At 44.3% G+C, this 52,255-nt stretch carries 46 protein-coding genes; 16 read left to right on the forward strand and 30 right to left on the reverse strand.

The window, feature by feature from the left end; genetic code table 11:
• Nucleotides 1–117: 117 nt before the first annotated feature.
• The 3 genes from tssD to ED312_RS20425 form a co-directional block, all read right to left on the reverse strand.
• Entirely contained in the window at nucleotides 118–504 is a 387-nt protein-coding gene (gene tssD, locus ED312_RS20415; protein WP_123217876.1) for a type VI secretion system tube protein TssD, read from the reverse strand.
• A gap of 214 nt (nucleotides 505–718) precedes the next feature.
• Entirely contained in the window at nucleotides 719–1,594 is an 876-nt protein-coding gene (fabD, locus tag ED312_RS20420; RefSeq protein ID WP_123217915.1) for an ACP S-malonyltransferase, read from the reverse strand.
• A gap of 123 nt (nucleotides 1,595–1,717) precedes the next feature.
• Nucleotides 1,718–2,245, reverse strand: a complete 528-nt coding sequence (locus ED312_RS20425; protein WP_123217877.1) for a gamma carbonic anhydrase family protein — start codon at nucleotides 2,243–2,245, stop codon at nucleotides 1,718–1,720.
• 341 nt (nucleotides 2,246–2,586) lie between these two features.
• Here ED312_RS20425 and ED312_RS20430 point away from each other — a divergent pair, with 341 nt between their 5' ends.
• The gene (locus ED312_RS20430) at nucleotides 2,587–3,492 is read left to right on the forward strand and encodes a NifU family protein (RefSeq protein WP_123217878.1); all 906 of its coding nucleotides are present in this window, start codon (nucleotides 2,587–2,589) and stop codon (nucleotides 3,490–3,492) included.
• Between the two features lie 106 nt (nucleotides 3,493–3,598).
• On the opposite strand, the gene ED312_RS20435 is transcribed toward ED312_RS20430, so the two are convergent.
• Nucleotides 3,599–5,869: an inorganic phosphate transporter gene (locus ED312_RS20435; protein ID WP_123217879.1), complete on the reverse strand. Its 2,271-nt coding sequence runs from the start codon at nucleotides 5,867–5,869 to the stop codon at nucleotides 3,599–3,601.
• A 184-nt stretch (nucleotides 5,870–6,053) separates the two neighbouring features.
• Between ED312_RS20435 and ED312_RS20440 the strand changes: the two genes are divergently transcribed.
• The 3 genes from ED312_RS20440 (at nucleotide 6,054) to ED312_RS20450 (ending at nucleotide 9,501) form a co-directional block, all read left to right on the forward strand.
• Nucleotides 6,054–6,254, forward strand: a complete 201-nt coding sequence (locus tag ED312_RS20440) for a dodecin family protein (RefSeq protein ID WP_123217880.1) — start codon at nucleotides 6,054–6,056, stop codon at nucleotides 6,252–6,254.
• A 290-nt stretch (nucleotides 6,255–6,544) separates the two neighbouring features.
• Nucleotides 6,545–8,587: a thioredoxin domain-containing protein gene (locus ED312_RS20445; protein WP_123217881.1), complete on the forward strand. Its 2,043-nt coding sequence runs from the start codon at nucleotides 6,545–6,547 to the stop codon at nucleotides 8,585–8,587.
• Nucleotides 8,588–8,676: 89 nt separating this feature from the next.
• Nucleotides 8,677–9,501: a mechanosensitive ion channel family protein gene (locus ED312_RS20450; RefSeq protein ID WP_123217882.1), complete on the forward strand. Its 825-nt coding sequence runs from the start codon at nucleotides 8,677–8,679 to the stop codon at nucleotides 9,499–9,501.
• Nucleotides 9,502–9,504: 3 nt separating this feature from the next.
• On the opposite strand, the gene tsaB is transcribed toward ED312_RS20450, so the two are convergent.
• The 11 genes from tsaB to ED312_RS20500 form a co-directional block, all read right to left on the reverse strand.
• A complete protein-coding gene (gene tsaB / locus ED312_RS20455) occupies nucleotides 9,505–10,179 on the reverse strand; it encodes a tRNA (adenosine(37)-N6)-threonylcarbamoyltransferase complex dimerization subunit type 1 TsaB (protein ID WP_123217883.1) in 675 nt (224 codons plus the stop codon).
• Between the two features lie 59 nt (nucleotides 10,180–10,238).
• Nucleotides 10,239–11,663 (reverse strand): TolC family protein, encoded by a 1,425-nt coding sequence (locus tag ED312_RS20460; protein WP_123217884.1) that lies wholly within the window; start codon nucleotides 11,661–11,663, stop codon nucleotides 10,239–10,241.
• Nucleotides 11,664–11,909: 246 nt separating this feature from the next.
• Nucleotides 11,910–13,043, reverse strand: coding sequence for an efflux RND transporter periplasmic adaptor subunit (locus ED312_RS20465; RefSeq protein ID WP_123217885.1), 1,134 nt, complete (start codon nucleotides 13,041–13,043; stop codon nucleotides 11,910–11,912).
• 128 nt (nucleotides 13,044–13,171) lie between these two features.
• Nucleotides 13,172–14,437: an ABC transporter permease gene (locus ED312_RS20470; RefSeq protein WP_123217886.1), complete on the reverse strand. Its 1,266-nt coding sequence runs from the start codon at nucleotides 14,435–14,437 to the stop codon at nucleotides 13,172–13,174.
• A gap of 56 nt (nucleotides 14,438–14,493) precedes the next feature.
• Nucleotides 14,494–15,729 carry an ABC transporter permease gene (locus ED312_RS20475; protein WP_123217887.1) on the reverse strand — a complete coding sequence of 412 codons (1,236 nt, stop codon included), beginning with the start codon at nucleotides 15,727–15,729 and terminating at the stop codon, nucleotides 14,494–14,496.
• Complete coding sequence (locus ED312_RS20480) at nucleotides 15,719–16,423, reverse strand: ABC transporter ATP-binding protein (RefSeq protein WP_123217888.1); 705 nt, start codon at nucleotides 16,421–16,423, stop codon at nucleotides 15,719–15,721. The genes ED312_RS20475 and ED312_RS20480 overlap by 11 nt, the downstream gene beginning before the upstream one ends.
• A gap of 81 nt (nucleotides 16,424–16,504) precedes the next feature.
• On the reverse strand, nucleotides 16,505–16,978 hold the full coding sequence (locus ED312_RS20485; protein ID WP_148044343.1) for a zinc-binding metallopeptidase family protein: 474 nt from the start codon (nucleotides 16,976–16,978) through the stop codon (nucleotides 16,505–16,507).
• Between the two features lie 429 nt (nucleotides 16,979–17,407).
• Entirely contained in the window at nucleotides 17,408–18,004 is a 597-nt protein-coding gene (locus ED312_RS20490) for an aldo/keto reductase (protein WP_262707141.1), read from the reverse strand.
• On the reverse strand, nucleotides 17,973–18,179 hold the full coding sequence (locus tag ED312_RS24390; protein WP_262707142.1) for an aldo/keto reductase: 207 nt from the start codon (nucleotides 18,177–18,179) through the stop codon (nucleotides 17,973–17,975). The genes ED312_RS20490 and ED312_RS24390 overlap by 32 nt, the downstream gene beginning before the upstream one ends.
• A gap of 212 nt (nucleotides 18,180–18,391) precedes the next feature.
• Nucleotides 18,392–19,252, reverse strand: coding sequence for an AraC family transcriptional regulator (locus tag ED312_RS20495; RefSeq protein WP_123217890.1), 861 nt, complete (start codon nucleotides 19,250–19,252; stop codon nucleotides 18,392–18,394).
• Nucleotides 19,253–19,394: 142 nt separating this feature from the next.
• On the reverse strand, nucleotides 19,395–20,630 hold the full coding sequence (locus tag ED312_RS20500) for an ABC transporter permease (RefSeq protein ID WP_123217891.1): 1,236 nt from the start codon (nucleotides 20,628–20,630) through the stop codon (nucleotides 19,395–19,397).
• A 61-nt stretch (nucleotides 20,631–20,691) separates the two neighbouring features.
• Between ED312_RS20500 and ED312_RS20505 the strand changes: the two genes are divergently transcribed.
• The gene (locus ED312_RS20505) at nucleotides 20,692–22,068 is read left to right on the forward strand and encodes an exo-beta-N-acetylmuramidase NamZ family protein (RefSeq protein WP_123217916.1); all 1,377 of its coding nucleotides are present in this window, start codon (nucleotides 20,692–20,694) and stop codon (nucleotides 22,066–22,068) included.
• Nucleotides 22,069–22,206: 138 nt separating this feature from the next.
• On the opposite strand, the gene asnB is transcribed toward ED312_RS20505, so the two are convergent.
• On the reverse strand, nucleotides 22,207–23,868 hold the full coding sequence (asnB, locus tag ED312_RS20510) for an asparagine synthase B (protein WP_123217892.1): 1,662 nt from the start codon (nucleotides 23,866–23,868) through the stop codon (nucleotides 22,207–22,209).
• Between the two features lie 304 nt (nucleotides 23,869–24,172).
• On the opposite strand from asnB, the gene ED312_RS20515 reads away from it, so the two are divergent.
• The gene (locus tag ED312_RS20515) at nucleotides 24,173–24,718 is read left to right on the forward strand and encodes a collagen-like protein (RefSeq protein WP_123217893.1); all 546 of its coding nucleotides are present in this window, start codon (nucleotides 24,173–24,175) and stop codon (nucleotides 24,716–24,718) included.
• A 48-nt stretch (nucleotides 24,719–24,766) separates the two neighbouring features.
• On the opposite strand, the gene ED312_RS20520 is transcribed toward ED312_RS20515, so the two are convergent.
• Nucleotides 24,767–25,705: a GSCFA domain-containing protein gene (locus tag ED312_RS20520; protein ID WP_123217894.1), complete on the reverse strand. Its 939-nt coding sequence runs from the start codon at nucleotides 25,703–25,705 to the stop codon at nucleotides 24,767–24,769.
• Between the two features lie 93 nt (nucleotides 25,706–25,798).
• Nucleotides 25,799–28,411, reverse strand: coding sequence for an alanine--tRNA ligase (gene alaS / locus ED312_RS20525; protein ID WP_123217895.1), 2,613 nt, complete (start codon nucleotides 28,409–28,411; stop codon nucleotides 25,799–25,801).
• Nucleotides 28,412–28,667: 256 nt separating this feature from the next.
• Between alaS and ED312_RS20530 the strand changes: the two genes are divergently transcribed.
• The 6 genes from ED312_RS20530 to ED312_RS20555 all read left to right on the forward strand — a co-directional run bounded on the left by ED312_RS20530 (nucleotide 28,668) and on the right by ED312_RS20555 (nucleotide 32,993).
• Entirely contained in the window at nucleotides 28,668–29,645 is a 978-nt protein-coding gene (locus tag ED312_RS20530) for a peptidoglycan DD-metalloendopeptidase family protein (RefSeq protein ID WP_123217896.1), read from the forward strand.
• Between the two features lie 70 nt (nucleotides 29,646–29,715).
• Nucleotides 29,716–30,045 (forward strand): MerR family transcriptional regulator, encoded by a 330-nt coding sequence (locus ED312_RS20535; protein ID WP_123217897.1) that lies wholly within the window; start codon nucleotides 29,716–29,718, stop codon nucleotides 30,043–30,045.
• Between the two features lie 25 nt (nucleotides 30,046–30,070).
• The gene (locus ED312_RS20540) at nucleotides 30,071–30,667 is read left to right on the forward strand and encodes a LemA family protein (RefSeq protein ID WP_123217898.1); all 597 of its coding nucleotides are present in this window, start codon (nucleotides 30,071–30,073) and stop codon (nucleotides 30,665–30,667) included.
• A gap of 74 nt (nucleotides 30,668–30,741) precedes the next feature.
• Nucleotides 30,742–31,182, forward strand: coding sequence for a TPM domain-containing protein (locus ED312_RS20545; RefSeq protein WP_123217899.1), 441 nt, complete (start codon nucleotides 30,742–30,744; stop codon nucleotides 31,180–31,182).
• Between the two features lie 38 nt (nucleotides 31,183–31,220).
• Nucleotides 31,221–32,015: a TPM domain-containing protein gene (locus ED312_RS20550; protein ID WP_123217900.1), complete on the forward strand. Its 795-nt coding sequence runs from the start codon at nucleotides 31,221–31,223 to the stop codon at nucleotides 32,013–32,015.
• Between the two features lie 240 nt (nucleotides 32,016–32,255).
• Complete coding sequence (locus ED312_RS20555; protein WP_123217901.1) at nucleotides 32,256–32,993, forward strand: tyrosine-protein phosphatase; 738 nt, start codon at nucleotides 32,256–32,258, stop codon at nucleotides 32,991–32,993.
• 359 nt (nucleotides 32,994–33,352) lie between these two features.
• Here ED312_RS20555 and ED312_RS20560 read toward each other — a convergent pair whose 3' ends face one another.
• The 7 genes from ED312_RS20560 to ED312_RS20595 form a co-directional block, all read right to left on the reverse strand.
• Nucleotides 33,353–33,862: an OmpH family outer membrane protein gene (locus ED312_RS20560; RefSeq protein WP_123217902.1), complete on the reverse strand. Its 510-nt coding sequence runs from the start codon at nucleotides 33,860–33,862 to the stop codon at nucleotides 33,353–33,355.
• Nucleotides 33,863–33,890: 28 nt separating this feature from the next.
• Complete coding sequence (locus tag ED312_RS20565) at nucleotides 33,891–34,721, reverse strand: OmpH family outer membrane protein (protein ID WP_123217903.1); 831 nt, start codon at nucleotides 34,719–34,721, stop codon at nucleotides 33,891–33,893.
• Nucleotides 34,722–35,033: 312 nt separating this feature from the next.
• Complete coding sequence (locus tag ED312_RS20575; RefSeq protein WP_123217905.1) at nucleotides 35,034–37,607, reverse strand: BamA/OMP85 family outer membrane protein; 2,574 nt, start codon at nucleotides 37,605–37,607, stop codon at nucleotides 35,034–35,036.
• A 7-nt stretch (nucleotides 37,608–37,614) separates the two neighbouring features.
• On the reverse strand, nucleotides 37,615–38,358 hold the full coding sequence (locus ED312_RS20580) for an isoprenyl transferase (RefSeq protein ID WP_123217906.1): 744 nt from the start codon (nucleotides 38,356–38,358) through the stop codon (nucleotides 37,615–37,617).
• 96 nt (nucleotides 38,359–38,454) lie between these two features.
• A complete protein-coding gene (gene porG / locus ED312_RS20585) occupies nucleotides 38,455–39,150 on the reverse strand; it encodes a type IX secretion system protein PorG (RefSeq protein WP_123217917.1) in 696 nt (231 codons plus the stop codon).
• Nucleotides 39,151–39,403: 253 nt separating this feature from the next.
• Nucleotides 39,404–40,288, reverse strand: a complete 885-nt coding sequence (locus ED312_RS20590; protein ID WP_123217907.1) for an NAD kinase — start codon at nucleotides 40,286–40,288, stop codon at nucleotides 39,404–39,406.
• 17 nt (nucleotides 40,289–40,305) lie between these two features.
• A complete protein-coding gene (locus tag ED312_RS20595; protein ID WP_123217908.1) occupies nucleotides 40,306–40,962 on the reverse strand; it encodes a CBS domain-containing protein in 657 nt (218 codons plus the stop codon).
• Nucleotides 40,963–41,131: 169 nt separating this feature from the next.
• On the opposite strand from ED312_RS20595, the gene ED312_RS20600 reads away from it, so the two are divergent.
• Nucleotides 41,132–41,845 (forward strand): pyridoxine 5'-phosphate synthase, encoded by a 714-nt coding sequence (locus ED312_RS20600; protein ID WP_123217918.1) that lies wholly within the window; start codon nucleotides 41,132–41,134, stop codon nucleotides 41,843–41,845.
• A 37-nt stretch (nucleotides 41,846–41,882) separates the two neighbouring features.
• Here ED312_RS20600 and lipB read toward each other — a convergent pair whose 3' ends face one another.
• The 3 genes from lipB to ED312_RS20615 form a co-directional block, all read right to left on the reverse strand.
• Nucleotides 41,883–42,608 (reverse strand): lipoyl(octanoyl) transferase LipB, encoded by a 726-nt coding sequence (gene lipB / locus ED312_RS20605; RefSeq protein ID WP_123217919.1) that lies wholly within the window; start codon nucleotides 42,606–42,608, stop codon nucleotides 41,883–41,885.
• 74 nt (nucleotides 42,609–42,682) lie between these two features.
• Nucleotides 42,683–42,841, reverse strand: a complete 159-nt coding sequence (locus ED312_RS20610) for a YqaE/Pmp3 family membrane protein (protein WP_072318675.1) — start codon at nucleotides 42,839–42,841, stop codon at nucleotides 42,683–42,685.
• A 162-nt stretch (nucleotides 42,842–43,003) separates the two neighbouring features.
• Nucleotides 43,004–44,116 carry a fatty acid desaturase family protein gene (locus ED312_RS20615; protein WP_206363293.1) on the reverse strand — a complete coding sequence of 371 codons (1,113 nt, stop codon included), beginning with the start codon at nucleotides 44,114–44,116 and terminating at the stop codon, nucleotides 43,004–43,006.
• Nucleotides 44,117–44,312: 196 nt separating this feature from the next.
• On the opposite strand from ED312_RS20615, the gene lysS reads away from it, so the two are divergent.
• Both lysS and ED312_RS20625 read left to right on the forward strand, forming a co-directional pair.
• The gene (gene lysS / locus ED312_RS20620; RefSeq protein ID WP_123217909.1) at nucleotides 44,313–46,010 is read left to right on the forward strand and encodes a lysine--tRNA ligase; all 1,698 of its coding nucleotides are present in this window, start codon (nucleotides 44,313–44,315) and stop codon (nucleotides 46,008–46,010) included.
• A 144-nt stretch (nucleotides 46,011–46,154) separates the two neighbouring features.
• Entirely contained in the window at nucleotides 46,155–46,613 is a 459-nt protein-coding gene (locus ED312_RS20625; RefSeq protein WP_123217910.1) for a DUF4890 domain-containing protein, read from the forward strand.
• 39 nt (nucleotides 46,614–46,652) lie between these two features.
• Here the strand turns inward: ED312_RS20625 and ED312_RS20630 are convergent, their stop codons facing one another.
• The gene (locus ED312_RS20630; protein WP_123217911.1) at nucleotides 46,653–47,933 is read right to left on the reverse strand and encodes a serine hydrolase domain-containing protein; all 1,281 of its coding nucleotides are present in this window, start codon (nucleotides 47,931–47,933) and stop codon (nucleotides 46,653–46,655) included.
• Between the two features lie 305 nt (nucleotides 47,934–48,238).
• On the opposite strand from ED312_RS20630, the gene metK reads away from it, so the two are divergent.
• Entirely contained in the window at nucleotides 48,239–49,495 is a 1,257-nt protein-coding gene (gene metK / locus ED312_RS20635) for a methionine adenosyltransferase (protein WP_123217912.1), read from the forward strand.
• 56 nt (nucleotides 49,496–49,551) lie between these two features.
• On the opposite strand, the gene ED312_RS20640 is transcribed toward metK, so the two are convergent.
• A complete protein-coding gene (locus ED312_RS20640) occupies nucleotides 49,552–51,354 on the reverse strand; it encodes an alkaline phosphatase (protein WP_123217913.1) in 1,803 nt (600 codons plus the stop codon).
• Nucleotides 51,355–52,255: the final 901 nt, after the last annotated feature.

Below are 52,255 nucleotides of genomic sequence, written 5' to 3' on the forward strand. Positions count from 1 at the left end.
TTTTTCTAATTTACGAATTAATTAACTGAATTACAAATGTTTATTTACTTCTGAAAGTGCCCAAAAAAAGGAGTGCCTGAACACTCCTTCTCTTTACGGTATGTTTTCTCTCCGGAATTATACCCACTCGTTGATATGTGCCCCTCCGCCGCAGGAGAGCTCTCTGCACGAAATGGTAAAAGTTTCCGTCAACGGGTTATAACCTACAGAATCAAAATTTTCCCTGTATTTTACCAGGTATCCTTCAACAAAGTTGACCTCTTTCAATTTGGCTTCCGTATCGCGTTTGATATACGTTATCGTACCGTTCTTACGCTCAAAATTATTGGTCATCCACTCAAAGAAAAAAGATTCTCCGGTAGACTCCACAGTAAGATTGATCCTTCCTCCCCGGGTCACCGATGAAGGGCGACCTGTCGCATCCACTTCCTGGGCCAGGTCATAATTGACGCTTAAGATATTTACCTTCTTGCCGCCAACGCTTAAAATAGCTTTAAATGACATAATACCTAAAATTTAAAAGATAAGGTTTAACAAATAAAACACCGAATCAAAAATAAATATATAGATGCAAGATATTAAAGACGTCTTGATTATGCAATAGGCAATTAACAAAAAATGCTTCTGTGAAATTCCCTGTAAATAAATGGTATACACCAGCCCGTGAACGCAAAAATCTCCTGATATGACCACATCAGGAGTGCCGGATCTGCAGCCGTCAGGCCGATGTCACTTCCGCGTTCCTGTCTATTTTTTTCACCAGTCCCTGAAGTACTTTTCCGGGGCCGACTTCTGTAAACAGTGTAGCGCCTCCGGCTATCATGTTCTGTATACTCTGCGTCCATTTTACCGGAGCGGTAAGCTGAACCATAAGGTTCTTTTTTATCTCCTCCGCATCCGTTACTGCCGTGGTCGTTACATTCTGGTAAATGGGACAGGCCGGTTTATGGAATTTTGTCTGTGCTATGGCGGCGGCCAGTTCTTCCCGGGCAGGTTCCATCAAAGGGGAATGGAAAGCCCCTCCGACCGGCAATACCAGAGCCCTTCTGGCCCCTGCTTCTTTGAGGGCCTCACAGGCTTTATTCACCGCCTCCACTTCTCCGGAGATTACCAGTTGCCCGGGACAATTATAATTTGCGGCGACAACTATCCCCTCAGTCTCTTCACATATCTTTTCTACAACGGCATCTTCCAGTCCGAGGACGGCAGCCATAGTACTTGGCTGTAATTCACAGGCTTTTTGCATGGCCATAGCCCTTTGGGATACGAGTTTCAAACCATCCTCAAAATTCAGGGTGCCGTTTGCTACCAGTGCGGATAATTCGCCCAGGGAATGCCCTGCTACCATATCGGGTTTAAAAGATTCTCCCAGTGTTTTACTCAGGATAACCGAATGCAGGAAAACTGCGGGTTGGGTAACTTTGGTTTGTTTCAGGTCTTCATCCGATCCCTTAAACATCACATCGGTAATGGAAAACCCCAGAATTTGATTGGCCTGTTCAAAAAGTTCCCTGGCTGTTTCCGATTTCTCATAAAGGTCGGCTCCCATTCCTGAAAATTGTGCCCCCTGACCGGGGAATATGTATGCATTCATAAAAAAATCATATTTGTTTGAGGCAAAAATAGTAAAATGTTTATTGGCATCTCCCACACATAACGGATATTGTAAAAACGATGCGGAAGCTCATGCATGAACAAACGCGGTTCGCTCCCGTATTCAGGGCTTCTGCTCTCCTTCCTTAAACCAGCCGGAATACTTTACATAATTATTGGCAATACGATCTATTTCCCCCGAAATGAGTTCTTCGCTGATATCTTTTACTTTCCTTGCAGGGACCCCCGCATAGATACTACCAGCCTCTACCCGCGTATTTTGTGTAACCACCGCCCCGGCGGCTATAATACTGTTGCTTTCCACAACACAGTCGTCCATAACAATGCTTCCCATACCTATGAGTACGTTATCGTGTACCGTACATCCATGTACAATGGCATTATGCCCTATGGAGACATTGTTACCTATATTGGTAGGCGATTTCTGGTAGGTGGCATGGATTACCGCCCCGTCCTGCACATTCACCTTGTTCCCCATTTTTATGTAGTGCACGTCGCCACGTATAACCGCGTTAAACCACACACTGCATTGATCGCCCATCTGAACATCTCCCGCGATCACCGCATTGTCTGCAATAAAACAGTCCTTGCCCATACGGGGCTCTTTTCCGTTAACTTTTTTCAGGATCATTTTTCATCGTTTTTAAAAAACCAAAAATACGAAATAAAGTCGGGAGAATCCGGGAGTACCGGAACGCCGGGCCGGGAGGTACAAATACCTCATCCGGTGAGGCGGGCAAGCGCACCTTAAATTTTAAAACAGTTTAGTAAAAAACCGCCCGCAGGCTTCAATCCGATCCTCAAAAGAGCGCCCCTGCAATTCCGAAACTCCGAACTCATCAACTTCGAAGCTCTCTTAACCCGTATTGAGTATTAACACTTTACATATGATTTGCCTGTTCTGCCGACCAGATCACTTTAACATACATTTCTCATATCTTATGCGTAACTTTGCATAAAAATTTGACCCTCATGGAAAAGATCACTATAACAATAAAGCCCACCAATAACCCGGCTATTATAAAATTCGAAGCCGGAAAGTTCCTCACAGAGCATAAAAGCTATGAATATAAAAATATTGATGAGGCCAAAAACTCTCCTCTCGCACAACAATTGTTCTATCTTCCTTTTGTAAAAACCGTTTTTATCTCAGGCAATTTCGTAGCTGTAGAAAGATATGATATCGTAGAATGGCCAGAAGTTGAAAATGAGGTCTCGGAACAGATAGAACGTTACCTGAACAGCGGGCAACCTGTAATTAAAACAGACGAAGGAGGTAAAAGACTTCCTTTCACCATTTACGCAGAAAGCACTCCGAACCCGTCCGTTATGAAGTTTGTTGCCAATAAAAGACTGGTGATCTCCACTTTTGAGTTTAAAAATATAGACGAGGCAAAAGACGCCCCCCTGGCACAGGCACTGTTCCATTTTCCTTTTGTAAAAGAGGTATTTATGGATGAAAATTATATTTCAATTACCAAATACGATATTGCGGAATGGAACGATATTACCTTGGAGCTCCGGGAGTACATCCGCACTTATCTGGAGGAAGGCAAACCAACGGTATCGGAAGGCATAAAGGAACAAAAGACAAACAAAAACACCTTTACCGATACTCAATATGCGGAAAGCCTGAACGAAACGTCCAAACAGATAATCGATATTATCGAAGAATACGTCAAACCGGCAGTGGCCAGCGACGGAGGCAATATCCTTTTCGAATCTTACGACGAAGACAATAAAATCGTCAAACTTATATTACAGGGAGCATGCAGCGGATGTCCTTCTTCCACATTCACCCTGAAAAATGGTATAGAAACGATGCTGAAGGAAATGATGCATGGTAAAGTCAACGAAGTAGTTGCTATCAACGGTTAGATTAAACAGAGATTTCTCTTCTGCAATACAAAAAATCCCGGATTTCAGGTCTTCTTCAACAGAAGAATGAAATCCGGGATTTGTTTTTCATATCCGCAAGACCTGTTTACAATACGGGAAATGCCTTTTCTTTTACTTCCTTGTATTCCTGGTAAAAATCCCTGAAAAGTTCCAGCAGGTTCATACTGGCCGTTATCAGATCTTTGGTTTCCAGCAGTAAACCGAAATAAAGCTTCGTATTCTTAGGACTGGTTTCCGTAGTACGTATACGATCTATCTGCTTTTGAATAAGATTGGACACCCGGTCGAACAACTCCTGCTTTTCTTCGAGTATATTATCTATATCCTCAAAAGACTCCTTATCAAACGTGTATTTGATCTTATCGAACAGTACCTGGAGATCGTTATCTATGCTTTTCAGGTCCCTGATCTGGTTAAATTTGAGATTCTTATGATTATTGTTAACGTGGGAATAACTGTTTTTTACGATATACCCGATCGACTGTACCATATCCTGCAGGTTGTCCAGCATCAGTATATAGAACTTACTGGCTTCGATGGACGATTCATCCAGGGATTTGATAAAGTAAAACAATTCGCCTTTGAGCTCATCTACCTCATCTTCCAGTTTTTTCAGGGTCTTTTTATTCTTTTTCAGCTTTTTCAACTCCTGTAACCCAAGATTGTCTACCACTTCGCTGTAAAGCTTATTGGTTTTTCCTATCACTTTGGATATATGGTGCGAACTGTCATTCACGATCTCATGAATGGTTATGATATCTTCAGTACGGAGTTTGCGTTTTTCTTCTTCTTCCCGGGCCCTTTTCGCATGTATCCTGGAGCTGCGGTATAGGAGTAGGGCAGCCACGATAAGCAATCCTACAAAGGCTACGATACCTCCTATACTCAATAAATAGGCAATTACGGCTGCCGCAATAAAGGCCACTATTGCCGTCAGGAACCATCCCCCGATAACATTAAATACCCCCGCCACACGATACACGGCACTTTCCCTGTCCCAGGCACGATCGGCAAAAGAAGTACCCATAGCCACCATAAAAGTAACATAGGTCGTGGAAAGCGGCAATTTGAGGGACGTACCGATAGATATCAGTATACTTGCCACCATCAGGTTTACGGAGGCTCTGACCATATCAAAGGCCGGGGCATCCTTTTTCTTGCGTTTTACTTCCGGCTGCTCAAACTGCTTATCTATCTTAATCTGAACGGATTTTGGAAGAAAATAATTAATCCCGATACCGGCATATACGGAGGTCCTGACGATAAAACGGGAAAGGGCATTGGGAGAAAATTTCTCCGCACCGTCCCCTTGCCTGGAAAGGTCTACTCCGGTAGCGATAACGTCCCGGGCTTTTTTGGAAGTCCATAGGGTAATTACCATAACTATACCCGCAAACAGCAGAAAGTAGAACGGCGCCACGATCTCCCCGCTTGCCAGTTCACCCATCAGGTAAGTATCGGCAGACATACCGGAATTGGCATAAAAACCGTAAGACTGATATGCGGCGATCGGCACCCCGATAAAGTTTACCAGGTCGTTCCCCGCAAAAGCCATTGCCAGGGCAAAGGTACCGATAATGATGATCATCCGGAGTATATTTACCTTCAGCACACTCATCAGTATCTGCGAAAGTGTCGTCCAGAAAACCAGGCTGACGCCTATTATAATCAACTGGTGTTCCTTTATCCAGGCGGATACTTCTGCCGGAATAAAGGAAACTCCTTTCAGACCTTTGACCAGCATAAAAAATGTAATGGCCGTAATAGCCAATCCGCCGAAAATAGCACCTATATATTTTACCTTTTTTTCAAACTGAAACGTAAAAACCAATCGGGAGATATATTGTATCAGCGCTCCGACGGTAAAAGACAAAGCCACAGACAGCAGGATACTCACCACAATCTGTGTAGCCTTGGTCGTATTGATATACGCTCCCAATGTAGACATGTCGTCATTCTGCATGACAATTTTGTAGATAGCCAGGCAGACGGCAGCACCGAGAAGTTCAAATACGATCGATACCGTAGTAGAGGTAGGCAGGCCGATGGAATTGAATACATCCAGTAAAAGAATGTCCGCTATCATCACCGCCATGAAAATAATCATAACTTCATTAAACGTAAACATCCCGGGAATAAAGATACCACTACGGGCAATTTCCATCATACCGCTCGAGAACAACGCTCCGCAAGCGATCCCCGCACTGGCAACAATCATGATGGTCCGAAGCGAAACCGCTTTGGAGCCTATGGCCGAATTTAAAAAATTAACTGCATCATTACTGACCCCGACAACCAAATCTGTTATTGCCAACAGCGCAAGGGCTATCAGCATTACCATATACACCTGTTCCATACGTATTCTTTACAACCGCAAAAGTCTGCCAACTTAATTAAAATAAGGTTAATTTAATGTTACCAAAACATTATGCGGATGTTTATAACGGTTTCTTAATCTACAATTTAAGTAAATTTATTTTAATAATGTAATACAATTCCGTATATTTATGATTATTAAGTATTTATAAAAAAACAAAATTATGGCAGTTTTAAAGGTAATCGAATTGCTGGCAAACTCTCCGGAAAGCTGGGAAGATGCCACACAAAAAGCAGTAAAACAAGCATCCAAGACCCTGAAAAACATAAAGTCTGTTTATGTACAGGATCAGAGTGCCATGGTGAGTGGCGACAAGATCACGGACTATCGGGTCAATGTAAAAATCACTTTCGAGGTGGAATAATCCCCTGTACACCGCCTTTCCCATTACCCTACGTACAAATGTCAGCTTAATCACAAGTGTTTGAGCCGTAACAGGCGTTTCAATATCTTTGAGACGCTTTTTTTGTTATATTTTTGAATAGTCAACCACCCCGGAGCAAGCGCACAGGACATAAACGGAAAAACCGAAAAGTATTTCGGCGTAGGCAGGGCACTTAAATCTCATTCCGTGAGTAAAGTGTCATAACACGGGGAGAGTTCCGATTCCTGTATTTACAGATTATTTTTACCTCAGTTCAAAATAAAGAGAAAATGCCATACGAACATACGAATGACCTTATCCGGGAGAGCAGCCCTTACCTATTGCAACACGCACACAATCCCGTAGACTGGAAGCCGTGGAAACCGGAGACCCTTGAAAAGGCAGTCCGGGAAAACAGGTTAATGGTTGTCAGTATAGGTTATGCTGCGTGCCACTGGTGCCATGTCATGGAAAAGGAGAGTTTTGAAAACCTCCAAGTAGCGGAAGTGATGAACGATGGTTACATCAATATAAAAGTGGACAGGGAAGAAAGGCCGGATGTGGACCAGGTATATATGAATGCCGTACAACTGATGACCGGGCAGGGAGGGTGGCCTCTTAATGTGATAACACTTCCCGACGGCAGGCCGGTATGGGGCGGAACTTATTTTCCGAAGGACCGCTGGACTAATGCATTGCGGCAAATCGGAGAACTTTTTGAACAACAACCTGAAAAACTCCGGGAGTATGCAGATAAGATGGAAAAAGGTCTTCGGAGTCTGGAAGCGATAATTCCGCAGACAGACCGGACGCCTTTTTCTTTTCTGCAGGTCCGGAATGCCGTAAACCGCTGGAAAAACAATTTTGACAAGGTCAATGGCGGGCCTGACCGTGCCCCGAAGTTTATGATGCCCGTAAATTTGTCCTTTCTGCAGCACTATATTTTTGAAAATCCGGATAAAGAAATAGAAGACCACCTCGATCTCACCCTGACCAAAATGGCCTATGGCGGGGTTTATGACCATATAGGCGGTGGTTTTTCCCGCTATTCCGTTGATGCCAAATGGCACATTCCGCATTTCGAAAAAATGCTGTACGATAACGGGCAGCTCGTAAGTGTCTATGCCAACGCCTATGCCGTCACCGGAAAAGAACTCTACAAAAATGTTGTCTACGAAACTCTTGATTTTGTACGCCGGGAGCTGACCGGTGAAGAGGGAACATTCTATTCTTCTCTCGATGCGGACAGTGCCAACGAAAACGGGGAAGTCGAAGAAGGTGCTTTTTATACCTGGACAAAACCGGAACTTCAAAAGCTTCTGCTTACGGATTTTCCATTGTTCAGAGACTACTACAACATTAACGATCATGGCTTGTGGGAAAAGGGGAATTATGTCCTCATCCGCAATAAGGGAAACCGTGAAATTGCCGAAAAACACGGACTTACGGAAACGGAATTGTCTGAAAAGGTGGCTTTCTGGAAATCCCTGCTTTTGGAAACAAGAACCCGAAGGTCCCGGCCACAACTGGATGACAAGGTTCTTACTTCCTGGAATGCCATAATGCTGAAGGGCTATACAGATGCCTATAAAATTTTCGGAGAACCCTCGTTTCTGGAAGCGGCACTCGCCAATGCCCGTTTTCTCACCGGCAGCCAGTTACGTCCGGACGGCGGACTCTACCGGAATTATAAGAACGGAAAAAGCAGCATCAATGCGTATCTTGAAGATTATGCAATCCTGACCGATGCCCTGCTGTCACTGCACGAAGCCACGCTCGATGAGCACTGGCTTATGACTGCCAAAAAGTTGACAGACTATGTGTTCAGCCACTTTTATGACGAACAAAGCAATATGTTTTTCTTCACATCAGACAAGGACCTTCCGCTTATCATGCGGAGCATCGAAACATCGGACAATGTTATCCCCGCTTCCAATTCTATTATGGCCACAAACCTTTTCGTGCTGTCGCGCCATTTTGACGAACGGCACTATGCCAAAACAGCAGAACAAATGCTCCGTAATATGACAACAAACGCAGAGGAGCATCCTTCTTTTCATGCCAACTGGCTAAAACTGATGCTGTACCATAGCTCAAACTTCTATGAAGTGGCCGTAGCCGGAGAAAATGCCATAAAAAAGGTGAGGGAACTGAATCGTAACTACTCCCCTAACAAACTGGTTACGGGAGCTACAGGAGATTCCGAACTACCATTGTTGCAAAACAGATTTGTAGAAGACAAAACTCTTATTTATGTTTGTGTAAATTTTTCCTGTAAACTTCCAGTAGGCAAGGTTAGTGATGTCTTACCCCAATTGCGAAATAACCCTTAAAGCCCGGGAAATAAAACAGTGTTTTTCTAAGAGAATACAAAGCCCCAACATAATAAAAACTGAAACAAAACCCTTAAATATATTATACTATGGAAGAATACTTCGACGCAGCACTCGCTATGATTATCGCCTATGCACCAAAAGTACTGGGAGCTATTGTAACATTGATTATCGGTTTCTGGCTGGCCGGAATACTTGCCAATTACGTTCGTAAGCAACTGGAAAAAAGAAACGCCGATCCGTCCTTGACACCTTTCCTCACCTCTATGGTTCTTATTCTTGTTAAAGTACTGGTGTTATTGAGTGCTGCAAGTATGTTTGGCCTTGAGGTCACTTCGTTCGTAGCCATTTTCGGAGCACTGGCTTTTGCCGTTGGTATGGCTTTACAAGGCAACCTGAGCCATATGGCCGCAGGCATCCTTATCCTTTTCTTCAAACCTTTCCGGGTAGGGGATTTTATCGTAACCCAGGGCTATTCCGGAACTGTAAAAGAAATACAGATTTTTACTACGGTACTTACCACCCTGGATAACAGGGTTATCATTATTCCGAATGGCGCCATTACCAGCGGGCCCCTTGAGAACCTTACAGCCAATGCGGTCCGAAAGGTCCCCATGACATTCGGTATCGGTTATCCGGACGACATAGACAAAGCCCGTGGAGTTATTAAAAGAGTGGCTGACGAATGTCCTTACATTGACCATCAAAAACCTGTAGACATCCTTATTTCGGAACTGGCGGACAACTCTGTGAATTTTGCCGTACGCCCGTGGTGTAAAACAGAAGATTACTGGAATGTTCATTTTTATATGCAGGAGAATATCAAAAAGGCTTTTGATAAAGAAGGTATCGGCATCCCTTACCCACAGAGGGATATTCACATATACAATCACAACGGGGAGGCAAAAGCCTAGGACTTACTTCTTCTTTCCCGTAACGACAAAATCTTTTAAGTAATAAGGTTCAAAATAGGCAACATTTTCAAACCTGCCTGTTTTGAACTTTTTTTCTGCCAGCCAGGCCATTCCCGAAGCCGACGGGGCCTCTATCCTTTCCGGGAATACCGCATTGGCATGGGTAATAATCCCTTTGCACTTTTCCGCGCCGTTCCCGGTAAAATAGACCTTACCTCTTTCCAGCCATTCCCCGAAAGATTCCCCGGTTATTATTTCTGCTCTTGTTTCACGGACAGGTTGGTGGTCTTTATCATATACCGCGGAATATACCTCCATCCGCCTTGCATCGAGCAGAGGCAGGATAACACCGCTTTCTATAGTATATACGGAAGCCAGCACCTGTAAGGTGGGTATGGCTATGAGAGGTTTGTCGAGAGAATAACAAAGGCCTTTGGCCGTAGACACCCCGATACGCAGGCCCGTATACGATCCGGGTCCCATACTCACGGCAATGCTGTCTATATCCGGCAAAGGTATCGCCGCCTGTTCCATGACCTCCCGTATAAAAACATGAAGGTTTTCCGAATGGGAATAGTTAACATCGTCCTGCTCTTTAATAACAAGCGGTTCACCATCTTTAGCCAGGCAAACGGAGCAGTTTGTCGTAGAGGTTTCGATATTTAAAATAGCAGCCAATGCAAATTGTAATTTACGATTTCAGATTCACGATCCCTGCCATGGATAAATCCGGGACCTTACAGTTCATCCAGAGGAATCCCGAAATAGAATTCCAAAACTTTCAGTTTAAAAATATAGTCGTATTTGGTCCTTACGAATTCTGCTTCCGCATTGTCTACCCTGGCCTGTGCCTGGGCAAAATCGAAGCTGTTCATCAGTCCTACGTTAAAACGTTCCCTTGCATAGTTGTAGGCTTCCTGCCTCGCTTCGAGTGCTTTTCCGGCAGCTTCATAACTTTTGTATGCAGCACGGGTGTCGTTCCATGCCTGATGCACGGCATTATCCAGGTCGAGTTTATCCTGTTCCAGTTGGTTTTTAGTCCTCTCTACATTCACCTGGCTTCTCTTTACACTGTTCTTCGCAGAAAAACCATTCAGGACGGGGATATTGAGCTGAAGACCATAGGAATGTCCGTCGTTTTGTGTCCATTGTTCGAAAAAGGGTAACGGCCCGCGGATCTGACTTACAGGCTGCAGACCGAATATCTGTTCTTCTGTAGACGGAACGAAGAATTGGGTACCTACCGTCTCAAATTCGCCAGTGGCAACTGCCCTGTCCTGATAAGATATCCTGGTATCGTAACCATAGAACGCGGATATCGTAGGGAGCAAAGCCCCTTTGGCTATATCCAGGTCTTTCTTGGCAAGTTCTACATTGGTCTCCGAAAATTTAATATCATTACGGAATGTGAGGGCTTTATTATAAATGCTTCTCGGAGAATTGTCCAGTATATCCGATTCGGGCAACATAAAATCTTCATCGGCCACATCAAAATTTTCATAATCATCGATCAGCAGTAACTGGGCCAGCGAAATTTTAGAGAGTCGCAATTCGTTTTCGGCATTTACTATTTGCTGTTCCTGGGTGGCCGCGGTAGCCTCTATTTCCAGAAGGTCACCCTTCGGAACTACCCCCGATTCCACCAGTTCTCTGGTCTTTTTAAGGTCCTGCTCGGTCACGGCATACTGCGACCTGGCTACCTCCAGGTTTTCCCTGCTGAAAAGTACCTGCAGATAACCGTTGGCCACGGAAAGGGATATGTCATCTTTCATATCGGCCAGTTTGTAACGGTTGGCAAGGATACTAAGGTTTGCCCTGCGGAGCGTATTGATATTTTGCAGCCCCTTGAACAGGTCTACCCGTACTGCCCCCTGTAACGAGGTAAACTGCGTCGTCTGGTTCTCCAGCAGACCGGTAGTAATATTCTGGTTCAACCCTATATTCCATGAATGTGACATTCCCACGTTTACCGTAGGTAAGAAATTACCTATCGCATCAGATTTATCAATACCGGCATCTTTGGCATCAAGTTCGGTCTGCCTGACACTGATATTATGTTTCAAGGCATAATCTATACAAGCTTTCAGGGTCCATTTTTTGGCCTGCGAATGTGCAAAAGAGGTAATCAGGAGAAGAGTTAGCAGTATAATTCTTGTTTTCATAAGGGTTAATTGTTGTTTTTTTGGTTTTGTCGGGGCACCTGTCAAACGGTGTCCTTATACTATACCGGTTTTTTCAGGAATGCTGTCATCCCGTATTTTATCCAGTACGGAACGTAAAACCGGGGTATATTTTTCTTTACCGGATGACAAACGGCACGAATTTACATCATTTTTAGAAATCTTTTCCCTGGTTTTGCCTTTTAATGCCGTGAAACCGACCTCTTCCTGAAAGACATACCTTTTTTCCTATTGATTCTCACTTGTCGATTCCTTCTTTACGGGTTCGGTCTTATTCCACACTTTTATTTTATCGTTTTCCGACAGGCCGGAAATAATTTCAATATTAAGCCCATCCGATATTCCCGTTTCCACATCCTTTCTTTCAAACTTCTGTTCGCCTACTTCCACTTCCACATACGGCTGTTCGGTTTCCCTGTCAAACTGCAGCAAAGCTTCTTTTATGGCCAGGACATCCTCTTTTTTATCCAGCACAAGAGATGCATTGGCGCTGTATCCGGCCCTGATAAAATATCCTTCTTCCATAAATACATCGGCCTCTATCTTGAATTGTACTACACCGGAAGTTGTCTCTTCCTCTTCGTTCCATTTGGGGGCGACGAATTTCAGTTTGCCGTCGAATTCCTTATCCGGTATTGCCCCGAAACTTATTTTCAGTGGCGAACCAATCTTTAATTTCCCTACTTCTGCCTCATCTACCATACCTTCGAATATCATTTTGGAGAGGTCTGCTATATTGGCGATTGTCGTACCATCGTTAAAGTTGTTACTTTCTATTACCTGGTCTCCTATTTTCACGGGAATTTCAAGTACGGTACCTGCTATGGTAGCTTTTACATTGGTATTGGCACTGGTGGAACCGCCGGCGGAACCGAGTTTTATAATCTGAAGATCGCTTTCGGCATTGGCCAGTTCCTGTTTTGCCTGATCGTAAGTCAGTGCTATATTATTAAACTCCTGGGATGAGATGACCCCTTTTTCAAAAAGTACCTTGTTCCTTTCGTATTCTATCTTCGCATTATTGAGGGTAATCCTGGCATTACTCACTCTTCCCCTTGCCGTGTTCAATGTCTGTTCATTGGGCACCACCTTGATCTTTGCAATAAGGTCTCCTGCCTGCAGTTCATCACCTTCTTCTACCAATATCTCCCCGATAATACCGGATATCTGTGGTTTTATGGCCACTTCATCCTGTGGTATCACCTTACCCGTAGCCACCGATTTCTCTTCAATACTGGTTCTGAAAGGGGTCTCGGTGTCAAATGTTATAGGCGATTTGCTGTTAGACTTTATAAAGTATGCCGCCGCAAACAATGCTCCTATGATCAGAACACCTATTCCTATGTACTTTAAAATTTTCATCTATGCTTACTATTGGTTATTTAATTGTTTTCTTGTTTGAGATGTTATGGTCCTTACTAATTTTTTATAGCACTTTGTCCTTTATACGGAGACGTACGGCTGTACGTCTTTACAGAAATAGGCTTGGCCTATTCTTCTCTCAGGGCATCGATAGGTTTTATACTTACCGCTCTTTGTGCAGGTATCAATCCTATGAGTGTCCCCAGAACCACCATAATGAACAGGGCACTGAAAATGTACGGTATGGGCACGGTAGGATTGGTATAGGGAAAACCGCTGCTGCCCTGCGTTATTACATTGATAATAGCCAGTACAAACGCTCCCAGTATTATACCCAGTATACCTGCTACCAGTGTAAGGAATACCGATTCCAGCAATATCTGCCCTCTCACCTCGGCCGGGGTTGCACCAAGTGCCCTTCGCACACCGAGTTCACGGGTACGTTCCTTCACCGATATAAGCAATATGTTCCCTATGGCTATCACTCCGGCAATGATGGTGGCAAACCCTACGAAAAGGGATAAAAAATTGAGTCCTTTTGCAAAACCGAAAAGTTTGGCAAAAGCTTCGCCAAGATTAAAGGAACCGAATGCCCTTTCGTCTTCCGGGTGAACTTTATGTCTTCTTTTAAGCAGTCGTTTCACATCTTTTTCCAGGGCTATGACATCTGCTTCGTCATAAGCCGCAATGGCAAACCAGCCTACGTTTTCGCCGGTATTGAATATTTTGCGATAGGTGGTATAGGGCAGCATCAGGGAATTATCTCCTTCGAAATCCACGTTTTCCGATTTCTTGTAGACCCCGACAACCTGAAAATATACATTATTGAGTTTTACATAACTCCCTACGGGATCTTCATCCCGGTCAAAAAGATCATTCCTCACCCTTTCTCCTATGACACATACTCTCCTTTCATTTTCCATATCCCTTTCATTCAGAAAACGGCCGCCTTCATATATTTTCTTTTTGGATATTTTATCTATAACGGGGTAGTCACCGAACACGGCATATGTTCCTGTTTTCATGCCCCTGGAAACCTGCGGAGGGGACCCTCCGAAAATCCCCATTACGTTTCGGGGAGCGATGAACTGTATATCCGGTAATTTGTTCCGGAGTTCTTCCGCGTCACTCAGCTTCAGCTGTACCGCCCGTCCTATTTTAAACCCGGCATAGGGCATACTTGTACGCTGGGTCCAGACAAACATACTGTTATTGGCTATTCCCTGAAACTCCCTTTCGAACCCGTTGTCCAGTCCTTTGGTTGCCCCGGACAGCGCTATATAGACAAATATCCCCCAAAGGACGCCGATAATGGTTATTATCGTACGCACCTTGTTCTTTCGGATAGAACCGAAAATTTCCTGCCATGTATCCCTATCAAAAATAAACCGCATACGGCGTTGATTTTTATGAGTTACTTTTAATAATGCCGGTATTCCTGACCTGTTTTTTATTCATCCCTCAGGGCAACGATAGGTTTTACCCTTGCTGCTCTTTTAGCCGGAATATACCCTGCCACTACACCGAAAAATATCAGGATAACGGTGGCTGTGATCACTACATCAAGCCCTACTTCCGGGTTGGTTATAAAATAATCTTCCTTGAAATTGTTCCCCATAAGGCTCAGAATCCCCATACCGAGTACGAGACCGATATACCCCGCTATAGTAGTGATGAAAATGGATTCCTGAAGTACCAGCCCTATCACAGAGGCCGGTGTAGCCCCCAGTGCTTTGCGTATTCCCAGTTCCTTGGTACGTTCCTTGACCACAAAGACCATGATATTACTGATACCGATCACCCCTGCTATGAGTGTACCTATACCAACAAAGACCACCACAATTTGTAATACATTGGCGAACATCATATTTCTTCTGACAATATCAGCCGTATTGCTGAGATAAATACCGTTCTGGTCTTCCGGCGCCACTTTGTGTTTATCTTTCAGGTATTTGTACAGGCTGGTGTCGAAAGCCATTGCCCCGGCATACCCGATATTTGTTTTGTAAGTAAGGACTATCTGATCTATTTTGTCGGTCCCTTTATCCAGAAGCTGTCTTGTAGTATAGGGCATATAGATATACCTCTCTTCGTTATCTCCGCCATCATCCTGAAAGACCCCTACGATCCGGTACATTACCCCCCCGACGTTCAGGTATTTGCCCAGGGCACTCTCGGATTTTCCGAAAAGGTCTATTTCCACGAGGCGGCCTATGACAATATTTTTGGCCCGCTCCGCTATATCTTTTTCATTGATATAACGCCCTTTCATGAGAATGTTCTTTTCCATTTCCTGGTAGGCAGGAGCAACAGCCCTGACATTGTAGGTGTTGGATTCCCCTTTATATCTGGCAAGCTCACTCTTTGAGGTCCGGGGGGTTATTTTATCCAGGTAAAGGGCAAAATCCTTTTTAATATCTTCCAGGTCATCATTCCGGAATTCCACCTGTCTCCCTTTCTTGAACCCTTTGTACGGCACACTTGTTCGTCCCGGGTATAGATAGAAGGTATTGGTGGCATCGTCCATAAAAAATTCGTTGAATGTATTTTTCAGGCCGTTCCCCATACCGAAAAGCACCGTAAATATCAGGATACCGAGCGCAACGGTAAACCCGGAAAGAAATGTCCGGAGTTTGTTTTTTCGTATCGTCTGGAATATTTCCTGCCAGCGGTCCCTACTGAACATATTCTGAAGCCCTTACTTGTTCTACAAAGGTGTCTTCCACGATAACTCCATCTTTAAGATGTACGATCCGTTTGCACATATTGGCTATATCGGGCTCATGAGTCACTACCAGTATGGTCTTTCCCTCATCGTTGATCTCCTGGATCAGTTCCATAATTTCATAGGAGGTTTTACTGTCCAAGGCACCGGTAAGTTCATCAGCAAGCAATACTTTAGGTTCCGCCGCCAATGCCCTGGCAATGGCAACACGTTGTTTTTGCCCTCCCGAAAGTTCGCTGGGAAGGTGGTCCGCCCATTGTTTCAGTCCTACCTTTTCGAGATATTGCAGCGCTTTTTCCTGCCTTTCTTTCCGGTTGACCTTCTGGTAATACAACGGAAGCGATACATTTTCAATGGCAGTCTTATAATTTATAAGGTTAAAGGACTGAAAAATAAAGCCGAGAAATTTATTCCGGTACTTGGCTGCTTTGGTTTCGTTGAGGTCCTTAATAGGCACACTGTCCAGTACATACTGGCCGGAGTCTGCCTCATCGAGCATGCCCAGAATATTCAGGAAAGTAGACTTGCCGGAACCGGACGATCCCATTATGGCAACGAGTTCACCTTCCTTTATGGATAAATTAAGCCCTTTTAAAACGTGGAGGGAATTGCTTCCCATCCGGTAGGATTTATGCAAGTCTTTGATCTCTATCATATTCGGCGCGCTGATTAGTATATGACAATGTACTTATAAAAGTATACATTATCCAATAAAAATGTATTAATCTTTTTCAGATTATCCACTGATTAGACTCCGCAGGAAAGAAATTGTTACGGCCTTAAATGTAAAAAAAATGTTAAATATCCAGTCACTTCCACTTTCCGGCCGGAGGACCCTCTCCGAGCCATGTGATATACTATCGTAGACCCTCTTCATTTTCTGAAAAGGACTGTCCTCTTCAAAAACGGTATATATATGCCCTATGAGCAACATCTTTTTACCTTTTTTCCCGGAGATTTCCGTGAAAAGACGCCCGGCCCGTTCCATTTCCTCAGGCATGTCTATCCACAGGGTCTCAAATCCGATCTCCCGAAATGCTTTTCCGAAAATATCGCCTGTTTTACGAACTCCTGTATGGTTCACAGTACCACTGTTTATATTAACCACCTCTTCCGTAAACAGTATCTGTTCTTCCAGGTTTTCTTTATGGTTTCCACGATTTTTTTCTCCCGGGGGATATGTTCTGTGCCTGAACGGCAAAAACGGCAAACAACACGGCGGTGTTTAAACTATTTTTCCGGACTGGTATTACAAACGTTTTTAAGTTAACGTGGAGTAAATTTAATAATTTTAATGAAGGTTACATATCGTTTTGCATCCAACAGATTATTCCGTATACTCAATTGAATACCCACTCTTGTATATTCCGATTTCCGGTATACATGCATTTCTTTTTATTGTTTTATATCCTCGGAGTGGAAATTACATGTCACCGACACTACGGTCTATGAGTTCCGATAAAGAAAAAACCATTCCGGGCACGGAACGGTTTTTATGGTAATTTGCTTCGGAATTCCGTGCCCGGAGGGGATTATCCAGAGATATGCCCGTGCAGGATAATCGTTTACCGGTTGAGGTCTTTCATGAACATTTCAGGGTAACGGGTGCCCGCTACAGCCCCGGCAGGCATTACGGCGTCTATGCTTTTAGGTCTTGCCCGGTGAGCTTCACTTTTTCTGATGCAATGTTCTCTTCGAGATTTTTTATGCGCTTGGTACCGGGAATAGTAATAATATCCTCACCCTGTGCAAGCACCCATGCAATAGCCAGCTGGGACGGAGTACAGCCTTTTTCGGCTGCAAGTGTTTCGATCTTCTTAACCAGTTCCACATTTTTGTAAAAGTTCTCACCCTGAAATCGCGGCATATTGACCCGGTGATCTTTAATGTCTTCCGGTTTTTTGAATGCACCACTTAAAAAGCCCCGGCTGAGCGGTGAATAAGCTACAAGGCCAATTCCCAGTTCCCGTATGGTCGGAAGGACTTCAGCTTCGATATCCCTGCTCCAGAGAGAATATTCTATCTGCAAGGCAGTAACAGGATGTACGGCAGCTGCCCTACGAAGGGTTGATGCTGATGCTTCTGACAACCCTATATAACGGATAACACCTTTATCGACCAGGTCGGAGAGTGCACCGACTGTATCTTCGATAGGGACATTGGGATCTACCCGGGCAGGGGTATAGAGGTCAACGTAATCTGTTTTAAGGCGCCCGGAGGCTGTAGAGAATCGCATTACGGAGATGATCGGGATGTGCATTAACGGGGCCGAAACCCATAGTTCCACCAGGACCCGGGGCCCTGAACTGACCGGTTTTTAGAGAAATAAAGGCTTTGTCACGTTTACCTTTAATGGCCCTGGAGATCAATTCTTCATTGTGACCCATACCATAAAAATCGGCAGTGTCCAAAAAGTTTTGTCCGAGTTCAAGGGCTCTTTCGATCGTAGCTACAGATGTTGTATCATTGCTTTATCCATAAGCGCCGGACATTCCCATACACCCTAAGCCTATTGCAGATACAACAGGGCCGTTTGTTCCTAGTTTTCTGTTCATCATTCGTTTTTTTTATGATTCGGAACAAAGATCCCCAGATCCTCAGCAAAGGAACCGGACAAAACGTATTACTTCCCTGACAAATCCTGAACAAACATTGATATGGTCCTGCCCGTTACCTTTTTAAATAAACGGGAAAAATATTCGGGATCGTTGAAACCGAGATCATAAGCGAGTTCCTTGACCGAAGAGCTTTCGGAATAATACAACCGGCGTTTCGCTTCCAGTATGAGACGATTGGTAATGAATTCCTTCGGGGAAAGCCCGGAATAATATTTAACAATACCGTATAACCCTCCGGTACTAAGAGCAAGTTTTCCGGCAATATCTTTAATCGTCGGGTGATCGGTGAGGTTATTTTCTACAAAAAGTTTAAAATCTATATATTTCGACAGTTTGTCATCTGCAGGATTCCTCTCGGAGGAGAAATAAGCTGCGTTGATTTCCGTAAGTAAACTATTGAGATGAGCGAGTATAAGTTCAGGGTCGGTATCCATCGTTCTCAACAATTCGAGCAGTATTTCAAAAACGGACTTCAACCTCCCGGCAGCAGAGGAGGTGAACCGGATTTTCTGATTGTTAAAAGGATTTATGAGAAACGGATATTGTTTTGGTAACAGGGAGAGACACTCTTCGTCAAAACCGAGTTTAAAATAGTCGGCACCCTGTTTTGTAGCGGGGAGTTGGTGTATTTGGTGCGGGAGAATAAAGAGAAGTTCATTATTCTTTATCTCGAATTGCTGCAGGTCCACCCCATGGCTGTTGCTCCCTTGCAGCATAAACAGGAAAAAGTAATGAGATTTGCGATGAGTAAGCCCGTATGTACTGACAATCTCGCGAGGAAGGTGTCCGAATGCAGGAGAAATAAGGCGGATGGGAAATTTGTGGTTTTGCGAATACAGGCTGAGTAAGGATCCGATGTTTTGCATGGTTTAAAAGTAGTAAAAATAACATGATGTTGGGGATAAAACGCGGATACGGAGGAACACCGGGAATATCCGGAAAGCAGAGCAATATAAGAGCCTGCATTTCAATCCGGGGTCAGGGCTCTGCCCGGCATGTCCGGAACTATCAATCGAACCGCATGGCCCTTGCAGGCATTATTTTTGTTATTATATAAGAGGGTATCAGCAACATCGTCAAACACAGAAGAAGAGTTCCCAGGTTGAGCAATATAATGTACACGGGGCTGACGTATACCGGAACTTCGGTTACATAATAGGTTTCCGGATCCAGGGCTATAAAACCGAAATATTTCTGGAGCAGTAAAAGGCCGAGGCCTATCAGGTTCCCCCAGAAAAGCCCGATAGCGATCAGGTAACCTGCATTGTAAAGGAAAATTTTCCGGATCGTCCAGTCATCACTTCCCAGGGCTTTCAGTATACCGATCATCTGTGTACGTTCCAGTATAAGTACGAGCAGGGCAGTGATCATATTAAATCCGCCTACGATGATAAGTATTCCTATAATTATGGCAATATTAAAATCAAACAACCCCAGCCATTCGAAAATAGAGGGATATTGATCCAGTATGGTTTCCGAATCGAGTGTGGACAGGGTTTTTCCGTATACTTCATTTCCTTTTTCTTCCAGATCATCAAAATCGTCTATAAAGACTTCAAAATTCCCTACTTCATCTTCAGACCATCCGTTCATCCGTTGTATATGACGTATATCCACCAAAATATACTTGGCATCGAACTCCTGGAAACCGCTGTCGTAAATACCGGTGATCTTGAATATCCGCTGATTGGGCATGGTACTTTCCTTATCCTTCAGGAAGAAGGTATAAAATGTGTCATCCACATCCAGTTGCAGCCTGTCCGCGAGATATCTGGATATGAGTACCTCGTTGTTCAGTTTTCCGCTGTAGTCCGGTAATTTTCCTTTAACCAGATATTCCCTGAAGTATTGCCAGTTATAATCTTTGCCCGCTCCTTTGGCTATAATACCTTCGAAAGTATTTTCGAGCCGGATAATCCCGGCCTTTGCGGCCACTGCCTGAACATGAGTTATACCGTCGATACTTCGGAATTCCGGGTAAAACTCCTGGTGGACAGATATGGGATATACGGAAACTTCCGATTCGTTATTATCGTAATTGTAGATCTGTATATGACCGTTGAACGCCGCTATCTTTTCGCGGATCTTGTGCTGTAAGCCCACTCCGGTAGCTATGGCCACCAGCATCATGATTATTCCTATGGCTATGGCAGCGATGGCGATTTTTATAATTGGCGCCGATACACTACTTTTATAATCTTTGGACTTAATAATGCGTTTCGCTATGAAAAACTCTAAATTCAACGGACCCTTTTGGTTTACAAACCTCAAAAATACATTTTTATTACGGTTCGGCCGCGAAATTATGAGGAAGGCTTTATATATTCCCCTTTACAAGGTCAGAAAAAAAGGGAACGGGAAAGGTACGGAACACACCAGTGGAAAAACACCGCAGGGCCTGCTTTGGCCCCGTACTGGTCCGTTCACACCTGCCGGTCATTTTCCGGCATGGCCCGACCTCAGAATATTGCTTTTCTTTTTACTGATAACGGCATGTGGTAACCGGGCTTCATCCAAACAGGCAGAAAGGACAGCTGAACCCGGACAAACACAACCTGTAAAAATGAAGATAGAAACGGGCGCCGACCGGACCGACGCATATTTACCACTCCTGCAGGGCAAACGTGTAGGTATAGTAGCCAATCCCACCAGCATTATTTTCAGGGACGCGAAAAAAACGGAATACACCCACATGGTGGACAGCCTGTTGAAACTGGGCATAAGCGTACAGAAAGTATTTGCTCCGGAACATGGTTTCCGGGGTACCGCAGATGCGGGCGAGGCGGTTAAGGACGGGAAAGATCCGAAAACGGGGCTGCCTGTTATTTCCCTTTACGGCGATAACAAAAAACCCCGGCAGGAACAGTTAAAGGATATTGATGTGCTCATTTTTGACCTCCAGGACGTGGGCGTACGCTTTTATACTTATATCTCTACCCTTCACTATGTGATGGAGGCATGTGCCGAAACCGGAAAATCGCTTATCGTACTGGACCGCCCGAACCCGAACGGACATTTTGTGGATGGTCCCATTCTGGAACCGAAATACAAGAGTTTCGTAGGCATGCATCCTATTCCTATCGCACACGGCATGACCATAGGGGAATATGCGTTTATGATCAACGGAGAAAAATGGCTTGCCAATGGTGTACAATGTCCTGTCCGGGTTATTTCCTGTGCCAATTACACCAAAGATATGCCGTATGAACTGCCGGTAAAGCCCTCCCCGAACTTACCGAATGCACAAGCCATTAATTTATACCCGAGCACCTGTCTGTTTGAAGGTACCAATGTCAGTGAAGGCCGCGGAACGGACAAGCAATTCCAGGTATACGGCTCTCCTTATCTTTCGCAAAAGGATTATCCGTTCAGTTTTACGCCCAAACCCAATTCCGGTTCCAAGAGCCCTAAATACAATGGGAAAATGTGCCACGGAGAAGACCTTTCGGAAAGCAAAAGATTAAGCCGTATTGAGCTTCAATGGCTTATCCGTGCTTATGCTCATACTGCAAACCGAAGCGAGTTCTTTACCGATTTCTTTGTGAAACTTGCCGGGACCAAAGCGCTCCAACAACAAATTGAAGCGGGGGCCTCAGAAGATGAAATCAGGGAAAGCTGGAAAAAAGGCCTGCAGGAATTCCGCAAAATACGGGAAAAATACCTGCTCTATGAAGATGCCTGAAGTAACGGGTCAGTGAAGTCTGATTAAAAATCGTCGCGTTTTTTTAAGCGGTGATTCCTGGTTTTTTTCACCTGAAATAAATTGCCCGGAAAGAGATCTCCCCGGGCAATTCCAATATAATTCGGCTGGTTTATTTTTTTACAGGGCAGCTTTGGCCTTCTCTACGGCTATAGTGGTATCTGCCTTAACATGCGCAGCGTTCGCCCGGCCACTCGGATCGGTATTTTCCTGCCATTTCGGTATCCATTTCTTCACTGTTCTGGCAGCACTTTCCTGAGGGAAGTGTTTATGGAATATCTCCCGGTAGAAATACGCTTCTTTGGTCGTAGGCGTGTTGATCGTATATTTTTCTGCAGCAGATGCCAGTTCCGCATCGGTCACCCGTGAAGCACAGTGTGCTATGAGCGTGTCGATCCAGTTGTAACCTACACCATCTGAAAATTGTTCCTTTTGCCTCCACAATACTTCATCCGGCAGGAAAGGACGTTCCGGAGTATCGAAAGCCTTTCGCAGTATATATTTTTCCACACCGTCATAAGTTTTCGGCTGCTTGAATTCCGGCATTATTTCCATTGCTGTCTGCAGGAAAGACTTGTCCAGGAACGGTACTCTGGCTTCCAGTCCGTGAGCCATTGTACTTTTATCCGCACGCAGGCAGTCTGCCGTAGAAAGTTTCTGTACCCTGTCTACGGTTTCTTTCTGGAATTCCTGGGCAGAAGGGGCATTCCTGAAATAGAGATAGCCTCCGAATATCTCATCGGCACCTTCCCCGCTCAGCACTACTTTTACGCCCATATCGGTAATGGCCTTGCTCATAAAATACATGGGGGTGGATGCCCGGATGGAAGTAACATCATAAGTTTCCAGATGCCATACCAGCTTTTCCAGTATCTCAATCCCTTCTTCTATGGTGAAATATATTTCGTGGTGTTCCATACCGAGATAATCGGCCACTTTTCTGGCGGCAATAAGGTCGGGAGCATCGGCATCCAGTCCTATGGAAAAGGAGTGTAGTTTTTGTCCTGTCCCTTCCAGCAACCTACAGGCTATGGAAGAGGTCAGGGAGGAATCCAGTCCGCCGGAAAGCAATACTCCCAGCGGCACATCGCTCATGAGACGCTTTTTTGTAGCTGCAATAAGACTTTCTCTAAGCTTATCCAGGTCCAGGTCTTCTGTTGCAGTTTCATAATCGAACCATTTTGGTGTGAAATAGCGTACAAACCCTGTCTTTGGCGTATAAAAATGACCGGGAGGAAATGTGGAGAATTCCACACACTGATCGGCTATGACTTTCATTTCGGAAGAGAAATACATACGTCCCTCTGCATCGGTACCGTAGTATAACGGTTTTACCCCTATAGGGTCTCTCCCCGCGATAAAGTCATCTCCATCGATAACCACAAAGGCAAAAACGCCATCGAGTTTGTTACAGAAATCATAACCGAACTCTTCATAAAGATGTACGATCACCTCAGAATCGGAAGTCGTCCTGAAAGTATGTTCCTTAAGTTCGTTTTTTCTCAGTTCTTTATGGTTGTATATTTCCCCGTTGTGTACCATCCAGGCACTATCCGTTCCTTGTATGGGTTGTTTCCCCGTATGGAGATCAATAATGGAAAGCCTTTCATGGCTGAGTATATGTCCGTTTTCCGTAAGGTGCAGATCGCTTTCATCCGGTCCCCTGTGGCCCATTCTCTTCGACATTTCTTTTATCAGCACGGTGTCCAGTGCAGGCTTCCTTTCTAAAGTTGCCCCCTCCTCGGTATATGTTCCGTTTATCACTGCTAATATTCCACACATAACTATTATGTTTTTGGTTTCTAATTACATTGCAAATATCAGATTTAACTTTCATTTTACAAACATAATGCATCAAATCAACTACATTAATAAACATGGAAATGATTTTCAACATATTTTTGAAATAAAAACCCGGGATAAAAGCTACATATTCAAACAAATTGTAAGTTAAAAGAAGAAAAGGGGGAAATTCCCCCTTAGAAACGGGATTTCTCCCCTTACTCCTCATTTTTTCGGGAAATATATTTGTCTCCATAATTAACCATCCGGTACTAATAAACCTACCGGAAAAAACCTTATAATCATGAAAACCAGATTTTTTTATTGTATCGTGCTATTTTTAGGCATTGGTCTGATAGCATGTTCGGACGGAGAAGACGGCATCGATGGTGTGGACGGTATCGATGGCGAACAGGGACCTGCCGGTCCGCAGGGGCCACAGGGTATAGAAGGCAATGCCAATGTTACCCAGTATACGTTCGGTAACCACGATTTTTCTGCAACAGCCAGTATTATTTTGGATATTCCGGATATAACTGAAGAAGATATGAATCAGAGTGCCTGGTTTGTATACCTGGTACGTCCCAGCAAAAATGTTTATCCGATACCGGGTACCGGATTGAACGGGGCCTCGGAATACCGTCTTTACTGGTCACCTATCCTGATAGGCGAGGTGAATACGGTACGTTTCAATATTCAGAAGACATCGGGCACCGGAGAAGAGTACACGAACATTCAGATCATCCAGGTATTTGCCAATAATACGGAAGACCTTAGCAGCAAAGGACTACCGGATATCGATTTCAGAAACTATGAGGCTGTGAAGGCTCATTACCGGCTTACCAACTAAATCTGCATGATACGGGCCCCTGCAGTTTGAGGACAGGGGTCCCGTATTTTAAAACCGAATATAGGGGATCTTTTTCTGTAAACGGGATATTTTCTCCTGCAGGTTTTTCAAAAACTTCTGGTGCTCACCGGAATCCGGAGCAAAGGGTTTATGGCTCAGACTTTTTTGAATCCCGTCTATGTCTTCCATAACCGGGACGGCTTCCGGGGATATCCATACCCCGGTAAACTTCTCCCAGATATAATCTATGGCAGTCTGGCTGGGATGCAACATATCTTCGGCATAAAACCGGTAATCCCGGAGTTCATCCATCATAATTTCATAGGAAGGAAAATAGGTCCCTTCTTCGGCAACACGGTGCAGAGCGGTGATGAGATGTGCCTTACTGCGTTGGTTTTCCACAAAGCCATCTCTAAGGTGCCGTACGGGGGAAATGGTAAAAACAAAATGTATATCCGGATTGACAGCATGAATATTTTCCCGTATCCGCATAATATTACCTTCTATTTCTTCTGTCAAGGCCAATACTTTGGTAAACCTGTGCTGTGGTACTTTATGACAATTCGCCACGAACTTTCCCGTATCGTTAAGCCGGTATCCCCAGGCAGTACCCAGGGTAATTACCACATGAGAAGTATTTTTCAGATATTCCGCCGTATCTTCTATGGCCCGGTTAATGCGAAAAAGCACTTTCTCCGGAGAGCGGTCGCTCATATCCGAATGAGTATCAAAACAATGCCAGCGTCCGTTATGTTCAAAAACAGCATCCTCCGTGTATTTCTCTCCGCTCCTGACTTTTGCAGTGAAATTTTCGATCGCTGCGGGATGGAACAATATCCCCATCGGATTTTGCAGACAGGGAAATTTATAATAATCCAGCTTGCTTCCTATATTTTCTACAAAACACGAACCGAGAAGCAACAACCGCGAGTTGTAATCTATACGATTGTTCCCGGCCGGTATTTTTATTTGTGTTTGCAGTTTCATTGTCCTGTGGGGTTTTAAGGTACATCCTTTCTCTGCCTCTTACTTCCAGGCAGGTTATGTATTTATCAATGTTCCGTAACTGCAACAGGTCTATTATTTTACAAACTCACGCGCTTTTTCGAGCACCTGGGGTATGCCCCCGGGGTTCTTACCGCCCGCTGTTGCAAAGAAAGCCTGTCCGCCACCGCCGCCTTGTATGAGTTTCCCCAGTTCCCGGACCACCTGCCCGGCATTAAGGGATTTTTCTTCTGCAAGTTCTTTGGATATGTAGCATGTCAGTAAAGCTTTACCCTCGTGCTCAGCAGCAAACAGCACAAAGAGGTTTTTCAGCCCTTTTCCCATATCAAAAGCCAGATCTTTCACCACACTAGGATCCAGGTCTACACGGGCAGCCAGAAAACGGGCACCGTTTACCTCTTCCAGTTTAGCCATGAGTTCGCCTTTCAGGTTTTTGGCTTTGGCTTTTAAAAGTGAATCCACCTGCTTTTTCAGGGTATTATTCTCTTCCTGGAGGGCTACAATGGCCTTTACCGGGTCTTTGGCATTTTTCAACACTGTTTTCACTTCCCTGAACGTATCGCTCTGCGAGGTAAAGTACTCTTTGGCTGCATCGAGTGTTATGGCTTCTATACGGCGTATCCCTGCCGCTACCGCACTTTCCCCGGTAATTATAAAATGCCAGATGTCTGCCGTATTCTGTACATGTGTACCTCCGCATAACTCCATGCTTTCCCCGAAACGGATAGACCTTACGGTATCTCCGTATTTTTCACCGAAAAGCGCCATTGCTCCTTCCTCTATGGCCTGATGATAGGGGATATTCCTCTTTTCTTCCAGGGGGAGCTGTTCTCTTATCCTGGCATTTACAAAATCTTCCACGGCCTGCAGCTCTTCGGGACTTACTTTACTGAAGTGAGAGAAATCGAACCGCAAATGGTCATTATGTACCATGGACCCTTTTTGCTCTACATGATCTCCAAGCACTTTTCGCAACGCCTGATGAAGCAGGTGCGTTGCCGAGTGGTTCGCAGAGGTCCTTCTCCGCTGGTTCTTATCAACTACCGCTTTAAAGGAGCCTTCTATGTTACGCGGCAGACTTTTGGCAAAGTGTACGATAAGATTATTTTCCTTTTTCGTATCTATAATATAGGCTACATCACCATCGGCCGATTCTATGTACCCCTTATCGCCTACCTGTCCGCCTCCTTCGGGATAGAAAGGGGTGAGATTAAAGACCACCTGGTACATTTCCCCGTCCTTTTTGCTGCTCACTGCCCTGTAGCGGGTAATCTTTACCCGGGTATCCAGCATGTCATAACCGACAAATTCTTCTTCGGCGTCTTCGGCAAGCACCACCCAGTCTCCCGTAGTCACCGATGTCGCTGCCCTGGAACGTTCCTTTTGTTTTTGCAGTTCTTTTTCAAATCCTTCCTGGTCCAGTCCGTAGCCTTTTTCACTGAGTATAAGTGCCGTAAGATCTATGGGAAAACCATACGTATCGTAAAGTTCAAAGGCCTTGGCCCCGGAAACATGGTTATCTTTTGCAGCGGAAATAATGGTCTCCAGTAAAACGAGCCCCTGGTCGAGTGTCTTTAAAAAAGATTGTTCTTCTTCTTTTATAACATTGACCACAAGATTCTTCTGAGACTTTATCTCCGGAAATGCCTGGTGCATCTGGTTACTCAATGTATCTACCAGCTTGTAAATGAAAGGTTCTTTCTGGTTCAGAAAAGTAAACCCGTAACGGATGGCCCGTCTCAAAATCCTTCGTATTACATAGCCTGCACCGGTATTGCTTGGCAACTGCCCGTCTGCAATGGCAAAAGCCACCGCCCGAACATGATCGGCAATAACCCTGACGGCTATGTCGGTCTTTTCTTCCTTGCCGTAGCGGGAATTGGTTATAGCTTCTATCTCACGGATCAACGGGGTAAACACGTCGGTGTCGTAGTTGCTCCGTACTCCTTGCAGTACCATGCACAGACGTTCGAACCCCATTCCCGTATCTACGTGTTTTGCAGGCAGTTTTTCGAGGGAACCGTCTGCCTTACGATTAAATTCCATGAATACCAGGTTCCATATTTCCACAACCTGCGGGTGGTCTTTATTTACAAGTTCCCTCCCGGGAATTCTGTCTCTCTCTTCTTCGGTACGTATATCTATATGGATCTCCGAGCACGGTCCGCAGGGGCCCTGGTCTCCCATTTCCCAGAAATTATCTTTCTTACTTCCGGGTATAATCCTTTCTTCGGGTACAATACCGGCCCATAATTTATAAGCCTCCGCGTCTTCGCGCAGGCCATCATCGGAAGACCCTTCGAAATAGGTGACATATAGCCTGTCTTTATCTATTTTAAATTCTTCGGTAAGCAGTTCCCATGCCCAGGCGATGGCCTCTTTCTTAAAGTAATCGCCAAAACTCCAGTTACCCAGCATTTCAAACATGGTGTGGTGATAGGTATCTTTTCCTACTTCTTCCAAGTCGTTGTGCTTACCACTCACCCGTAGGCATTTCTGGGAGTCCGTAACCCGCAGTGCCACGGGTTTTCTGTTCCCCAGGAAATACTCTTTGAACTGGTTCATCCCCGCATTGGTAAACATCAGTGTAGGGTCGTCCTTTATGACCATTGGGGCGGACGGCACGATCGTATGTTGCCTTTCTTCAAAAAATGCTAAAAAACGCTTCCTTATTTCCTGTGATGTCATCATTTTTCTTTTGGTCCCGATAATTATCGGGATTATACTGTTTTGTTTACGGGCCGTAAAGGTAACAGAAAATATCTCTTTTTCCGTTTTCAGAAGGTTTTCTCCCTTTCCGGTATCTTAACCTTTTCTAAAAATTGCGGTAACTCAAAAACAATTTCTATATTTGTCCGTTACGTATGTATATTACCCTGAATAAAAAGGCTTTTCCCGGTATACCGGTCCGCGCAGACAGGGCAAAAATAGAATATTTTAATTTATGTCGAAGGTAAAATATTATTACGACCAGGAGACACTTTCGTACAGGAAAATCGAAGTAAAAAAAGGGAAGAAAATCAGAAATTTTTTCGTCTTCCTACTGGCGGCATTCCTATTTGGCATGATAGGTCTTTTTACCCTGTTGAATACCGGATTGGTAAACACTCCTAAAGAATTGTCCACTACAAGAGAACTGAAACAATATGAGCTCCAGTTTGAAATACTGAACAAAAAGATGGAACAAATGGAGAAGGTGCTTACGGATATCGAGGAGAGGGACAATAATATTTACCGCCTGTATTTCGAAGCCAGCCCCATCCCGGAAGAACAGCGAAGGGCCGGATTCGGAGGAGTAAACAGGTACCAGGCCCTGGAAGGGTTTGACAATTCCCAGATCATTAAAAACACCACAAGGAGACTTGAAATACTGCAGAAACAAATGGTGGTACAATCCAAGTCTCTGGATGAGATAACAAAACTCGCCGAGAATAAAGAAAAACTTCTGGCCACCATACCGGCAATACAACCGGTAAATAATAAAGACCTGAAGCGTATGGCCTCCGGTTTCGGATGGCGTACGGACCCTTTTACCAAAGCCAGGAAAATGCACTGGGGGATGGACTTTTCGGCCTCCAGGGGCACACCGGTATACGCTACGGGAGACGGTGTGGTAAAAAGATCGGACAACAAGGCAGCCGGATATGGCAACCACATCCGTATAGAACATGGTTTCGGCTATGAGAGCCTCTATGCCCACCTGAGCAAATACAATGTAAGAAAAGGACAAAAAGTAAAAAGAGGAGATCTCATTGGTTATGTTGGCAGTACGGGGCGGTCGGAAGCCCCACACCTGCACTATGAAGTGTTTAAAGACGGACAAAGGATAAATCCTATTAATTTCTATTACGGAAGTTTAACCCCTGCAGAATACGAAGAATTGCTGCATGTTGCTTCCCAGGAAAACCAGTCCCTCGATTAACGGCCGGCACTTCCGGGGATCTGAGAGCTCCGAAAACAGACCGGTTTATTTTATAACTCGTTTCGGTACTATGTATATACAGCTTCCTGAAAAACGCTATTACAGTATTGGAGAAGTGGCCCGTGCCTTCCAGGTCAACACTTCCCTTATCCGCTTTTGGGAGAAGGAATTTGACGTACTGCAACCTAAAAAGAACGCCAAAGGCAATCGCAAGTTCACCCCGGAAGACATTAAAAACCTCCAGCTTATTTACCATCTTGTCAAAGAACGGGGATTTACGCTCGAAGGTGCGAAAATCCATTTAAAGGAAGAAAAACACAAAACACTTTCTAATTTTGAGATTATTCGTAAATTAGAGAACATAAAAACGGTCCTCTTAAAAATTAAAGATCAATTATAATCTTCAACTTCAAACGTCACTCACTATGAAAAAATGGTTAATTCCGGTTATCGTACTGGTAGTTATAGCTTTTGGCCTGTACCGCTGGGCAGTAGGTTTCAACAATAATGCGGTAAGACATCAGGAAGATGCCAAAACCACCTGGTCTAATGTGGAAAGTGCCTATCAGCGCAGGAATGACCTCATAGGCAATCTCGTAAAAACGGTACAGGGAGCTGCCGATTTTGAAAGAAATACCCTGACCGATGTAATAGAGGCAAGGGCCAAAGCAACATCTACCACTATAGATGCCAACAACCTGACCCCGGAAAAACTGGCGGAATTTCAACAGGCACAGACAGGATTGTCTTCTGCGCTTTCCCGCTTACTGGTTACGGTAGAACGCTACCCGGAACTCAAGGCCAACCAGAACTTCCTGGAGCTCCAATCGCAACTGGAAGGCACGGAAAACCGTATCAACGTGGCACGGGATCGTTATAACCAGGCCGTAAATGTATACAACCAGCACATAAAGACTTTTCCGAATAAAATTCTGGCCGGATGGTTCGGTTTTGAAGAAATGGCACGTTATAAAGCAGATCCCGGAGCAGAAAAAGCTCCCGATGTCGATTTCAACTTTTAGCACCAAAAAGGGAACCCCGGCACAGGTCTTTGCTGTTGCCGGGGAAATACCGGTATAACCCAGAACATACAGTCATGTCTAAAGTAGAAGATTTTTTATCGGCCGAAGAAGAACAGGAAATAGTAGAGGCTATCCGGGAGGCGGAACTCAATACTTCGGGAGAAGTCCGGGTGCATATCGAAAAAACGACCAAACTTTCCCCTTACGAAAGGGCCATGCAGGTATTTCACCAGCTGAAAATGGACAATACCAAACTGAATAATGGCGTAATCATCTACGTTGCCGTGGAAGACAGGGTCTTTGCCATTTACGGGGGCAAAGGGATCAACGAACTAGTCCCGGACGAGTTCTGGGACACTACCAAAAATGTTATTGCCGGACATTTCAGGGAAGGAAGATATAAACAAGGGCTGGTAGACGGTATTCTTATGGCCGGAAAACAATTAAAACAACATTTTCCGTGGCAGGACGATGACATTAATGAGCTTCCGGACGAAATATCCAAAGGGCATTAAACAACATGAAACTAAACGTCGTAACCCCATCCAGTGTAATGCAGAAGATAAAAACAGCGATTCCTACATATTTATTTTTCCTTTTCCTGTGTATTTCTCAAGGGGCTATAGCCCAGTTTGACATCCCGGACAAACCGGCAAAACAAACGAGTCTGTATGACAATACCGGGCTCTTCTCCGATTCGCAAAAAAATGCCCTGGAACAAAAGCTGATCCGGTATTCCGATAGTACATCCACACAGATTGTAATTATTACCATCCCCTCTACAAACGGGGAAAACATCAACTATCTCGGAGCCAAATGGCTTACCCAATGGGGTATCGGGCAGAAGGGAAAAGACAACGGCATACTGATACTACTCGCAGAAAACGATCGGAAAATAAGTATACAGACAGGTTATGGCATTGAACACCTGCTCACAGATGCCCTGTCCAAGCGTATTATCGAAACCATAATGAAACCCAGGTTTCTTGAAGGTGATTATTACGGCGGACTGGACAGAGGTACGGATGCCATATTCCAGGTACTCACAGGAGAATACAAAGGAGACCCTCAACGCAAGGGCTCCGGAGATGGTTTTCCTGTTAATGGTATATTTTTCCTTTTCTTCATATTCATTGTTATTATTATCATCCTGTCCAAAAACTCCCGTGGCGGAGGCGGTGGCAAGCGTTTTCGCGGCCCCGATCTTCTGGACATGATCATACTCAGCAGTCTGGGAAGAGGCGGATTCGGCGGCGGATCTTCCGGAGGGTTCGGCGGTGGCGGCGGATTCGGTGGCGGATTCGGAGGTGGAATGGGCGGCGGCGGCGGCGCCAGCGGCAGTTGGTAATCCCTGTGGAAAACCGTAACTCATTTTTACTTTTTTTCTTATCTTTAGAGAAAGAATAAACTTCACTCTCATGAAAAGACAAATCAGCCTTCGAAGCATCTCCGGCATCACCTTTCAACTCCCGGATGCGAAAGCAATGAACAATATCAGAAATTATTAAACCCCGATTTTCCCGGTGTTCCGCGACAGGAACTCGGGCTTTTACCTTATCTTTGTAACAGCAATATAAATACCACTGTTTTGTTGATATTTTCTCGTAAGAAAACGGTTTACCTAAGGGATTTGTTCGGAGGAGACCATGTAGATATACACTCCCACTTACTCCCGGGAATCGATGATGGGGCAAAGGACATTGAAGATACCAAAAAGCTGATCCGGGGATTCACAGACCTCGGGATTACCCGTATAATCACCACGCCCCATATTATCCAGGGAGTGTGGCCCAATACCTCCGAAATTATACTGCGTAAAAAAGAAGAGGTACTCCCCCTGCTGGAAAACAGCGATATTTCTTTTCATGCAGCCGCAGAATACCTCATGGACGAATCTTTCCGGGAACTGGTGAAAAAGGGTGATATCCTCGGCCTGAAAGACAATTATGTCTTGGTGGAAATGTCTTATATCAATCCCCCCATATCGCTTTTTGATATATTATTTGACATGCAGGTGGCAGGATACATCCCGGTACTGGCCCACCCGGAACGCTATATGTTTTATCATGAGAATTTCGAAATGTACCATAAGCTCAAAAAGGCCGGGTGCCTTTTACAACTCAACCTCCTTTCCCTCACCTCCTATTACGGCAAGGCAATACACAAAATTGCTGCCAAACTGCTAAAGCAGGGCATGCTGGATTTTGTAGGTACGGATGCCCACAATACCCGTCACCTGGAAAGGCTTCTGCAAAAGATCAAAACAGAAGAACCGGGAAAACTCCGGGAACTTGTTAAGAACAATAAAAATGTCTTCGGGCCATAATTTTCGGGTCCTTCAAGTTTTGAAGTTTTTTAGTCGGATAGTTCGGAGGGAGTTATTTCTAGCCTGTTATGCTGTACTGAAAATCCTTGTCCTCCTTTACATTCATACAAGCATTATTTTCCCTGTGCTTTCTTTTAAGGCTTCTATATCGTCCTTTAAACTCCGGACCTGTTAACCAGTAAAAAATGACCAGCACAGGATACGGGTCAACCGATTTTTGCTCAGGTCACAACTTTCGGATTCATTCTGTTTCTTCCTTTATCTGTATAATCGCGAAATCATTATTTCCAAATCCGTAAAAACTAAAAACCCGGAGAAAAGATCTCCGGGTTTTATAAACACTTTAAACTTGTTATTAATTAAAATCCAAGTTCCTTTTTCACATCGGCAAGGATATCCTTTCCGTCTGCAAGGAGAATCCCTGAATTAGGTGAAGAATCCAGTACGTACTGGAATCCTTGTGCTCTTCCCACTTTTTGTATCGCTTTCTGAGCTTTTTCCAGGATTGGCTGGATCAACTCCATCTGTTTTTTCTGAAGCTCCTGTTCAGCAGTCTGACGTGCCTGCATGATATTGTTCTGCATTCCCTGCACCTCTTCTGCTCTTTTTCTGTTCTCATCCTCGCTCTTCGTACCAGCTTCGCTCTCGTAGAGCTTTATTTTATTTTGCAATTCCTGACCGGAACTTTGCAGGTCAGCAGAATACTGCTTTTCCAGTTTTTCCAATTCTGCCCTAGCCGCTTTCATCTCCGGCATATCTTCCACTAATTGCTGCACGTTTATGTGAGCAACTTTGCTCTGTGCACCCGCAAAACTAACAGCTCCTACAGCTAATACAAAAGCAATGGCTAACGTTTTTAATTGTTTCATAATTTCAAAAATAATAAATGTTTAAGTGTTAATTGTTATCGTTATTTTCTTCTTCTTCTTTCTCTTGCTCTCTTTCTTCCCGTTTTTTTCTCCTCTCTTCTTCTTTGGCCTTTCTGTAGGCCTCTCTTTCTTCCAGTATCTGTTGTCTTCTCTCTTCGTATTCCCGCTTTCTTTCTTCTCTTTCCCGGATCCTCTCCTGTCTTTTCTCTTCCAGTATACGGGCCCTTTCGTCCCTTTCTTCCTCCACTCTTTCTTTCGCTGCCTGCCTGTCCGGATCTACTTCCCGGTTTACATCTTCGAATTTATTCTTCGCACTTCCCGAGTTCCTCTCCTCTGTTTTCCTTGTCCGGTCTATGCTTTTCAAAATTTGGTCGCTAATATCGTGTTTTTTATTGGAATACAACATAACTACATCGGCAGACCTGTCAAAAACAAAATCATATGCCCTTCTGTTAGCTATTTCCTGTACTGCATTAAAAACTCTGTCCTGCACCGGCTTTACCAACAAATGCTTCTGGCGGATCATATCTCCTTCCGGCCCGAACCTGTCCTGTTGGTATTGCAACATTTCTTCTTCTGCCAGTTGTATCTCTTCCTCTCTTTCTTCTATCAGTTCTTTGGTGAGCAATACTTTTTCGGCATCCAGTTCCTTTTTCATCTGTGCAATGGCGTTTTTCTTTTCTTCCACTTCCATTTTCCACTTTTCCACCCTTGCATTCAGTTGCGAACTGGCTTCCTGGTATTCCTGCACGTTTTCCAGGATATATTCCATATCTATATATGCTATCCTCACCCCTCTCTGAGCCTGTGCCGCCCATGCGGATGCCAATAACAGTACAACAAGAACTTTAGCCTTCATTTGTTTATTGTTTGAAATTTCGCCTGAAATTAACAATTTTTTTGGCAAACTCCGGCCATAATGCAAAGATATATTTTCTTCCGGAACCGAAATTATATTTATCACCGGCTAAGTCCCTGAAGCATATTCCTCAGAAAATGTGTAAGAACCTTACAGATCGTTTCCACCTCCGGCATCTTCATCGCTTCAGGCATTCCCCGGAAACATATTATTCATACATTATCATCCGGCCACAACAATACCACTACCTGGAAGAACTTTAATGTATTAATACATACCAGCCCTGTTACTATAGAAAATATCGTGCCAAAGTTAAAATTGCTGTCCGATAATGAAATGTGTTTCCCATCCGTTCTTTTGCCCGGTACCGTCTATAGAATCGAACCCGTGTCCGAAATCTATACCCAGCAATCCGAATGCCGGCATAAAGATACGCAGACCAAAGCCTGCAGACCTTTTCAGCTGGAACGGGTTGTAGTTCTTAAAGCTGTCGAAAGCAGCCCCTCCTTCGGCAAAAACAAGCCCATATATGGAAGCCGACGGTTTAAGGGTTAAAGGATACCGCAGTTCCATAGAAAACTTATTGTATATCGTAGAACCGATATTCGGCGATAGAGACTGGTTCGGATAACCTCTCAGCTGTACGGTTTCCCTACTGTCCAGTGTGTAGTTCGCCATTCCGTCTCCTCCCAGGAAGAATCGTTCGAAAGGCACGACCCCCCTGTCCTGATTATAGGCTCCGAGGTAACCGAAATTAGCTGATGTTTTCAATACGAGATCACCGACAAGCCTGTTATACCATTCCCCGTCAAACTTAATCTTGTAGAATTCCAGCCACTTGATCTTTTCCTGTTCTATTTTTTGTACATCGGGCTCCGGTTGATTATTCTCGTCCAGTATTATATCTCCGTTCTCATCCCTAGCCTGAAACTCTTCTTTATCTCCCAGGTTGGCATAGTCCACACCATCAAACAGGGAGTACGGTGGGGTTACCCTGGCAGAGATCGTAAACCTCGATCCCGTACGGGGATATATAAGCTTAGGGAACCTGTTATCCCTCGAAAGCGCTATGGTATAGGCTATGTTTCTTGCAAAACCACTGCTGCCGAAACCGAAAAGTCCTATGTTATAATTCTCCAGGTCGTAGTACTGGAAGCTCAGGGCATGTGACAACGTAAAGTAATCATCCGGGACTTCGAGCCGTTTGGCCAGACCGAATGTTAAACTGGTTATGTAAAAACGCTGACTTTTATCCGGCCTTCCTGTTCTCCAGTCGTAGTAGAACTGGCGGCTGTGCGATAATGAAGCGGAGAACTGTGTAGGTTTTTTACCTCCTAACCACGGTTCTGCAAAGGAGAAGCTATAGGTCTGGTAAAAACGGCTGGCCTGCAATCGCAATGCCAGGGTCTGACCATCTCCCATAGGTACGGGTTTGTATGCTTTTTTATTAAATATATCCTTAATAGCAAAGTTACTGAATGACAATCCCAGTGTACCGATAAATCCACCGCCACCATAACCTCCCTGCAGCTCTATCTGGCTGGAGCCTTTTTCGGTAAGGCCGTATTCGATATCGACGGTACCGGCATCCGGATTGGCATTCTTGATGTTAGGAACAACCGCTTCCTGGTCAAAATACCCGAGTCCTCCGAGTTCCCTTATCGTACGGATAACATTTTCTTTACTGTATTTCTGTCCCGGCCTGGTACGGATTTCCCTGTAGATAACATGGTCGTTGGTCTTGTCGTTACCGCTAACCCGTACATCGTTAAAATAAGCCAGCTTACCTTCTATGATTCGTATTTCAAAATCAATGGTATCGTTTTTCGCAGATATTTCCACCGGGTTAATAGAAGAGAACAGATAACCGTTGTTCTGATAAAGGTTGGTAATATCTTCACCATCCGGTTTGGTCTCATCCTGTATCCTTTTTCGCAGCAGTACTCCATTATAGGTATCTCCCGGCTCTATTCCCAGGATGGAAGCGAGTTGCCGGTCACTGTACACCGTGTTCCCCACAAAATCGATCTTTCCGAAATAATACTTATCGCCTTCTTCGAGGTCTATATTGATATTTATCTTACTGGTCCCGTTATCGATCACCGTATCTGCAATTATCCTGGCATCCCTGTAACCTTTTTCCTTATACTTGTCAATAAGCGATACGAGGTCTGTCTTGTAATCTTCGGGAATGAATTTGGACTTTTTCCAGAAACGGCCGAAAGCTTTTCGCTTGGTATTCTTCATAGCTTTTCGAAGCGTTTTATCTTTCAGCGCCTCATTGCCGTCGAAGGTAATGTCTTTCACTTTTACCTTTTCTCCCCTGTTTATATTTACCTGCATTTTCACGGCATTCACCGCAGAAGTATCGGGAGCGGTAATAATATTGGCTTTCGCGTGTAAAAAGCCTTGTTTTTTATATTTGTTTACGAGAAAGTTCTTAGTGTTGGTAATGAAACTCTCCGTAACCCTTTTGCCTTTCTTTATATCCGCCTCCTTAAGTACAGCTTCTCCTTTTTTCTTTTTTATTCCTTCTATTTTCACGGAAGAAAGGGTGGGTACTTCCTGTATATTGAGTTCCAGGAAGATCTTGTCACCCTCTATATGGTCGATATAGAAGTTTACATCGCTGAACAACTCCAGTTTCCACAACTTTTTAATAACATTGGTGATCTGTTCTCCGGGAACGGTTATCTCCTGGCCTACACGAAGGCCACTATAGGTAATTACGGTTTGTGTATTATAACTTTTTACCCCGGTAACTTCAATCCCCCCCAGTATATATTTCTTTCCTTTATCAAACTTAATTTCCTGGGCCGTTAAAACGGCGTTATTGCAAAGAAGCACAAAGAATGTGATAATTACTCCAAAAAATCTCTTGCGCATGCTATTCTCAGTTAAGTTGTTCGCTAGTTTTTCCAAATCTACGTTCCCTGTTTTGATAGTTTAAAATTGCCTCATACAGTTTTTCCTTATTAAAATCCGGCCATAGGGTTTCCGTAAAATAAAGCTCGGCATAGGCTATCTGCCACAGCAAAAAATTACTCACCCGAACCTCGCCGCTAGTACGGATAAGCAGGTCTACATCCGGTAAATTTTGCGTGTAAAGATGCTCATTTATAACCGATTCGTCAATATCTTCGGCAGAAATTATATTATTTTTAACTTTAAAACTTATCGCCTGTACCGCGTTTTTAAGTTCTTCTCTGGAGCCATAGCTGAGTGCAAGAGTAAGTGTCATCCGGTTGTTATTTTTGGTCTTTTCAATAACAGTCTCCAGTTTTTTGGACACGGTGGCGGGCAGTAATTCCATCCTTCCGATGGCCTGGAGCCGGATATTATTATCGGTAAGTGTCTTGAGTTCTTTGCGCAATGACGTGATAAGGAGTTTCATCAGGGTTTCCACTTCCAGTCTTGGCCTGTTCCAGTTTTCGGTTGAAAACGCATAAAGGGTCAGATTTTCCACCCCCAGTTCGGCACACCCTTCCACTATCTGGCGTACTGCAACGGCACCTTTTTCATGGCCGAACACTCTTAATTTACCTCTTTGTTTTGCCCATCGGCCATTGCCATCCATTATAATAGCAATATGCTTTGGCAACCTTTCCTTATCTATGACGTCTTTTATCTTATCCATTAAAGCATATTCATCAGCGGGTGCTTTTACCCGTTATATTTTTCTTCTCCTTCACAGGTAGTAAACCTGTCCGCTGCACCGCGAAAAACGGATCTCTTATTCATAGCAAAAGGTACATGGCCTTTTACCGAATGTATAGGTTATGGTAATGCCGCTAAAGACATACCAGTCTTTACTGTTATAATTTCCGAAGCGCTCATATTCCACTCCCGGGTCTCTTGCCGGGTTACTTCCGTCCAGATCATTGGCAAGCGTATATCTCGCTATGACTTCTGCTCCCAATACCAGATTGGGCAATACTTCTCCTTTTACGCCCAGCCCGAAAGGAAAGGCAATGGACGTTCTTCTCTCCTGCGTTGTCAGTCTCCCCATGGCTTCACTATAATAGAGCATACGGTAATTAAACGCTGCAACCGCCCCGTAAATATAGGGAGTAAAGGGTTTGTGAAGGGTATGCAGGTCATATTCCCAAAAATGGAACTCCATTCCCAACGAAGCTTCCAGTATGCGGTTGGAAAACGAATATCCTCGTTCCGCTCTTCCGGAATTACCCGAATCCGCATCATCCGCATGCAACTTGGAGTACGACAAACTTGCCCGGTATGCATACCGCGTACTCTTATTCCACTTATACAATCCCCCGACTGCCAGTTTATTGGGGTTGATATAGTTGGTCTTTCCCACATCTCCTATAAAATTACTTCCTCCGAGAAACACCCCTATTTCATGTATCTGGGCCATTCCGGCCTGTACACCCAACAGAAAAAAGACGATGATCGCTACTTTTCTCATATGCTCTAAAAGTTCGCAAATATAATAATTAAGATTGCTCATGGGTAATTTCCTTTAAATTAGTATGCTTAAACAACAGATTTAAAGGTTTTTTATTGTTTTCCGGAAATGAAACATAAGGTCATTTAAACGCCTTTCACGTGCGCTGGCCTTCCTTTTTCCCATATTCCCGTTGTTTCTGCCGTATGTAATTCCCGGGCCTGCAAAAGCAGTTATTTTTTTCGTGTCTTTCATTATGTAATGGAAGGAGACTTTAATTGCGCCTGTCCTCTCCCCAAAGGAGTTTATTTCTGAGTGTCTTTAAAAAACTTTCCGCCCTTAGTTCTATCATTTTCATGGTAAAGGGGGCTTTCTGAATGATTATTTCCGTTTCTTCCGTCAATGTGGCCAACCTGGAATCGAGGGAAACAAGGTAATTCGGTTCTCTTCCCGAGACCTTTAATTTGATTACGGTATCGTCCGGGATAACCAAAGGCCTGGCATTGAGATTATGAGGTGCTATGGGGGTGAGCACAAACCCCGTAGTATCCGGAGTGAGCACCGGTCCGCCGCAACTCAGGGAATACCCGGTAGAACCGGTAGGTGTGGCAATAATAAGCCCGTCCGCCCAATAAGAAGTAAGATACTCATCATTCAGATATGTTGCCACGGTAATCATGGAGGTCGTATCTTTTCGGTTTACCGCAACTTCGTTCAGTGCAAAATTCAATTCGGTCAGATCTTTGTTCTCTGGATTTGTGTTTATTTCCAGAAGGGTCCTGTCTACCACGTCGTATTCTCCCCGGATTATACTGTCTACCGCCTGGCGTATGTTCTCTTTCTGTACTGTAGCCAGAAATCCGAGCCTCCCCGTATTTATTCCCAATACGGGAATACCGAGATCACGGATGTAAAGGACCGTCCGTAAAATGGTACCATCACCTCCCATACTGAAAAACATATCACAACCGGAATCCAGGTCATCAAACGAAGAAAATGTGGCGTATGTTCTCTTACCATCCAGAAAATGCCGGATAAGTTCCAGGTACTTCGCCTCGACGATCACTTCAATGCCTTTTTCGCCCAAAACTTCCAGCAGCGTGAGTACATATTCCTCACTGCCATCGTGATAAAACTGCCCGAATACACCTACCTTCATACAGAGGGAATCATTTTTTATATATTAAGGAACTTCCTTAAATAATTTGATCTTTCTTTTAAGTTTTCCATATATATATCATCCTCATGTCCTAAAATAATATTGTACCCGTACCTCCGGAATGATTGCATTATGGAATTGAGCCCCGTATTCCCTACCTTGAGCGTTATCTGCGTTAAATCTCCTTCATTCCGTGAAATAAATGCTCCCAACAGTTTGCCGTTATCACTTTCCACAATTTGCGATATTTCACTAAAGGTAAAATCGGCACTTCCCTTTTCGACAATCAGTATTCCTCCGGGTTCATTAAAAAAGGGCGTCTCCCGGAAAAGCCCCATGACATCGGTAAGTTCGTAATAGCCGAGATATTTGCCCTCCTTACTCAGTACGGGCATTATATTGGCATTGTTCTTTGCAAACGCTTCCAGAACTTCGAGCCAGTTGGTATTTTCATTTACAAAAAAAACATCGAGTGCATAATGGTAATCCGACACCTTTTTGTCAAGATCAAAACCAGCCATGTCTTCTTCAGAGATATTACCTACCAAGTGCCCGTCGCTTACTACAGGCAGGTGGGTATTGGTAAGCTCAAAAAACAACTGCTGTACTTGCCTGACGGTATCGTCCGGGGATACCGGCGGGACATCATAATTTATAAAAGAATTTATCTCCATACCTGTTTTTTACATTTCAAAAGGCTTACAGGACCTCTCCTCTCTGTTCTTCTGCGCTTTCAGGCAGCACTTACATGCTCTCAACTTATATTTCGGACAGCAAATTAATTAAATTATGTGAGAAAAAAGCAGGATGAACTTTGTATTTTTGTCCATATTTATTATTTGTATGACCAAGTTAAGCGTAAATATCAATAAAATAGCCACCCTGCGAAATTCAAGAGGTGGCAATGTGCCGGATCTTCTGAAAATGGCGAAGGATATAGAGGATTTTGGCGCACAGGGAATTACCATACACCCGAGACCGGACGAACGTCACATACGGTATCAGGACGCCAGGGACCTGAAGGGCATAGTCCGTACGGAATACAACATAGAAGGTAATCCGGTTGAAAAATTTATGGAGCTCGTTCTCGAGGTAAAACCCACCCAGGTAACCTTGGTACCGGATGCGGAAAATGCTATTACTTCCAATGCGGGATGGGATACGGTGAAACACAAGGATTTCCTTCGGGAAGTAATCACGGAATTCAAGCGGAACGGCATACGAACCTCTATTTTCACCGACCCGGACACTAAAATGATCGAAGGGGCGGTAGCCACAGGAACGGACCGGGTGGAACTGTACACCGAAGCCTATGCCTCGGCTTATGAAAAAGGGGACAAAAGCGGAATAACTCCTTATACTGAAGCAGCAAAAGTGGCAAATTCCCTGGGGTTGGGCATTAATGCCGGACACGACCTCAGCCTGGACAATGTCCGTTTTTTCAAAGAAAATATTCCGGGATTACTCGAAGTTTCCATCGGCCATGCCCTTATCGCCGAATCTCTCTACCTGGGCATAGAGAACGTCGTAAACATGTACCTGAACAAGTTGAAGTAAGAGCCCCTGGGGAAACAGGAAGATTCCATAGAAGAGACTATTCAGCCACAATAGTTCCGGCTGTTGCCAGTGGTTCTGCCTCGAAAAGTCCGAAAAAATGCTTCTGTATTTTTTCCTTTACTTCCTTTTGAGATACTTCCTGTTTTCCCAGTTCCACATTCAGCGAGGTCACGGCTTTTCCCCGTATACCGCAGGGCACTATATTGTCAAAATATCCCAGGTCGGCATTGACGTTCAGCGCAAAACCATGCATGGTCACCCACCGGGATGCCCTTACACCCATAGCGCATATTTTCCTTGCAAACGGTGTTCCCACATCCAGCCATACCCCGGTCTCGCCTTCACTCCGGGCTGCTTTTACGCCGTATTCGGCAAGGGTACGGATGATCACTTCCTCGAGGTAACGGAGATATTTATGGATGTCGGTAAAATAATTATCGAGGTCCAGAATAGGATAGCCGACAATCTGGCCGGGGCCGTGATATGTAATGTCCCCTCCCCTGTTGATCTTATAAAATGATGCTCCCTTTCCCGCGAGTTGTTTTTCATCGAGCAACATATGCTGCATATCCCCGCTTTTTCCCAATGTATAAACATGCGGATGTTCCACGAACAAAAGGTAGTTGGGCGTCTTCAGCTCCGTACCTTCTCTCCTGTTCTTCATTTTAAGCTCCAGTATGCCCTGAAAAAGTTCTTCCTGGTAGTCCCACACTTCCTTATAATCGCGGAACCCCAGGTCCTGTATTTCCACTTGCTTGTTCATAATGCAAAGATAAAGATTAAAGTGTGAATTCCGACCGGTATACCCTCCGGGCATCCTTCCACAGGAAGCCCGGCCTACCTGTTCGGATTATTCAGAATGACGAGTGCCGCAATAACCCCCGGAATCCAGCCGCAAAGGGTCAGTAAAAAAACAATGACAACAGAACCACATCCCTTGTCCAGAACAGCCAGGGGCGGAAACAGAATAGACAACAATACTCTCCAGATACTCATAAATATTATTTTTTATTGCAGGTATCGCACTCCGGCACCCTCCCCGGAGGGCTGCGAATTGTTCCGATGGCAATATTCCTGCTTTTTGATCGATGGTACTCATAAGACTGTAATCGGGACTTTTTGTTACAGTTTATTTTTTATTTTCCACCACAGTCTGCCTTAAAAAGTTTCTTCTAAGACCGATTGGTTCAGTGCATTCGCCCTTACCAGCCGATAATGGTTTTTCAGTGCATGGGCAAAAGTAAACTGCTTGTACTGTAAATGATGCTCCTGTGCATAACCGGCAATCTCTTCGGTTGCTTCTTTCATGTAAATATAATTGAGATTCGGGAACAGGTGATGGGCTACATGATAATTAAAATTCCCCATAAAAAAGTCTATAAACCAGTTATGAGTGCTTATATCACTGGTCGTCCGCAACTGGTGCTCTATCCATGTGGAAGGCACTTCCAGGTTTGCCCCTATTTCCGGGAATTCATTCTCCAGGTTTGCATGCGGAGGTAGGAGAACGGCTAGGGCAAACACACTGGCCGTGAATGTAAGTAACAGAAAGCCGGCAAAAACCGCCATAAAAGGAATACTGTAAAAATACCAGGGCACAAAGAACATATAAAACGTATATAAAAACTTAAAGAAAAAGAGTTTTGCAAATTCCATGCGGGGGATTTTTACCGTTTTCCTGATGATCCGTTCTTCAGAAAAGAAATCCTTGAAATCACGGACCAGTAACCAGTTAAAGAGATATAGCGGATACAGTAAAAACATAAGGTGATGTTGTACCCGGTGAAATTTGGTATGATGTTTATCCGGATATATCTTAAAGAGGTCGCTCTGTTCTATATCCGTATCCCATCCTTTTAAATTCGGATAATTATGATGCATAATCTGGTGCCGTTTTTTCCAGATGTAACTGTTTGCGCCCAAAATATCAAAAAAATACAGAAACAACCTGTTCCAGTTCTTTTTCCGGAATACATTGTCATGAGCTACCTCATGAATGACCGTAAGAAAAATAATTACCAGAAACAGCCCCATAAGAAAATAACCGGAATAATACAAGAGACGATCGGGCCATGAATGCAGGGTATAAAAATATAGACCAATGTAAAGGAGCGGAAAGAAGATTACTTTCAGTTTCATCATCCTCACGCGCAGGGGGCTGACCTGGCAGACTCTTTTATTTACTCTTTTCCGGATTTCCCGTAGGTGATTTACTTCGCGGTCTAATTTATACCTGGGAGCCTGGTTCGCGTTGTGTAGATTTTTCTCCATAAAAAGTATTTTTTATGTTCTCCACTTGAGTAAGCCGTTTTCGAATAGTAAAAATACGGCTTACTCTACAATTCCCAATAGTTTTTGCATAGTTTTATCACTTTTACACGATGTCATTTACTACATGCTTATAATATAAATTGTAATTATCTTTGCACTTTTAAAAGAAGTACTGAAATTAATTTACAGCTTAATTATGCAGCTTTCAGAACAGGAAACCGTAAGAAGGGAAAAACTCGGCAAATTAAGGGAATTAGGAATAGACCCTTACCCTGCAGCTTTGTATCCGGTAGACAATACATCCCTGCAACTAAAAGACCATTATAAAGAGGGAAAAGAGGTGATTATCGCCGGACGTCTGATGAGCAGAAGGATACAGGGCAAAGCTTCTTTCGCCGAGTTACAGGACAGCGAAGGGAGAATCCAGGTATATTTCAATCGTGATGAAATATGCCTCGGCGAGGACAAGACCAAATACAACGAAGTATATAAAAAGCTGCTGGACATAGGCGATATCATAGGAGTTAAAGGAGAACTGTTTACCACGCAGGTAGGAGAAATAACCGTAATGGTCAGGGATTTTACCGTTCTTAACAAATCTCTGCGACCGCTCCCGCTACCTAAAGTGGACAACGAGGGGAGAACTTATGACGAATTTAATGATCCGGAACTGCGTTATCGCCAGCGCTATGTAGACCTGGTGGTCAACCCGCATGTAAAGGAAACTTTTATAAAACGGACCAGGATCACCAACAGTATCCGGGACTTTTTTAACAGCAGAGGGTATCTGGAGGTAGAAACCCCCATACTGCAACCTATTCCGGGCGGGGCAGCAGCCAGACCTTTTATTACCCATCACAATGCGTTAAACATTCCGCTATATCTTCGTATTGCCAATGAATTATACCTTAAAAGGCTTATTGTAGGAGGATTTGATGGTGTGTATGAATTTGCAAAGGACTTCCGGAACGAAGGAATGGACCGTACCCATAACCCCGAATTCACAGTAATGGAACTGTATGTTGCCTATAAAGATTATCACTGGATGATGGACACTACGGAGCAATTACTTGAAAAAGTAGCCATGGACTCCAACGGTACTACCAGGATAAAGGTAGGTAAAAATGAAATAAACTTTAAAGCACCCTATCCGCGGGTTCCTATATTACAGGCCATCAAAGAACATACCGGTTACGACATTGCCGGCATGGATGAAGAGCAACTCCGTGAAGTTTGTAAAAACCTGGATATCCCGGCGGATAATACGATGGGGAAAGGTAAGCTGATAGATGAGATTTTCGGGGAAAAATGTGAGCACCATTACATTCAGCCTACATTTATCACGGATTATCCGAAAGAAATGAGCCCGCTTACCAAGGAACACCGGGACAACCCCGAATTAACCGAGCGTTTTGAGCTTATGGTAAACGGAAAGGAGCTTGCAAATGCCTATTCCGAGCTGAACGATCCCATTGATCAGCGTCAGCGGTTTGAGGACCAGCTCAAATTGTCCGAAAAAGGAGACGACGAGGCCATGTTTATCGATCAGGATTTCCTCCGGGCCCTGGAATACGGCATGCCTCCTACATCAGGAATAGGGATAGGAATAGACCGCCTGGTAATGCTGATGACTAACAACGCTTCTATACAGGAAGTACTGTTCTTCCCGCAAATGCGACCGGAGAAAAAACCGTTGCAGCTCAGCGATAATGAAAAAATCATAATAGATATACTGCGCAAACAGAAGTCCGTTGCACTGGATGAGTTAAAAACTGCTGCAGAACTGAGCAACAAAGCATGGGATAAGGGGATGAAAGGCCTTTCCAAACTCGGCCTGGTCAAAGTTGTTGTAGAAGGCGATTCCAAAACCGTGGAATTACAGGAGCAGGATTAAACGCTGAAAAAAGCAAATATTTACAGCCCGGAAAACCTCGTATTTCCGGGCTTTTGTTATTAATAATATCACAAAATGCACTTTTTGATTTAAACTTCTCCTCCCGATCCCGGTCTAAATGATAAAATCATAAAAAATTAAGAGATGAAAAAGTTATTGAGCTTAGCTATAGCGCTCACACTGGTAACGGGAGTTATGGCACAGGAAAAAAGGGAAAGAAGAACTTTGGAAAAGAAAAAACACAACGTAGAGCGTTTTAAGGATTTTACGCCGGAACAAATGGCCGAACTGAGGACCAAGCGGATGGCTCTTAAACTGGACCTCAGCCAGGCACAGCAGCAAAAAGTACTGAAACTCAACAAAGAACTTGCAGAGAAGAGAAAAGCCGGATTTGAGAAATTCAAAGAAGCCAGGGCAAAGAAAAAAGAATGGACTGCAGAAGAGCGCTTTACCTTTATGAATGAAAGGCTCGATGCCCGCCTTGCTGTTCAGAATAAAATGAAGGACATACTGGACGAAAATCAGTATGCCCGATGGAAAAAAAGTTATGAAAGACCCGAAAAATCCTTTCATCACAGAAGAAAAGGTCATGGGAGCAAATAACTCCCGAGGCTTCCTTAAATCCTGCTCCGGCAGGATTTTTTATTTTCCGGTATGTGCGGCATATACCATATTCTTGAATTTTGCCGATATGTCTCCCCACTCCTTATTGGGAACTTCCTGCGTAAGGATTATGGCTACGATCCCCGATGCGGGGTCTACCCAGTAATGGGACCCGAAATAACCTCCCCATGAAAAGGAACCTTCATGCCATGGAAGCACAGCGCTCCCTCTCTTGCCGACTACCTCAAAACCCAAACCGAACTTATTGCCGTGATTCAGGTTGATTTCGCCTATCTGGTTTACCGTCATTAATCGTACGGTATCCGGACTCAACAAGTGTTTACCGTTGTATTCTCCTCCGTTCAACAGCATTTGCAGAAAAGCGGCATAGTCCGAAGCTGTAGAAGAAAGGCCTGCTCCTCCGGAAAAATATGTGCTTCCCAACAGGGGGTAGTCCTTATCGATCCCGCCATGGCTTACCTGGGGTGCCGGTACGGTCTCCCCCCCTTCATTTTCCGAATATACTTCCGCAAGCCGGTCCTGTTTGCCCTTCGGCAGATAAAAATAGGTATCGTCCATTTGCAAAGGTTCGAAAATCCTTTTATGGAAAAACCGGTCCAATGAAACTCCGGATACCACTTCGACGACATAACCGAGAACATCGATATTGAGACCATAAGTAAATTTTTCTCCCGGCTCATGCATCAGCGGAAGTTTTCCGAGAGCCTTTATTTTGTCCCCGAGTTTTACAGGCGTTGCCACAAAGCCTGCAGGAATACCTGCCTTGGCATAAATGGCATTCGTTTCTTTACTCCCGATAACAGCATACCCGATCCCTGAAGTATGGGTCAGCAAATCACGTATGGTCACTTCCCTTTTCGCCGGAACTGCCGAATAGGTGGAATCGGCCGGATTGAAAGTATCCAGAACCTTCGGGTTTTTAAATTCCGGTATGTACCGCGAAACGGGATCGTCCAGCAGTAGTTTACCCTCTTCGTATAACATCATTACGGCAACACTGGTAATAGCCTTGGTCTGTGAAGCTATACGGAAGATTGTATTCGGTTCCATTTTTCGCTTTTCCGCGATGTCCGCATACCCGATCCCCTTGTGATAAACAATATTTCCGTCATGTGCGATTAGCGCGACCGCCCCGGCTATTTTCCTGTCTGAGACATAGCCATCCAGCATTTTATCTATCCTTGAAAGGCGTTCTTCGGAAAAACCGGCTTCACCGGGATCGGCAGTATGTAATTCCTGGGAAAAAATCGGTGTGCCCGCGGCCAGCAAAAGGCCGCACAGTATATAGTTCAGTTTCATTGGTAAAAGATGATTGATTAAAGTTGCAATATACCAAATAAAAACCTTAGACCACAGTTTTTGCCCCTCCAATGAAATCAACATAATTCATAAATTCATTTTGCAATTCAAATCCGTTTCATACCTTTGTCCCCGTACTTTTAAAAGAGGAAGGATTTGACTGATTGCAACCTCATGAAAAAATGCTAAAACAGTTATCCTGTAGTCATCCGGACCCGGCATCCTAAAATGCCGCAGGACAAACCGCTTTAGCCTTTTCGCCGGACAATCTTTCCTTCATACAATAACAATAATAAAATAAGATAATGGCTTATTTATTTACGTCCGAGTCTGTCAGTGAAGGACATCCGGACAAGGTAGCAGACCAAATATCCGATACGCTCCTGGACCATTTCCTGGCATTCGATTCGGAATCCAAAGTAGCATGTGAAACGCTGGTAACCACCGGACAAGTAGTCCTGGCGGGGGAAGTGAAATCAAAGACCTACCTGGACCTCCAGAACATCGCCAGGGAAATAATAAACAAGATAGGATATACGAAAGGAGAATACCAGTTCAGCGGAGATTCGTGCGGGGTTATTTCACTCATTCACGAACAATCCCAGGATATCAACCAGGGGGTAGACCGTGCCAGTAAGGAAGAACAGGGAGCCGGTGACCAGGGGATGATGTTCGGGTACGCCACAAAGGAAACCGAGAACTACATGCCGCTTGCCCTGGATATTTCCCATAAAATACTGCAGACCCTGGCAGAACTAAGAAGGGAAGGAAAAGAGATCACTTACCTCCGGCCGGATGCCAAAGCACAGGTAACCATAGAATATAGTGATGATGATATTCCCCAGCGCATCGTTACCATTGTGGTATCTACGCAGCATGACGATTTTGATAAGGACGATACTGCCATGCTCCGAAAGATCAAAAAGGATATCATTGAGATCCTGATCCCCAAAGTAAAGGCACAGCTTCCGGAGAAGCTACAGCAACTTTTCACGGACAACATACAGTACCATATCAACCCGACGGGAAAATTCGTTATCGGAGGGCCTCACGGGGATACCGGCCTCACGGGGAGAAAAATCATCATTGATACCTATGGCGGTAAAGGCGCCCACGGCGGAGGTGCATTTTCCGGGAAAGATCCGAGCAAGGTAGACCGTAGCGGTGCTTATGCAGCCCGGCATATTGCAAAAAACCTGGTAGCTGCCGGGGTTGCGGACGAAGTACTGGTACAGGTGAGTTATGCCATCGGTGTGGTTGAACCTACATCCATAAGTATAAATACGTACGGTAAAGCACATATAGACCTCACGGATGGTGAAATTGCACGGGTAGTGGAGAAACTCTTCGATATGCGTCCGGCAGCCATAGAAGAACGGTTAAAACTCCGCAATCCTATTTACCTGGAAACTGCAGCCTATGGCCATATGGGCAAAGAACCCCGGACAGTGACCAAAATATTCGAATCTCCGTATAACGGTAGAATAGAAAAAGAGGTAGAACTGTTTACCTGGGAAAAGCTGGATCATGTAGCTAAAATAAAAGAGGCTTTCTCTCTTTAAAAGGAAAAAGCCCTCCGATATTCCAGATGACGGGGAAGAAACAGAAAAACATTCTGTTATTTTTCCCCATCTTCTATTTTTAGTACCCGGATTATTTTGTGAAATACCTCATTGTTTTCATAAACTCCCCTGAATGCTCCCGAATGCGGTCCGTACGCTAAGACAGGTACCATCACCCCGGTATGGTCGTTCGTCGTAAAATCACCTTCTATCATTTTTTCCTTCATATTACCTTGCGGAATGCTGAAACCTGAGGTTTCATGATCTGCTGTAACAATTACCAGAGTATTGCCCGTCCTGTCCGCAAACTTCAGAGCTTCGGTAATTGCACGGTCAAAATCTATCCCTTCGGAAATAATTCCCGCAGTATTATTGACATGACCATAGCTGTCTATCTTTGCTCCCTCTACCATCAGGAAAAAAGGTTTTTCTTTGGCGGATAAAAATTCCAATCCGTTCGTAACAGCTTTTGCCAATACATCTTCTCTCCCTTCCGTGATTCCCGGCAAACTGCCTTCGGAAAGAAATACACCTGCCCTATCTGTCTTACTTTGCTTCAGGTCGCCCAAAGAATTTAATACTTTGAAATTCCGGTTGATCTCTTTACCGAAATCTTCTTTTCCGGCTCCGATAAACATGGACAAGCGACTATGCAACAGGTCTTCGGCTATACCCCGGGTTTCCGAGCGGTCCTTTCTATGCGCATAAAATGCGGAAGGTGTTGCCCCGGTCATTTTATCGGTAGTAATAATACCGGAGATAAACCCGTGACCGGACAAAAGTTCTGTGATATTCTGTAGTGGTTTCCCTGTTACTCCCATTCCTATAGCCCGGTTATATGTCTTTTCTCCCGTTGCCAGTGCCGTTCCCCCGGCAGCCGAATCGGTAGTAAAATCATCTGCGGACTGGGTTTTAAGAAATCCTATATTCTTCAGTTGCGTAAGGGTCAGCGCTCCTCCGTTTGCCAGTACTGCAGAGGATATCTGTGTTAACCCGTTACCGTCACCAATAAGTAAAATAACATTTTCCACCGGAATTTCCTTTCCGTCCGAGGCATAGGTCGGGACATAGATTTCCGAAGCAATCGTATTGTAATGCACACGCTGTTCGAGGGTATTCAGATATTCCGCTGCGCGGAACGGCATATCGGTATTGATAAAATCAACCCCCATATCCGTGAATGCCTTCCAGGCCGTTTTGGAGTCTGGTGCACCCCAGAAACGAAAGGGCTTTCCCATGGCATGCGCACGATCTATTACAGCTTTTACTTTTTCATAATCTCCTGCGGTCAACCTGCCTAACCCGTTCCATTCGGAATAGTTCCTGAAACTGAGACTGATCATAGCTACTTTCTCCCATATTTCTTCGTCCGCGGGACGTTCCAGGCTTTGATAATCAAAAAGGATGTATTCCGGGTAACCGGTATATTTTTCCGGGGATGGCCGATTTCCGGAAATGACAATGGATATATTATTGTTTGCTGTTATTTCCGGATATGCTTTTAAAACTTCGGTTAACAGGCCCAGCGTGGCATCGGCTTCGGATTTCAGATCTACAAGTAATTGTAACTTCTCCGGCAGGGGAAGCCCCAGTTCCAAAGCCTGTTTCAGAGGCTCCAGATAAAGACTTTCTATGGTCCGTTCTTCCTTTATCTCATGCTCTTCATGGGTAGCATATAACCTGCCGTTACGAAGAAATATATCTACTTCTATGGATGACAATCCGCCCGACAGGGCTGTCCAGAACGGAATGTTCTGTTCGTAATCGTTGTGGGAATGTATCTGTACCGGTTGCTGGGCATAAGAAAAACCGAGACTCAGGAGGCACAATAAAAATCCGGATAGTGATGATCTGAACATATATTCTTTTTACAAAACAAAGATATGAATTCCATTCCACCTCTTTGCTTACGGGTTTGCAGGCAGCGAAGGTAAGCAGGCGGATTTATCTGTTTGTTAGGATTGGGTTAATTTAACGTGAATACTGTTTAAGCCACTTACAGACTAAAAGCACTCAAACTACTCATTTTAAGTATTTTTAAAAACTCCTCTACTTCGACCGGCTCAGCACAGCGCCTTGAGATCAAGGGACGTGATTTCGATTGAAACCGGGATCGGAGGGTTTGAAAGCCCAAACCAGGGGAAAAACACAAATATTTGGAGATAAATCCGGGGCTTGGGCTTGGTCAAACTCCCCGTCCCGCCTGCGGGACACCCCTCTTCATCTGAAGAAGGGAGGCCTTTTTCTTATCCATTATTCACGTTAATTTACTTTGAAGAAATAGACTGGTATATGAAGAAGCCCTTAAAGGCCGGTATATAGTATCCCCCATAAAATGTGAACGCTATGCACCCCTTCTTTTTAACACATTTTTTTCATTAGCCCATTTAAAGATCATCTTCCTGTTAAACAAGCCAAAAATCAAATAGGTCATAAACATTCCACCCCATATCAGCATCAGCCTTAATCCGGAAACACCCGAAAAAAATAGAATTATCTGGGTTACAAAACCGATGACCCAGGAAACGAGAATAACACCTATTAAAATCGCAAAAGGTTTTTCAAAATATTTCCCGAATCCCAGCTTCCTGATAATATACATGGGTATACTCAATAAAAAAATGCAAAAAAATATGCCGAATGCAGACCACAGCACCATGATATGAGGAGATTCCTCGATATACCCGATCAAATTCATTGGGTCTGTAAATTAAACTCTGTCTGGTTGTTCTCCCCTGCGGGGGGTACCCCCCGCAGGGG

It is taken from the genome of Sinomicrobium pectinilyticum, from assembly GCF_003725735.1.
Classification (GTDB): domain Bacteria; phylum Bacteroidota; class Bacteroidia; order Flavobacteriales; family Flavobacteriaceae; genus Sinomicrobium; species Sinomicrobium pectinilyticum.

Excerpts from the sequence above, each read along its gene's own strand:
- lipB (WP_123217919.1), bottom strand. The coding sequence starts at position 42,608 with ATGAACAAGCAAGTGGAAATACAGGACCTGGGGTTCCGCGATTATAAG.
- ED312_RS20480 (WP_123217888.1), bottom strand. The coding sequence starts at position 16,423 with ATGATAGAGATCAAAGACTTGCATAAATCCTACCGGATGGGAAGCAAT.
- ED312_RS20610 (WP_072318675.1), bottom strand. The coding sequence starts at position 42,841 with ATGAGTATCTGGAGAGTATTGTTGTCTATTCTGTTTCCGCCCCTGGCT.
- tssD (WP_123217876.1), bottom strand. The coding sequence starts at position 504 with ATGTCATTTAAAGCTATTTTAAGCGTTGGCGGCAAGAAGGTAAATATC.
- ED312_RS20550 (WP_123217900.1), top strand. The coding sequence starts at position 31,221 with ATGCAGAAGATAAAAACAGCGATTCCTACATATTTATTTTTCCTTTTC.
- ED312_RS20425 (WP_123217877.1), bottom strand. The coding sequence starts at position 2,245 with ATGATCCTGAAAAAAGTTAACGGAAAAGAGCCCCGTATGGGCAAGGAC.
- ED312_RS20575 (WP_123217905.1), bottom strand. The coding sequence starts at position 37,607 with ATGCGCAAGAGATTTTTTGGAGTAATTATCACATTCTTTGTGCTTCTT.
- ED312_RS20450 (WP_123217882.1), top strand. The coding sequence starts at position 8,677 with ATGGAAGAATACTTCGACGCAGCACTCGCTATGATTATCGCCTATGCA.
- ED312_RS20540 (WP_123217898.1), top strand. The coding sequence starts at position 30,071 with ATGAAAAAATGGTTAATTCCGGTTATCGTACTGGTAGTTATAGCTTTT.
- ED312_RS20465 (WP_123217885.1), bottom strand. The coding sequence starts at position 13,043 with ATGAAAATTTTAAAGTACATAGGAATAGGTGTTCTGATCATAGGAGCA.
- ED312_RS20560 (WP_123217902.1), bottom strand. The coding sequence starts at position 33,862 with ATGAAACAATTAAAAACGTTAGCCATTGCTTTTGTATTAGCTGTAGGA.
- ED312_RS20445 (WP_123217881.1), top strand. The coding sequence starts at position 6,545 with ATGCCATACGAACATACGAATGACCTTATCCGGGAGAGCAGCCCTTAC.
- ED312_RS20475 (WP_123217887.1), bottom strand. The coding sequence starts at position 15,729 with ATGTTCAGTAGGGACCGCTGGCAGGAAATATTCCAGACGATACGAAAA.
- lysS (WP_123217909.1), top strand. The coding sequence starts at position 44,313 with ATGCAGCTTTCAGAACAGGAAACCGTAAGAAGGGAAAAACTCGGCAAA.
- ED312_RS20490 (WP_262707141.1), bottom strand. The coding sequence starts at position 18,004 with ATGCGATTCTCTACAGCCTCCGGGCGCCTTAAAACAGATTACGTTGAC.
- alaS (WP_123217895.1), bottom strand. The coding sequence starts at position 28,411 with ATGACATCACAGGAAATAAGGAAGCGTTTTTTAGCATTTTTTGAAGAA.
- ED312_RS20595 (WP_123217908.1), bottom strand. The coding sequence starts at position 40,962 with ATGGAGATAAATTCTTTTATAAATTATGATGTCCCGCCGGTATCCCCG.
- fabD (WP_123217915.1), bottom strand. The coding sequence starts at position 1,594 with ATGAATGCATACATATTCCCCGGTCAGGGGGCACAATTTTCAGGAATG.
- ED312_RS20580 (WP_123217906.1), bottom strand. The coding sequence starts at position 38,358 with ATGGATAAGATAAAAGACGTCATAGATAAGGAAAGGTTGCCAAAGCAT.
- ED312_RS20460 (WP_123217884.1), bottom strand. The coding sequence starts at position 11,663 with ATGAAAACAAGAATTATACTGCTAACTCTTCTCCTGATTACCTCTTTT.
- ED312_RS20625 (WP_123217910.1), top strand. The coding sequence starts at position 46,155 with ATGAAAAAGTTATTGAGCTTAGCTATAGCGCTCACACTGGTAACGGGA.
- ED312_RS20520 (WP_123217894.1), bottom strand. The coding sequence starts at position 25,705 with ATGAAACTGCAAACACAAATAAAAATACCGGCCGGGAACAATCGTATA.
- ED312_RS20615 (WP_206363293.1), bottom strand. The coding sequence starts at position 44,116 with ATGGAGAAAAATCTACACAACGCGAACCAGGCTCCCAGGTATAAATTA.
- ED312_RS20565 (WP_123217903.1), bottom strand. The coding sequence starts at position 34,721 with ATGAAGGCTAAAGTTCTTGTTGTACTGTTATTGGCATCCGCATGGGCG.
- ED312_RS20640 (WP_123217913.1), bottom strand. The coding sequence starts at position 51,354 with ATGTTCAGATCATCACTATCCGGATTTTTATTGTGCCTCCTGAGTCTC.
- ED312_RS20600 (WP_123217918.1), top strand. The coding sequence starts at position 41,132 with ATGACCAAGTTAAGCGTAAATATCAATAAAATAGCCACCCTGCGAAAT.
- metK (WP_123217912.1), top strand. The coding sequence starts at position 48,239 with ATGGCTTATTTATTTACGTCCGAGTCTGTCAGTGAAGGACATCCGGAC.
- ED312_RS20535 (WP_123217897.1), top strand. The coding sequence starts at position 29,716 with ATGTATATACAGCTTCCTGAAAAACGCTATTACAGTATTGGAGAAGTG.
- ED312_RS20515 (WP_123217893.1), top strand. The coding sequence starts at position 24,173 with ATGAAAACCAGATTTTTTTATTGTATCGTGCTATTTTTAGGCATTGGT.
- ED312_RS20530 (WP_123217896.1), top strand. The coding sequence starts at position 28,668 with ATGTCGAAGGTAAAATATTATTACGACCAGGAGACACTTTCGTACAGG.
- ED312_RS20435 (WP_123217879.1), bottom strand. The coding sequence starts at position 5,869 with ATGGAACAGGTGTATATGGTAATGCTGATAGCCCTTGCGCTGTTGGCA.
- ED312_RS20495 (WP_123217890.1), bottom strand. The coding sequence starts at position 19,252 with ATGCAAAACATCGGATCCTTACTCAGCCTGTATTCGCAAAACCACAAA.
- ED312_RS20545 (WP_123217899.1), top strand. The coding sequence starts at position 30,742 with ATGTCTAAAGTAGAAGATTTTTTATCGGCCGAAGAAGAACAGGAAATA.
- ED312_RS20440 (WP_123217880.1), top strand. The coding sequence starts at position 6,054 with ATGGCAGTTTTAAAGGTAATCGAATTGCTGGCAAACTCTCCGGAAAGC.
- asnB (WP_123217892.1), bottom strand. The coding sequence starts at position 23,868 with ATGTGTGGAATATTAGCAGTGATAAACGGAACATATACCGAGGAGGGG.
- porG (WP_123217917.1), bottom strand. The coding sequence starts at position 39,150 with ATGAGAAAAGTAGCGATCATCGTCTTTTTTCTGTTGGGTGTACAGGCC.
- ED312_RS20505 (WP_123217916.1), top strand. The coding sequence starts at position 20,692 with ATGAGGAAGGCTTTATATATTCCCCTTTACAAGGTCAGAAAAAAAGGG.
- ED312_RS20590 (WP_123217907.1), bottom strand. The coding sequence starts at position 40,288 with ATGAAGGTAGGTGTATTCGGGCAGTTTTATCACGATGGCAGTGAGGAA.
- ED312_RS20430 (WP_123217878.1), top strand. The coding sequence starts at position 2,587 with ATGGAAAAGATCACTATAACAATAAAGCCCACCAATAACCCGGCTATT.
- ED312_RS20470 (WP_123217886.1), bottom strand. The coding sequence starts at position 14,437 with ATGCGGTTTATTTTTGATAGGGATACATGGCAGGAAATTTTCGGTTCT.
- ED312_RS20630 (WP_123217911.1), bottom strand. The coding sequence starts at position 47,933 with ATGAAACTGAACTATATACTGTGCGGCCTTTTGCTGGCCGCGGGCACA.